Here is a 57,671-nt window from a genome sequence, read left to right on the forward strand (position 1 = left end):
TTATACCATGCGATGTGGTTTGACGTGGCGCCATTAGGAAAACAAGAGACATTAAACGTTGTCGAAAGATTACATACATTGATTCAATAAAAAGGGAACTGAAGGGAACAGTAAGATGAAGAAGATTATTTCAATTATTTTAGGAATTATAGTACTGGTAGTTGCAGGCATAGTTATTTTATTTAGAGGTGAAATAGCAACTCTTTATAATGTGAAAAAAATAGACGATTATGGTTTTTACCAAATGGAGTACAAAGCCGATTATGGTTTTGATAAGTTTTTAGAAAAAGGGGTAACAAACGATACTGAGTTAGTAAAGTTTGTATCTAAACAGTTATTAAAAGGAATACCATTAAGCATTGATATTCCAAACCTAGGGTGTAGTACCTTTAATACAGTGAATGAAAAGGGTGAACCTAACTTTGGTCGTAACTTTGACTTAGGCTATTCGCCATCTGTTATTGTTAAGACAGCGCCTAAAAATGGATTCAAGAGTTTATCAATGGTTAACCTAGAATTTTTAGGTTACGGTAAAAATGCATTGGATAACATGAGCGATCGATTGTTTAGTCTAGCAGCTCCTTATATTCCTTTAGATGGTATCAATGAAAAAGGTGTAGCAGTGGGTGTTTTATTATTACATGACAAGCCAACGAATCAAACAACTGAAAAAGTAGATATTACAAGTACAACGGCTATTCGTTTAATCCTAGACAAAGCAGCTTCAGTAGATGAAGCTGTAAAGTTGTTAAAAAACTACGACATGCACGATTCAGCCAATGCATGTTATCATTATCAAATTACCGATGCAACAGGTAAGAGCGTGATTGTAGAATATATTAACAATAAAATGTCAGTTCTTGAACCAGAGGACAACTACTTTGGTGCAACGAATTTCTACTTAACACCAGGTGAGAAGTTTAACAAAGGGAAAGGTCAAGATAGGTATAAAAAAATCATGACAACTCTTAAAGATAAAAAAGGCGAACTGACACGTGATGATTCAATGGATTTACTTCAATCTGTAAGTACAGATAAAGAAGAAAAGAAAGATGCGACACAGTGGAGTGCGGTTTACAACAACACACAACGTAACATGGATATTGTCATTGGTAGGAATTATGATAAAATCTATCATTTTGATTTAAATTAAAAAAGAGTTCCCGAAAAGGGGACTCTTTTTTATGCCAAATCATGTAGTTGTGGCGCTAATCTCTCTTTGATGTAGCCAACATTATTTTCATGCGTGAGGATATTTAAAGTATCACCTGCTAAAAGCAGGGTATCACCTCTGGGAATAATTTCTTTTCCACCACGTGTGATACTTGCAACTAAACAGTCTTTAGGCCATTTGGCTTCTTTGATCATAGAGCCATCGAGATAACTCCCCGTGTGAATTGACAATTCAATGATTTCTTTTGAACCAGAAATGTCAGTTTCTTGAGTCGGAATCATACGAGAAAGTAGTGCTTCATAGATAGGTTCAGTTCCAAGCAAGTCTGATACGAGATAGGCAACTAGAGAGACAACTGCGATAGTCATCAGTTGCTTAAAGTCGCCAACCATTTCAGTAATTAAGATACAAGCAGTAAGTGGTGCTTTACCAATGGCTGAGAATAAGCCCGCCATACCTAGGACTAAAAAGTTTAGTTTAAATGACATATCTATAGAAAAGATAGGGAAAATAGCTGTTGCAAATAAGGTTCCTAATACCGCTCCAAGGGACAGTATAGGTAAGAAAATACCACCAGGTAAACCAGACCCATAGGAAATCATTGAAAAAACGAAACGCAAACTTACAATTCCAATCAAAACTAAGAAGGTTAGGTTATTTTGAGCAACTAAAAAGATGGTGTCGCTACCCCCTCCAAGTAAATTAGGCCACATCAACCCAATAGGAATGACTAATAGTAGTGGAATGATACTATAGTAATGAGCAGGTATTTTTTTTAACGCGCCATAGAACGTAGGCATCCACAAAAGAGCTTTAGAATATAAAACACCAGCTAAACCTAGTAATATACCAAATAATAAAAGTAAACCATAATGGCTAAGTGGTAAACGTTCAATTTGACCGAATGATAAAATGGGTGTTAACCCGAAAAAGTGTAGAGAAACAAAGTTAGCAGTAGTGGTTGCTGATAAAGTTGTCAGTAAAACAATGGGTGAAAAGTTGTGTTGTATTTCTTCCAAAACAAATAGTAAACCGGCGAATGGTGCATTAAAAGCAGCTGCTAGACCTGCACCTGAACCACTGGCTAATAATACTTTTTTTGACATGGTATTGCCTTTTAAAGCGTAGTTGACACCTTGACCGATAGAAGCCCCTAATTGGATAGAAGGACCTTCACGTCCTAGAAATAAACCAGATGAAATAGCTAGAACACCTGCTAGAAATTTTTTCCATAAAACTGAAAACCAATTAATAGAGAGAACACCCGCAATTTGACCTTCAACTTGTGGAATACCACTTCCTTTTATGTAAGGTTCTGATTTGATGGCGTACCCAAGGATTAGGCATAAAAATAGTGAGATGATAATCCAAGGGATAATAAGAATAGGGTCTATTGCCATGAGATAATAGGCTTTTTTTACTAAAGTAAATAGTTCCTCAATGGCGACTCGAAATAGGCTGACTCCTAAACCAGCGAGTAATCCGACTAATATTCCTTTTCCAATAAAGTAAATTTTAGAACGATCGAAATAAGTAGTAACGTATGACTTGTGTTCAGTGACTTTCAATTGCTGACTCTCCTTTTTGACTAGAAAAACTCTCAACTACTATGATAGTCCTAATAGGTTAAATGTCAAAGAGAATTTTTGTGTTTCATTTCACAAAAAAGTGTATACAAACAAAAAACTACGTGATATAATTCACATATATTCAAGTGGGAGGTTATTTATATGAAAGCAGCAGTCGTAACGAAAGATCATAAAGTATCAGTTGAGGATAAAGTATTACGCCCCATTAAGCATGGTGAAGCGTTAGTAGATATGGAATATTGTGGTGTATGTCATACAGACTTACACGTTAAAAATGCCGATTTTGGTGATGTAACGGGAACTGTTTTAGGACATGAAGGAATTGGTGTTGTAAAAGAAATCGCAGAAGGAGTGACAAGCTTAAAAGTTGGCGATCGTGTCAGTGTTGCTTGGTTTTTCGAAGGATGCGGACATTGTGAGTATTGTGTTAGTGGTAAAGAAACACTTTGTCGTAACGTAAAAAATGCTGGCTACACAGTTGACGGTGGGATGGCTGAAGAATGTATTGTAACAGCAGATTATGCTGTTAAAGTACCAGATGGATTAGATCCAGCAGCTGCTAGTAGTGTGACATGTGCAGGTGTGACAACTTATAAAGCAGTGAAAGAAGCAAACATCGCACCAGGTCAATGGTTAGTTGTCTTTGGTTTAGGTGGCCTTGGAAACTTAGCCCTACAATATGCTAAGAATGTTTTCAATGCTAAAGTTATTGCAGTTGACGTTAATGACAAACAATTAGAGTTTGCTAAAGAAATGGGTGCTGATTTAGTAATGAACCCACTAAACGTTAATGTTGAAGAAGAAATTGTTAAATTATGTGATGGTGGTGCTCATGCTGCAGTCGTTACAGCCGTAGCTAAATCAGCTTTCAACTCAGCTGTAAATGCGGTACGTGCTGGCGGTACAGTTGTCGCAGTCGGTTTACCACCAGAATCAATGGACTTAAGTATTCCTCGCCTAGTATTAGATGGTATTCGTCTGGTAGGTTCATTAGTAGGAACTCGTGAAGATCTTAAAGAAGCATTTGAGTTTGCTAAAGAAGGAAAAGTTGTACCTAAAGTTCAAATGCGTCGTTTGGAAGAAATTAATGAAATCTTTGATGAGATGGAACAAGGTAAAATCCAAGGTCGTATGGTCATTGATTTAAAAAAATAAGTTAAAATAAAAAGCTGAAACTTATAAAGTTTCAGCTTTTATTTTTGACTCAACCCAGGTGACATTTCAACTAGGAAATTCGCAAACTGGATGTCAGGTTGTTGGGCGAGATTTGTCATAATTTCTTGATGTAAAATGGTTTTAGTACTTGATCCCTCACGGTAGTGAACAAGGTATCTCACTTTCAAATCAATACCTACAGTTGTCACATCCATATTAAAAGTAGGTTCAGTAGTTCCGTTAGATAGTGCGATAGCAGCTAACTCTTTTTGAATGTTAGTAACGTCTGTAAATGTACGATTTTTTAAACGAGAAAATTCTTTTTTACAGGCCGTTGTCAAAATTTGTTGTCCTTTTTGCCAATTACTATCATGTGAAATCGTGTAGCATATTTCATTCCATACAAAATGGTTAAGTTCCGTATAGTTAAATACCTCATGGTCAAATATGTAACTATTGGGTATTTTAATAGTACGTCCAGTTGGTGCGTCAGAAGAAAACCAGTTACTGATTTCTACTATTGTAAAGTGGATAAAACCAGTTTTAATGACTTCTCCTTTGACACCATCAATTTCAATTCGATCGTAAAGTCTAAAGTGTTTACGTTTTTCGATAATAAACCAAGCGATAATATTGTTAATCATGCCCTTAATATAGATAGAAACGAATAGAGCAGCTAAGAATAATAAGAGGATAAAAGTATCCATTGCTTGCATCCATGTTTTTAAGGTGGCTAAAATCATAATAGTCCGAGTGGTACTTTTTAAAATAGCACGGCAACGGTACAGAGTCTTAACATTTTTAATTTTTTTCTTTAATACTTTCATACCTAAGTATTCAATAGAGAAACCAATGATGATAATGAAGAGCATCATTGAAAATTTAGTAGAGTATTCTTGTGGATTCTGTAAACCCTTGGCAATGTTCATAGTTGCATTCATAAAATAATCGCTAATTGATTGTTCCATACAAGTTATAAGTCCTTTTCAAAATATTTTTAACATCTGATTAAGTATAAAAATAAAAAGTATAATAGTCAAAGAATATTATTTAAGGCGTGATAAGTGAAAAATAAGAGGGACTAAGGGTATACTGTACAGATAGGTAAAGAGGAGGAGTTTTGTTATGATAGAAAGAAAAGCATGGTCGATTAATGGGTTTGTAGGATTAGTTGTGATGATATTACTATTTTCAGCAGCGGTTACTTCATTTTATAAAGGTGTATCAGCTGATGGTATAACAAATATTGTTTGGGTAATAGTCGGAATAGTCCTTGCTTTAGTTGCAGCCTTATTCACATCATCTTTAACAATTATTTCGCCTAATACAGCAGTAGTGTTAACCTTTTTTGGAAGATATGTGGGGACAATTAATCAGGCTGGGTTATTTATGACAACCCCATTAACAAGGAAAACAAAAGTGTCGCTTAAAGTAAATAACTTTAATAGTGTCAAAATGAAAGTCAATGACTTAGATGGGAATCCAATCGAAATTGCAGCAGTAGTTGTTTATAAGGTTGTAGATACGGCAAAAGCTTTATTTGAAGTAGATTATTACACTAATTTTATCGAAATTCAAAGTGAGACAGCTATTCGTCATGTAGCAACAAAGTATTCTTATGATGGTGATGACAACGAAATTTCGTTAAGAGGAAATGTGAGTGAGATATCAGAAGAATTGGCAACAGAGTTACAGGAACGATTAGAAGTTGCAGGAGTTGAAGTATTAGAAGCAAGATTGACTCACTTAGCTTATTCTACTGAGATTGCAAGTGCGATGTTACAACGTCAACAAGCAAAATCAATCCTTAAAGCTCGTCAATTAATTGTAGAAGGTGCTGTAGAAATAACACAGTCAGCAATTGATCATTTGACGGAGAAGCAAGAGATGATGTTAACTCAGGATCAAAAATTACGTTTAGTGAATAATTTATTAGTAGCAATTATAAGTGAAAAAGGAGCGCAACCGACAATTTCCGCTGATCAAATGACAGAATAGAAAAATATTCTTTTATATTAAAATCTAACATTTAAAAACGTTTATTTATTAGTATGATATTAAAAATTATAGAATAGCTGTTTTTCTCAAAAAAGAATTAGTTTATGGGAATACAAGCTTTAATAGGATTTAATACCCATTAAATAAGGGTTTCAGAGGTTAACGTATTGAAAAAAATTATGAGTAATTGAAAAACAAAACAGTTATTCTTTCATCTTATTTTAATTTTTCTCATGAAAACTATTGTTTTTTTAACCTTTATGTATTAAAATTCATATAAATACTATTATATTTATTAAGAAAGAGTGAGTCGATGAAGTATACACGTGAAGAAATGGTTCAAAGTGTTCCTCAGACTGGTTTCTTCGGTCAGCCTAAAGGGCTTGGGATATTATTTTTTGTAGAATTCTGGGAAAGATTTAGTTACTATGGCATGCGTGCTATTTTGCTATTTTATATGTACTACTCAGTTACAGAAGGTGGATTAGGATTACCAATCGAAATGGCGCAATCAATCATGTCATTATATGGAGCTCTTATATTTATGACCTCATTATTAGGTGGCTGGTTAGCGGATAGAGTATTAGGATCTAGAAAGTCCTTATTCATCGGAGCGACTATCATCATGTTTGGTCATATGGTATTAGCTTTACCAGGTGGCGGTAATTTAAGCATTCCGTTCTTCTTAATTTCTATGGCACTTATTATTTTAGGATCAGGTTTAATGAAACCAAATATTGCAAGTGTTGTTGGTGGTCTGTATGATAAAAATGACGCACGTATGGATTCAGGATTTGTTATCTTTTATATGTCAGTTAACATGGGTGCATTAGTATCACCAATGATCGTAGGTCAATTACAAACATCATTAGGATTCCATTGGGGATTCGGAGCAGCTGCTGTAGGTATGGCAATTGCGTTAGTAGTTTATGCAATGTATAACGTTAAATCATTAGGGTTAGTTGGGAAAGATATTCCTAACCCGTTACTAGATTCAGAAAAATCAAAATATAAAAAAGGCTTTGCTATTGGAGCAGTTGTTTTAGCAGCTTTAATCGTACTAGCTAAAATGGTTGGTATGTTAACATTTGATAATATTTCATATGTTATCACAGGTTTAGGCTTAATCTTACCAATTGTTTACTTTACATCAATGTTCAAGAGTGAAAAAACAAATGCAGTGGAGAAAAAACGTTTATTAGCGTACATCCCACTATTCTTATCAGCAGTAATGTTCTGGTCAATCCAAGAACAAGGATCAAGTATTTTAGGATCATTTGCTGATCAAAAAACACAATTAGACTTAAACCAAGTGGTTGGAATTAACTATCAAGTACCGGCAGCGTTCTTCCAATCAATTAACCCAATTTTCATCGTTTTATTAGCACCAGTTATTTCAAGTTTATGGTCTAAATTAGGTAAATATAACCCATCAACAGCAATGAAATTCTCATTAGGGTTATTCTTTGCAGGCTCATCATTCTTAATTATGGTTATTCCAACATTAGGAATGGTAGATGGTGATTTAATTAACCCATTCTGGTTGATCCTATCATTCTTCTTATGTGTTATCGGAGAATTATGTTTATCACCAGTTGGTCAAAGTGTATCTGTTAAATTAGCACCAAAAGCTTTTGAATCAACTATGTTAAGCTTATGGTTATTATCAAATGCAACAGCTCAAGGATTAAATGCTCAGTTAGTTAGATTATACAATGTATTAGATAGCTCTCAGTATTTTGGATTCTTAGGAATTATGGCAGTTGCTTTAGGAATTATTATTTTAATAGTGTCACCATGGACTAAAAAAATGATGGGTGGCATTCACTAATCAGTAAATCAAGGACGGCTCTCAACTGAGCCGTCTTTTTCTTTACGAGTAAGAAGGTAAGCTTAAATAAAAAGAATGTCTTTTTTTATTTAAACTAACTTTTTTGCGAATACACGTTGTTAATAGAGGCAGAGTATATTAAAATATAATTAAGTACCATTTTCAAAATGTGAGACTATGAAACACTACGGTTGGATAACGTGGTTGTATATTAAGGGGAAAAAATGAAGAATAATCGAATTTTAATGATTGGTTTGCTTGTGATTGTTGCGATGACTAGTCTTTTAGGTTTTGGACAGACGAGTCAAGCTGAGCGAGCAAAGTTCAAGACAGTAGGGTACTTACCAGATTATGATGTTGGTCATATTGACGACACAGTTGATTTTACTCAATTTACAGATGTTAACTTTTTTTCAATGGTTCCTCAAAACAATGGAGAGCTGAAATTTTCTGATACAGGTAGTGCGTCACAATTGAAAGAATTTGTAACTAAGGCACACAAACACCGTGTTAGAGCAGGAGTTAGTATTGGTGGTTGGAATTTAAGTGACAACTTTGTCCAAGCAACATCAAAAGAAAATTTGGCGACTTTTGTAAAGAATATTGCCAAATTAGTTGATAAATATGAATTAGATACAATTGATATTGATTGGGAATACCCAGATGTTTCTGAAGCAGCTCAATTTGAAAGCTTTATGAAGGCATTAAAAAAAGAACTTAGTCCTAGAGAAGTTAAGATATCAATCTGTGTTCCCTCAGGAATAGGCTCAACTGGTGATATTACTGGGAAATGGGAAGATAATTTTACACCAGAAGCATTAAATACAGCGGATTGGGTAAATATAATGGCGTATGATGCACAGGTTCCAGGAGAGGTTAGCCATTCACCAGTAGACTTGCAAGCGAACAGTTTAAAGTATTGGAATAAGTTAATGGGTGGCGATAAAATGTCACACTTAATTGCAGGTGTTCCTTATTACGCTAAGTCTAATATTGGAACGGTTATGACTTATAATCGTATTTTAAATATCGCTCAAGATAAGATTAAAGGTGATAAAATCACGTATAATGGTGCAGAGTACCACTTTAATAATAAAAAAACGATTAAAGAAAAAACAGAAGCCTCAATAGAGCTAAAATCATTAGGTATTATGATTTGGACACCAACTCAGGATGCTGATTTAACGAGTTCAAATCGTTTGACAGATGTTATTGTGAATACGATTGAAAAAGATAAACGTGTGACATTAGATAAAGGGCGTGTTATTTTTGGGAAAGTAGCCGTTAACCCACCCAAAATCTATAAAGTACCCGTTAAACTACTAACAAATTTAGTTTGTGTAGCATTAGCTTTAGTCGGTGTTTTATTCTTTAGAGGTGGTTTTAATGAATATGTTCCTGATATATCAATTAAAGGGAAAAAAATACGTTCAGTTAAATTTGCTAAGATAATAGGAGCCAGCCTGCTAGTTATAGCATTAACAGGTTTGATTTTAATTAACTTACCATGGTATATGATATTATTAATAGTTCTTGCTATTCTTGGTGGAATTTATTATATCTTCTTTACATAAAAAAGAGTTGATGCTTTTTAGCATCAACTCTTTTTTTATGATCTAATTTTAAGTAATAATTCAGTTGCGAGTTTTGAATTCATTTGCTTTTCATTTTTTAATCGATTGGCTAGGTCGTCTATCTCATCACCTATTGCACCAGCATGGATAGCTAGTGATTTAGCATGTAAACTCATGTGCCCACGTTGTATACCTTCGCTGACGAGTGCTTTTAAGGCGGAGAAGTTTTGAGCTAAGCCGACTGAGACAACTGCTTTAGCTAAATCTATTGCTGAATCAAGTTGTAGCAGCTCTTGGTTGATTTTAGCAAGGGGAAGAACGCTAATAGCACCTCCTACAGAGCCGACAGGCATAGGTAAGGTTAATTCTCCAACTAATTCATTATCATCGTTAATCGTCCAGTTAGACATACTTTGGTAGCTTCCTGTACGAGCAGCATAAGCGTGTGCACCAGCTGCAACAGCTCGTGTATCATTACCTGTCGCAATCAAGACAGAATCAATTCCATTCATTATTCCTTTATTATGAGTAGCGGCGCGGTAAGGATCAAGTTTCGCGTAGCGAGTTGCTGCAGCAATACGCTGAGCAATCGTTTTGCCGTCCATATCTCCAGTAGCTAAGTCATCAAAAGAGACGCGGCACTCACTTGTCACAAGTGAGTGATCGTTGTAATTACTTAAAATACTCATAAGACAATTACCACCAAGCCACTCATTAATTTGATTTTTTGTTCCTTCTAGTAGTGTATTAACGATATTAGCCCCCATAGCGTCTTTAACATCTACAACAAGGTGAATAGTTAAGAATTCAATGTCACCAGACTCATTTTTAATCAAACGAGGTTCGATACTTAGGAGACCACCGCTACGTGCAACAATTGATGGGTGAGCTTCTTTAGCTAATTCAAAAATATCATGTTCATGACTTAAAATAGTAGATTTAGCTTGCTCGAAATCCTCTAAATCACTAATAATAATTTGACCGATCAGTCCGCGTTCCTTGACAGTTGTTTCGAAACCACCAAGAGGACGCATGAATTTAGCGCCATTACTACATGCTGCAATAACAGAGGGTTCTTCTACAACCATAGGGACAACAATATCTTTACCGTCTACAATAAAATTAAGGGCAACACCCATGGGCAGTGGAAATTGCCCAATTTGATTTTCGATTAAACTGTTTGCAACAGTCTCTTCGAGAATTGTATTAGCTTTGATTAACTCAAGAGAGTCTGAACTTAAAAAGCCTTCGTCATGAAGTTGAGCTAAACGTTCCGCTCTTGTTTTTTTATAAAATTTTGATAAGTTAGATGTCATGATAGCTCCTTAGTTAGTTGGACGTGAGACAGCAAGTGCTAAACCAATACCGCCACCCACACAAAGTGAGGCGATACCATTCGTTTTGTTTTCACGCTCCATAGTATAAAGAAGTGTTGTTAAAATTCGAGCGCCAGATGCGCCTAATGGATGTCCTAGAGCAATCGCTCCACCATTAATATTTACTTTTTCAGTAGGTAACTCTAAATCTTTTACGATAGCAAGGGATTGAGAAGCAAAAGCTTCATTAATTTCGAATAAATCAATATCTGAAATCTTACAATCCATTTTAGTTATAAGTTGTTTAATGGCATAGTAAGGAGCATATCCCATGTAGTTAGGATCATTTCCTATTTCTGAATAGGCGTCAACTGTAGCCATATATGGAATGTTTTTAGCTTCAGCAATATCTTTGGCCATAAGTAATAGAACAGATGCCCCGTCATTAATCGTTGAAGCGTTACCGGCGGTTACTGTACCGTCTTTTTGAAAAGCTGGTTTTAATGTGGCTAATTTTTCTTCAGAACTAGTTGGGCGAATGCCTTGATCTTCTGAAATAACAGTTCCATCTGCTAATGTGACCGGGACAATCTCTTTTTTAAAATAACCAGCATCACGAGAAGCTGCCGCCTTTAGTTGAGAATTATTAGCATAAGTATCTTGTTCTTGACGGGTAATCTGATACTTTTCGGCAACTGCTTCAGCAGTAGTCCCCATATGTTGGTGACTAAAAGCATCAGTTAAGCCATCGCTAATCATGGAGTCAACAAGTAAACTTTCATCAAAATGCTGGTCAGCTTGTGGACGTTGATGTAAAAGAGGAGAAAGTGACATATTTTCAATTCCTCCAACAATAACAGTGTCCGCATCACCAAGTTGGATGGCTTGTTTCCCTAAGATAACAGATTTCAATCCAGAACCGCAGACTTCATTTATAGTCATAGCGGGTGTGGTAGTAGGGATTTCAGAATGAATCGCAACCTGACGAGCAGGGTTTTGACCGATACCAGCCTGTAAGACATTTCCTAAGATAACTTGATCAATAGATGTGGGGTCAACTTGACTGCGACTAAGTAACTCTTTGACTGCACTCGTACCTAGTGAGACTGCAGAAGTGTTGTTAAAAGCCCCTTTAAATTTTCCAATAGGTGTGCGTACAGCACTAACAATAACGACTTCTCTCATGAGGATCCTCCAATAGTTTATTTTTTATAGTAATAACGTTGATGATCTGTTATCTTTTCGATACAAATTGAAGCAGGATCTGCTTGGGTATCAAGTTTCATTTCAGAGCCATCTTGTGGAAGTTTTTCTTTAAATACTGCTTCGTATTCTGGAATAGTTAACGCTTGGCGTTCATTTAATAAGTTGTGGTGTGCTTCTGTTTGTAAATGGTCAGAGAAACCAGGAACTAAACGACCTGTAAAGAATTCACCAACAGCACCAGAACCGTAGCTGAATAATCCTATCAACTGGTTGTCTTTTAAATTAGGTTGGTTGTCAAGTAGCGAACACAGTCCTAAGTAAAGAGAACCTGTGTAAATATTTCCGATAGCTTTGGTATGTAAAATACTATGCTCGTAGTTGGTTAATAATTTTTCTTTGACAGAATCAGTTGCACCATCGTTTTCTAAAACAGGAAGTAACGCTTTTTTACCCATTTTAGAGTAAGGCAAGTGAAAACACAGAGCTTCGAAGTCCTCTAAACAACGGTTGGTACGACGTTTATATTCTTCCCAAACAGTTGAAAAGAAGGTGATGTAAGCTTCGTTTGAAAATTTACCGTCAACCAAGGCATTATCACTGTAAACTGGGCGCCAAAAATCAAAGATGTTGTCAGTATAGACAACAGACTCGTCTTCTAACGCTAAGATTTTAGGATTATCACTCACAAGCATAGCAACAGCGCCAGCTCCTTGAGTCACTTCGCCACCTGTTGCAAGTCCGTAGCGGGCAATGTCAGAGGCAATAACCAGTGCTTTTCTTCCTGGGTGAGATTGAATATAATCTTTCGCCATTAAAAGTCCAGCAGTTGCACCGTAACAAGCTTGTTTAATTTCAATAGCTCTAGCGAAAGGTTGAACACCTAGCAACTGATGAATAACAGTTGCACCTGCTTTTGAATAATCAATTCCTGATTCTGTTCCTAAGATAACTAGATCAATAAGCTCAGCATCTTCTTTTGAGACAATTGGTAGAGCTGCATTTGCTCCCATTGAAATAGTATCTTGTGTAAGCGGTGGGAAGGCCATTTTTTCTTGTCCAATCCCAATCGTATATTTAGCTGGTTCTACCCCACGAGCTGTCGCAAGGTCAACTAGGTCAACGTAAAGATGTGGTGCAAAGAAATTTAATTTATCAATACCAATAGTCATAGTAGTTCCAACTTTCAATTTTATTTTTATAGTAGTGCGTAAACTCTGTGAAACATATCCTTATTGATTTTAACACACTGACGCAAATATAGTAGAAGGAAGAACGTCAATTTAACGTTTATTTAAAATTTGTTAGGCAATAGGTAGAAGTGAAAAATAAAAAAGCAATTAGACGGGGATGTCTAGCTGCTTTTTTTTGATTCAATTTTATTAAGCCAAGTTTTTAGTAATGTAATGTAATCTTCATTTTCTTCAACAAAGGGCATGTGTCGACTATAAGGGAACAATGTCCACTCTGCATTAGGTATGGCATCTGCCATTGTTTTGGCTATAAGGGGTGTAGATAAGTCATTTGTCCCGCTTGTTACAAGAGTAGGGATAGTGATAGTTGCTAACTTGTCTCGGTAATCCCATTCACTTAAATTGCCATTAGGATGAAATTCATTCGGTCCCCAGGCTGTAATGTAGGCTTCTTCACCACTCGCTTTTTTACGACGAAGTGGTTCTGGAGAAGTTTCATCAGGTGTATCACCAGCATGAAGTTGCATGAAAACATCATTCGCTTGGAGGTATTCCGGTCGAGTAAAATCGTTGTTTTCTTCCGCCCATTTGATTGCGTCTTGGTGTTCTTCGGACATGAGTTTAATCAAACGGTGTTGTTCTTGTGACCATAGTTCTGATGAAGGTAATGTACTTGATAAGATCACACTTAGGATACCGTTTGGAGTATGGTCACATAAGTATTCGATAGCAAGCATACCGCCCCATGATTGCCCTAGGATATGACACTCGCTAAGATTTAGAAAATCACGAAGTGCGATTAATTCTTCTATCCACGTTTTAGAGCACCATAAATCAGGACGTGAGGGTGTAGCAGAAAGGCCGCAGCCGAGTTGGTCATACATAACAAGTTGACGGTTATCTTCTACGGCAAGTTTGTCTAATAGTTCAAAGTAATTATGAGAGGAACCAGGTCCTCCGTGTAATAAAACTAATGGTTTTTTTGTTGGATTTGGATCACCCACAATACGATAATAGGTTTTGTAACCTAAATAAGGCATGTAACCTTCTGAAATTTTCAAGATAAGCCCTCCTTAATTTTTAGGGGTTCGATACTATAATAACACAAAAAAAACGGAAGTTTAAATATATTAAATTGTAAGCCTTTTTTTTGAAAAAAGTGGCGAAAAAGCTTGTCAAATAGCGAATCTGGTCTATAATAAATGAATATGATTTTGAGAGAAAAGAAGATAGCGGAGGGCGAAGAATGAAGAAATTAGGTTTTGACCCACAGAAGTATATTGAAGAGCAAACGAAGTACATTTTAGAGAGAGTGAATAACTACGATAAATTGTATTTAGAGTTTGGTGGTAAGCTAATCGGAGATAAACATGCTAAACGTGTTCTTCCAGGTTTTGATGAAGATGCGAAGATTAAACTGTTGCACCGTTTGAAAGACCAAGCTGAGATTATTATCTGTGTCTATGCTGGGGATATTGAACGTAACAAAATTCGTGGTGACTACGGGATTACTTATGATATGGATATTTTACGCTCAATTGATGAGTTAACAGAATATGGCTTATCAGTAAATAGTGTTGTAATTACACGTTACAGTGGGCAACCGTCAACTAAGTTGTTCATCAACAAATTAGAACGTCGTGGCTTGAAAGTTTACACACATGAAGCGATTGAAGATTATCCATCAAATGTTGAAAAAATCGTAAGTGATGAAGGCTTTGGTAAAAACACATACGTTGAAACAACTAAACCGATTGTCGTGGTAACAGCACCTGGTGCAGGTAGTGGTAAATTAGCAACATGCTTAAATCAGTTGTATCATGAAAGCCGTCTAGGACGTTCAGCTGATTATTCAAAATTTGAAACATTCCCAGTATGGAATGTACCGTTGAAACACCCTTTGAATATTGCGTATGAAGCAGCAACAGTCGACTTAAAAGATGTGAATATGATTGATTCATTCCATTATGAAAAATACAAAGAAGTAGCGGTTAACTACAACCGTGATATTGAGACCTTCCCTGTTATTAAACGTATTATTGAAAAAATTACAGGAAAAGAATCAGTCTTCCAATCACCAACAGATATGGGTGTTAACCGTGTTGGGTTTGGAATTACAGATGATGCTGTCGTTCAAGAAGCATCAAAACAAGAGATTATTCGTCGTTACTTCTCTACAGCATGTGACTTCAAAAAAGGCATTGTGGATGAAGAAGTGTTACAACGTATGAAATTAATCATGGAAGAAGTTTTATTAAAACAAGAAGACCGTACAGCAGTTGTCCCTGCCCGTGAGTATGCAGAAAAACTGAAAGAAAATGATAATTCAAATGATAAAGTAGCCGTGATTGCGATTGAATTACCAAATGGTGAGATTATCACCGGTCGTACGAGTGAGTTAATGGATTCATGTTCAGCAGCACTATTGAATTCACTTAAGACGCTTGCAAATATTTCTGATGAAAACTTCTTATTATCACCAGTTATTCTTGAAACAATTCAAAAATTAAAAACAGAAGATTTAAATAGTAAATTGACAGCTCTTAATGCAAATGAAGTATTGATTGCTTTATCAATTAGCGCCGTAACTAATCCAACTGCAAAATTAGCCTATGACAAATTAAGCGAGCTAGAAGGTGCACAAGCTCATTCTACTGTTATGCTAAACAAAGATGATGAACAAATTTTACGTAAACTTGGTATGGATGTTTCATGTGATCCTTATTACCCATCATCAAACTTATACTATGTATAAGCTTTAAACCGTAAGGCCCCAAAGACGAAATTGTCTTTGAGGCCTTTTATTGTGTTTGAGTGAGCATCTCTTTACTTTACTTGCTTCCACAAGTTTGATTTAATTAAATACTTAAGGGAGGTAAGTGTTATATGTTAAAACGATTTTTTAGTTATTATAAGCCGTACAAGAAATTATTTATTCTTGATTTTGGTTGTGCGACTATAGCGGCATTGTTGGAGTTGGCTTTTCCAATTGTGGTAAATCAAGTGATTGATAAAATTATGCCACAAAAAAATTGGCGTTTAATCTTGGTGGCATGTCTGTCACTGTTATTCTTTTATTTAGTTAATACGGTTCTGCAATATATTGTGGTTACATTTGGCCACAGATTAGGTGTTAATATTGAAACAGATATGCGCCGGGATTTATACGCCCATCTTCAAAAGCAATCATTTGAATATTACGATAATCAAAAGACAGGGAAATTAATTAGTCGCCTGACTACAGACTTGTTTGAGATTTCAGAAGTGGCACATCACGGGCCAGAAGATATTTTTATTACGATTATGACTTTAGTAGGTGCGTTCTTATTGATGATGCAAATTCATGTGAAGTTAGCGATTGCGACGTCAATTCTGATACCGTTTATTACCATTGCCTTGATAGTCTTTAATAAAAAGATGACAAAAGTAAATACTGAAATTTACGATAATCTAGGTGAGTTTAATGCTGGAATTGAAGCCTCTGTAAGTGGAATTCGTGTGGTTCAATCCTTTACTAATGAAGCTTATGAGCGTCAACGTTTTGAAAAATTAAATCAATTATACAGACGTTCAAAAATTAAATTTTATAATGTGATGGGTGTCAGTTCATCCTATAATTATTTCTTAATGCGTTTGATTAGTCTATTTGCTTTGATTTTTGGCTCATTCTATACTATTCGTGGTGAGATTACGTACGGTCAATTTGTAGGGTTTATCTTATTGTCGAATGTCTTTATTCGTCCGATTGAAAAAGTAAACAATATGATTGAAAGTTATCCAAAAGGAATTGCTGGATTTAAGCGTTTTATTAAGGAAATTGATACGCCGTCAGTTGTTCAAGACACTACTGATGCTGGCTTATTAGAAAATCCAAATGGGACTATTTCTTATGATCATGTTTCCTTTGCATACAGTGATGGGACGCAAGTTTTAGATGAAATCTCATTAGATATACCAAAAGGTGAAACGATTGCTTTTGTTGGTCCAAGTGGGGCAGGTAAAACGACATTGTGTAATTTATTGCCACGTTTTTATGACATTACAGGCGGCAGTATTAAAATCGGTGAACAAGATATTAGAGAGGTGACCTTAGAGTCGTTAAGGGAAAATATTGGTATCGTGCAGCAAGATGTCTTTCTATTTCCAGGAACGTTACGTGAAAATGTGGCCTATGGTAATTTAAAAGCGACTGATGAAGAGGTAAGAAGATCGATTGAGTTAGCCCATTTAGAGAAAGTTGTTGCGGATATGCCAGAAGGAATTGAAACGATTGTTGGTGAACGTGGAGTTAAATTATCAGGGGGGCAAAAACAACGTGTAGCCATTGCCCGTATGTTCTTAAAAAATCCGCCGATTTTAATTTTAGATGAAGCAACATCGGCGCTTGATACAGAGACCGAACAAGTTATTCAAGAGTCGTTATCTTTATTAGCTGAAGGAAGAACGACATTAATAATTGCTCATAGACTGGCAACTATTCAAAATGCAACACGTATTGTTGTGGTTGATGAGCAAGGGATTATTGAAGAAGGTCCACATGATGAGTTAATGGCTCAAAATGGAGCGTATAAAAAATTGTATGATGCACAATTTAGAGAAGAGTAAAAGTAGCGGGACTTCCCGCTACTTTTTTTATTTAGCTTGTTATTTTATTAGAAAAGATAAGTGAACACCTTAGACAATATTAAAGCAATCTTGTCTTCTTTATGGTAGAATATAGAGTGAATTAATTTAGAGATTATTAGCACGTGTTGAAACTGGAGTGTAAAAAAACTACTTGCAACAGAACGAAAGCTGTTAGCTGAAACAAATTAGATTTAGCTGAATAGTCGTTACGCAAGTGGCTGTTTAAGTCAGTTCAAGATAGCTGGTCAAATAAATCAATTAGTAAAGCATCCAGACGGTGCTCAGAAAATAGAAAAAATATAAGAGGTGGAAAATTTGAGTAATATCAAACTAATCCCACTTGGCGGTGTACGAGAGAATGGTAAAAATCTATACATCGTAGAAGTGGACGAAGAAATATTTGTATTTGATTGTGGGTTAAAATACCCAGAAAATGATTTATTAGGAATCGATATTGTTATTCCGGATTTCAGTTATTTAATTGAAAACAAAGACAAAGTAGCCGGTGTTTTCTTAACACATGGTCATGCGGATGCTATTGGAGCATTACCGTACTTACTTGAGAATTTAGATGTTCCTGTATTTGGTACAGAATTAACAATTGCATTAGCAAAAATTTATGTGGATGAATATCCAGGCTCTAAGAAATTTAGCGATTTCCACGAAATTGATGAATTTACTGAGATTGATTTTGAAGGTGGAACAGTTAGCTTCTTCAGAACAACTCATACTATTCCGGATTCAGTTGGGATCTCACTTAAAACAAAAGAAGGGAACATCGTCTACACAGGTGATTTTAAATTTGATCACAGCGCTATTCCGATGTACCAAACAGATTTTGCCCGTTTAGCTGAAATCGGTAAAGAAGGTGTATTAGCACTATTAAGTGATTCTACTAATTCAGAAAATCCAATGCAAGTGGCGTCAGAACGCGAAATTGCTGAGGAAGTTTACGATACGTTACGTTATTGGGAAGGTCGTATTATTGTAGCTAGTGTGGCGAGCAATATTCAACGTATTCAACAAGTTTTAGATGCAGCGCACCGTTCACTTAGAAAAGTGGTACTAACAGGTGAAGATTTAGAAAAAATAGTTCGTACGGCGATTAAAATTGGGAAAATCCAATTACCAAGTGAAGACTTAATTATTGATATGAAAGATTTATCTAACTATCAACCTGAAGAAATTTTAGTACTTGAAACAGGTAAAACTGGAGAACCAATCAAAGCTTTACAACGTATGGCAAGTGCTCGTACAAGAGGAATTAACATTTCAGAAGGCGATTTAGTTTACTTAACAACGACACCATCGATTGCAATGGAAACAACAGTTGCGAAGACAGAAGATATGATTTACCGTGCTGGTGGAACTGTAAAATCTATTTCAGATAACTTCCGTGTATCAGGTCATGCTAACCCAAATGATTTGAAATTAATGTTAAATCTTATGAAACCTAAATACTTTATCCCAATCCAAGGGGAATACCGAACGTTAGCAGCGCATGCTGATCTTGCTCACGAATTAGGAATGGATTATAAAAACATCTACATCACAGGACGTGGCGACATTTTAGAATATGCTAATGGTCGTATGCATATGGCCGGATCAACCGATGCGGATAATATAATGATTGATGGTTTAGGTGTAGGTGATATTGGAAATATCGTCTTGCGCGATCGCCGTATTTTATCAGAAGATGGTATTTTCATTGCGGTGACAACAATTAATCGTAAACAACAAAAAATTGTATCTCGTCCTCAAATTACGTCAAGAGGTTTTGTTTATGTGAAAGAAAGCAAAGACTTGATGAAAGAGAGTGCCGCTATTGTAGAAGATATCATTGCTGAAAATCTTAAGAGTAACGACTTTGAGTGGGCTAAATTGAAACAAGATATTCGTGATCAATTAAGCCGTTATTTATTTGAACAAACAAAACGTAGACCTGTTATTTTACCAGTGATTATGGAGACAAGCCAACGTCAATATCAAAATAAAAAGCAATCATAGTAGCTATAAAAAATCTTATTCAGCAATGTGTGAATAAGGTTTTTTATTATTGTTTAAAAATAAAGAAATGAGAATGGGGAGCGAGTTAACTTGGAAGAAAAACACAATTATTATCATCATCGCTGGATTATTTTAACAGCGATTGGATTATTTACATTTATGTCAACACTAGATGGAAGCATTGTTAATGTGGCGCTTCCAACGATATCAGAAGATTTAGGAGTAAAGATGAATCAATCAGAGTGGGTTGTTTCGATTTACCTTATGACAGTCTGTGCTTGTCTGTTATTATTCGGTAAGATTGGTGACAGTAAAGGAAAAGTAAGAGTCTTTAAATTAGGAACTATTATTTTTGTAATAGGCTCGCTACTATGTGGCATTCCGGGATCGTTAACATTGCTGCTGGTTTCACGTATTGTTCAAGCTGTGGGAGCAAGTATGACGATGGCGACAGGAACAGGGATTATCACAGAAGTATTTCCTATGAGTGAGCGAGGAAAAGCGCTTGGTTTAATGGGCTCGTTCGTTTCGTTAGGGTCAATAACAGGTCCAGGTGTAGGTGGTATGATCTTGCATTCGCTACACTGGTCGTACATCTTTTGGATTAATGTCCCAATCGGTATTATTACAATTTTAATCGGTCAAAAATATCTACCTAAAGAATCGATAAAATCAGACAAAAAGATCGATATAGCCGGTTTTATAACCTTTGCAACCTTTATTATGGCCTTTTTTGGTGGTGTTTTTATAGGTCAAGAAATAGGTTTTAAACATGTTTCCGTGCTGGGGCTGATTGTACTATCACTTGTCAGTTTGGTGATGTTTATAAAAATTGAAGGACGTGTGGAAAATCCATTAGTTAAGTTTTCAATCTTCAAAAATAAGATGTTTACAATGAGTTTATTAACAGCCTCGTTGATTTTTGTGAGTAATTTCTTTGCTAATGTGATCGTGCCATTTTATTTACAAAACAATAGAGGGTTATCCCCAAGTAAAGCGGGTATGTTGATGATGGTTTTCCCTTTGGTAATGGTCATCATAGCGCCAATTAGTGGTATGCTTTCCGATAAAGTAGGGCCTATGATTCTATGTTTAATAGGATTAGGTGTTTTAACACTCTCACAATTTTGTTATATGTTAATCGGAGAAACAACACCACTTACACTTTTTGCGATAATTCCAGCACTTATGGGCTTAGGGAATGCGCTTTTCCAAGCTCCTAATAATGCGATTGTTATGAGTAGTGTTGACGTGAAGGATTTAGGGATTGCAGGTAGTTTGAATTCTCTTGCTCGTAACTTTGGAATGGTAGTAGGTATTTCAGTTTCAACAACGATTTTATATAGTTCAATGAGTTATAAATACGGTTCTCGTGTGACGACATATTTGACGGAGCGCCCTGATGTCTTTATATATGGTTTGCGAGTTACCTATTTTGTTTCATTTGCGATTTGTTTAGTTGCATTCTTTATGACAGCTTGGCGTTACGTTAAAAATAAAACTGAAGCGTAGCTGATTGTCTGCTGGATTGTATAGTCGATATTTTTTTGTTATTTAAGGTCACAACCTATATAATAGTAGTGATAAGTAGATAGCCAAGTCACATCAAAGGAAAACAGGAACGAATGGCAATATAAAGGAGTGAGTGTCTGATGGCAACAAAGCACGATCAAATTTTAGAGTATATTGAAAGCCTACCTGTAGGAGAACGTATTTCTGTTAGAAGTATTGCTAAGAACTTAAGTGTCAGCGAAGGAACAGCTTACCGTGCGATTAAAGAAGCGGAAAGTACAGGACTTGTTTCGACCATTCAACGAGTCGGAACGATACGTATTGAACGCAAAATGAAAGGAAACTTTGAGCGTTTGACCTTTGGTGAAGTCGTAAAAATCATTGAAGGGAAAGTATTAGGTGGCGAAGCAGGGTTAGAAAAAACACTATCTAAATTCGTGATAGGTGCCATGACAAAAGAGGCCATGAACCGTTATATCGAACCAGGGTCTTTGATGATTGTAGGGAATAGAGAAGAAGTACAGGCTTTGGCGTTAGAAAAAGGTTCTGCTGTTCTTATTACAGGTGGATTTGAAACGACAAAGGAAATAGTGGGCCTAGCTAATGAAGTTGGTATGCCTATTTTAAGTACAACTTACGATACATTTACTGTGGCAACAATGATAAATAGAGCAATGAGTGATCAATTAATCAAAAAAGATATTATGTTGGTGGGAGATATATACACTAACTTGGAAAATACGCGGTATTTATACACGACGGATACGTTAGCGGATTATCGTAAGTTGTCTGATAAAACAAATCATACAAGATTTCCAGTAGTTAACAAAAGCTTACGTGTCTTAGGTGTTATAACAGCGAAAGATGTGATTGGAAAACAAGATAGCCAAACGTTAGATAAAGTGATGACGAAAGAACCAACCAGTGTAAAAAAACACATGAGTGTGGCTAGTGTCGGACATTCGATGATTTGGGATGGGCTTGAAATGATGCCGGTTGTAGAAGATGATCTGTCATTATTAGGAATTATTTCACGACAAGATGTGATGAAAGCGATGCAAATGGCACAACGTCAGCCACAAGTAGCCAATACTATTTCTGATGAGGTATCTTCAGAAGTAACAACACTTTCCACAGATATCACTAATAATAATGTAAGGTTTGGCTTTACTGTAACCCCACAAATGGTAAGTACAGTGGGAACAATTTCTTTTGGTGTGTTAAGTGAAATTGTCAGTAACGTGTCCCAACGTATGATGTATTTACATCACCGAAGAAATGTAGTGATTGAACAAGTGAATCTTCATTATTTCCGTTTAATTCAAATTGAAAGTGAGCTAGATATTCGCCCGAGAATTTTAGAGATTGGGCGACGTTCAGCTAAGTTAGATATAGAGGTTTATTTAGAAAATGCCATAGTGGCCAAAGCAATTGTTATCTGCCAACTCATGGAAAAATCATAAGAAAAAGGTGCCATTATGACCATTCAAGAAGAAATATTTAAAAAGATAAAAGAGTATCAAAAAATAATTATACATCGTCATCAAAGTCCTGATCCAGATGCCTTAGGTTCACAAGGTGGACTTGCTGAGATTTTAAAAGCCAGCTTTCCTGAAAAAACAATCTTAAAAGCGGGTGGAAGCGTCAATGATCTTGGTTTTTTAATTGAGATGGATGATGTTTCACATGAAGAGTATTCAGGTGCATTAGTTATTGTAACTGATACAGCCAATGCACCTCGAGTTAGTGGTGAGTTGTTTGATCAAGGCGAACTGTTAATTAAAATCGATCACCATCCAGATGATGAACCTTACGGTGATCTTTCATGGGTTAATACAAGTGCAAGCAGTTGTAGTGAAATTATTTATGATTTTTATGATCTGTTCCAATCAGAATTGACATTAACAGATGAAGGCGCACGTTTACTTTATGCAGGTATCGTTGGTGATACAGGTCGGTTTATGTACCCATCAACAACACCGCATACGTTAAATGTTGCCTCTAATCTAAGAAAATATAACTTTGATGCGCCGTTATTGAATCGTCAAATTTCAGAGATGCCTCTTAAAGTTGCTAAGTTATCAGGCTACGTGTTGCAAAATCTAGAGATGGATGAGTCAGGCGCAGCTCGTATTGTCTTACCACAAAGTGTTTTATTAGAAAATGACGTAGTAGACAGTGAAACCTCTGCTTTAATTCCTTTGGCTGGGCAAATCGATAATGTTGTCGCTTGGGGCTTGTTCGTGGAGCAACCTGCAGGCAATTATCGCGTTCGTTTAAGATCAAAAGGACCAGTTATTAACACTATCGCTAAAAAACATAATGGTGGCGGACATCCGTTGGCTAGTGGTGCTAAGGCAGTTGATTTAGCTGAAGTGGATGAGATGTATCAAGAAATCATTGCAGCTGTAGAAGCGTGTAACTAAAAAATGCTGAGACAATTGTCTCAGCATTTTTTTAATTTGTATGTTCTTCTAATTCAAGACTAGCTTCTTCCCATTTTTCTAAAAGGGTTTCTTGTTCAGTTTCTAAGGTAGTTAACTCTCGTTGAAGATCCATTAACTTTCCTGGATCATTAATGTGTTCTGGTGAACTCATTTCTTCTTGAACGGTTGTGGTTTTTTCTTCGATTATAGCGAGTTGTGCTTCGATGTCATCAATAACTCGTGTAATACTTCTAATTTTACGTTGCTCTTCTTTTGACTGATAGAAGGCATTTTTTGTAGAAGGTGTTGTTGAAGCTGTTTCTGGATTTTTCTTAGCTTCTTCAGCTAACATTAATTGTTCGATTTCTTCTTCTTCTTTTTTCTTCTCAACATAGTAATCATAGTCGCCTAGATAGAGTTTGCTACCATTTTCTGATAATTCTACAACCTTTGTTGCGATACGGTTAATGAAGTACCGGTCATGGGAAACGAAGAGTATTGTCCCTTCATAATCAATAAGTGCATTTTCAAGTACTTCTTTACTATCGATATCAAGATGGTTGGTAGGCTCATCCAAGATTAAGAAGTTTTCTTTATTCATCGCTAATTTAGCAAGAGCTACACGCGCTTTTTCTCCCCCACTTAATTGAGGAACTGTTTTTTCTACATCTTCCCCTGAGAATAAGAAGCTTCCCAAAATAGAACGAATATCTTTTTCAGGTGTAGTAGGGTGCTCGTCCCAAAGTTCTTGAAGGACAGTTTTGTTAGAACGTAAGTTGGCTTGCTCTTGATCATAATAACCAATACTGACGTTTGTTCCTAAGCTAACAGTTCCATTTAGTAGCGGAATTTCTTTAATTAGTGATTTAAGTAAAGTTGATTTTCCAATACCATTGGGGCCTACTAGAGCGATGGCTTCCTGTTTACGAATATCGAGGGTAACAGGTGAACATAAAACGGTGTCATCATAACCAATGGCGACATCTTCGGATTGTAAGACAATATTTCCTGACTGCTTCTCAATGGAAAATAAGAAACGAGCTGACTTTTCATCACCAAGGGGCTTGTCTAATCGATCCATTTTTTCTAATTGTTTACGGCGACTTTGCGCGCGTTTGGTTGTGCTCGCACGAGCTAAGTTACGGGCAACAAAATCTTCTAATTTATTAATCTCAGTCTGTTGTTTTTCAAACGCTTTTTGGTCAGAGAGTAACTGTTCCTCTTTTAAGACCAGATAGCGAGAATAATTCCCTTTGTAACGCGTTATTTTTCGACGTGATAAGTCATATACTTCATTGACTATTTTATCTAGGAAATAGCGGTCATGTGAGACAATTAAAATAGCGCCACGGTAGTTTTGCAAATAGTTTTCTAACCAAGCTAGTGTTTCAATATCTAAATGATTGGTTGGCTCATCCAAAATAAGCAATTGAGGTTTTTCAAGTAATAGTTTAGCGAGAGCTAAACGTGTTTTTTGACCACCGGAAAGGCTAGCAATATCACGGTCATAAAAGCTTTCATCAAAACGAAAACCATTTAAAACAGCTTTGATTTCAGCTTCATAGCCATAACCATTTTGTTCGTTGAAGTTATGCTGAAGTTGGTCGTATTCTTTTAAAATACTATTATACACATCGGGATTCTCCATAACATCAGGATTTCCAAGTTGTTCTTCTAAATGATGCAGTCTTTTTTCAACTTGTCTTAGCGCTTCGAAAGCTGTTAGCATTTCTTTCCAGATGGTTTGTTCACTGTTTAAACCTGTATGTTGATCTAAGTAACCCATGCTTAAATTTTTAACTTTAGAAATCGTTCCTTCATCAGCAGGATCAATACCAGCTATTATTTTTAATAATGTTGATTTTCCGGCACCATTTCTTCCGACAAGGGCGATTCTGCTATTATCTTGTATTTCCATTTGTATGTTTTCAAAAAGTGTATCGCCACCAAAATGACGTGCCACTTGATTAGCTTGTAGTAAAATCATAATATCTCCTCTTTGTTTCCTTATATGTTATCTAGTCTAGCATATTTATCTGAAAAATTGTTGAATATGTACCGTAGCTTAATAAAAAAAAATTCACAAGTTGAGACAACTAAATTGCTTTTATTACTATAATACTGGTATCATATTAAAGTAACAGTGTAGCTGTCACGTTTCTAGAAAAAATATAGGCTTTGTTTGAAAGCAAACAAGCGTCGGAATATAGCAATAAGTGTTATATATTATAGGGGGATTATTATGAAGAACACAGTAATACCAAAAGCAACAGCAAAACGTTTGCCGCTTTATTATCGTTATTTAAAAGTGTTATTAGATTCAGGCAAAACGAAAGTATCATCTACGGAATTAAGTGAAGCGGTAAAAGTCGATAGTGCGACAATTCGTCGTGACTTTTCATATTTTGGTGAATTAGGCAAAAGAGGTTATGGTTATGATGTTGAGAGTTTATTAGAATTTTTCTCAAAAACGTTAAGTGAAGACCGTTTAACTAATGTCGTACTAGTTGGTGTTGGTAACTTAGGAAATGCTTTATTAAAATATGGTTTCCACCATAATAATAATATTCGTATTAGTGCAGCATTTGATGTGCGTGAAGACTTGGTAGGACGTATTGTTGATGGGATTCCAGTTTATCCAATGAGCGATATGGAAGAGCAAATCAAACAACAACAGATTGAAATTGCTATCTTAACAATCCCAGCAGAAAGTGCTCAAGATACAGCAAATTTATTAATTGATGCAGGCATCAAAGGGATTATGAATTTCACACCTGTTAGATTAAATACACCGTCACATGTTCAAGTACAAAGTATAGATCTTACTAACGAACTTCAAACATTGATTTATTTCTTAAATCATTATACAAAAGAAGAGGAATAAAAAATGACCATCCTAGGATGGTCATTTTTTGTCTTAAATTATAGCTAATTGAATGAGAATGACAAGAGTATTCATACAACAGTGAGTGATAATAGATGTCCAAATGTTCCCTGTTAATTGATATAAGTAATATAGAGCCATTCCCATAGCGAAGTAAACTAAAATATGACCGTCAGCATGGGCAATAGCGAATAAAAATGAACTAAAGCAAGCCGCTAAAAGTGGTGTGATATATTTTGTTAAGACACCCGTAATAGCACGTCTAAAAATAAATTCTTCCATAATAGGACCAGCAATACTAACAGTTAAGATGAAAATAGGAGACATTTTAATCATTTGCATAATATTTTCAGTATTTTCAGATTCTGGTGTAGCTCCTATGAAAAGTTGTTCAACCATGCCAGCAACTGTTTGTGAAAAGAAGGCTAAGATAATTCCGATTAAACCGATTTTAATGACCTGTTTGAAAGGTAAATTTTTCCCACGTTCGATAACAGGTGTTTCAGTAAGTTTAGGGCTTAAGTAAATCATGATTCCTGCGCCAATCACATAAGTTGCAGCAGAGAACATAATAACTTGTTGTGGATTAAACTTTAAAGGTAATGTAAGAAGTGGGGCAAAGAAAATGAAACAATACGTCAAAAGATTGACGGTTAAATATTTTTTTAAACTCATAACGAACTCCTTTATTTCTATTGATATTGGTTAGTATATCATAAAGGATTTAACGTGCGATTTATTTTTTTAAGATTATGACATAATACTTGCTAAACTCTAAAAAAATAGGTATGATAATAAAGGAGTTAGCACTCATGGGGTGTGAGTGCTAACTCCTAAGAAAACACTTTAAAATTATTGAAACGGGAGGAATTGACAATGTTAAAACCATTAAGTGATCGCGTTGTAATCGAAGTATTACAAGAGGAAGAAGTGACAGCAGGAGGCTTAGTCTTGACATCTGCGGCAAAAGAAAGACCGCAAACAGGGACTGTTGTAGCAGTTGGACCAGGACATTTACTTGAAAATGGCACTAGAGCAGCGCTTTCTGTTAAAGAAAATGATAAAGTGTTATTTGAAAAGTACGCAGGTGCTGACGTGAAACACGAAGGTAAAGACTACCTAATCGTTCATGAAAAAGACATTATTGCAATTGTCGATTAATTAAAAAATTAAATGAAACAAAAACATAACTAAAAAATAATTATTGAGGTGAAGGAAAATGACTAAAGATATTAAATTTTCAGTAGATGCACGTGCATCAATGGTTAAAGGTGTGGACACATTAGCAGATGTTGTAAAAGTAACTTTAGGACCTAAAGGACGTAATGTTGTTTTAGAGAAAGCATTTGGATCACCACTTATTACAAATGATGGTGTGACGATTGCTAAAGAAATCGAATTAGAAGACCATTTTGAAAACATGGGAGCAAAACTGGTATCAGAAGTAGCATCTAAAACTAATGATATCGCAGGAGACGGAACAACAACTGCGACTGTCTTAACGCAAGCAATTGTTCGCGAAGGTCTTAAAAATGTAACAGCGGGAGCTAACCCAATTGGTATTCGTCGTGGGATTGAATTAGCAACTAAAGCTGCAGTAGAAGAATTACATGCTATTTCTAAACAAGTAGATTCTAAAGAATCAATCGCGCAAGTAGCGGCAGTTTCTTCAGGTTCAGAAAAAATTGGGGAGTTAATCTCTGATGCTATGGATCGTGTTGGTAATGACGGTGTTATTACCATTGAAGAGTCTAAAGGGATTGAAACAGAATTAGACGTAGTAGAAGGTATGCAATTTGACCGTGGTTACTTATCACAATATATGGTGACAGACAACGATAAAATGGAAGCTGTTTTAGAAAATCCGTATATCTTAATCACTGACAAAAAAATCTCTAATATTCAAGAAATTGTGCCATTATTAGAGCAAATCTTACAACAAAATAAACCATTATTAATCATCGCGGATGATATTGATGGAGAAGCATTACCAACACTTGTTTTAAACAAAATCAGAGGAACATTCAACGTTGCTGCGGTTAAAGCACCAGGCTTTGGTGACCGTCGTAAAGCAATGTTAGAAGATATCGCTGTTTTAACTGGTGGAACTGTTATTACTGAAGATTTAGGTTTAGAATTAAAAGATACGACACTAGAATCTTTAGGTACAGCTCGTACTGTAGTAGTTGATAAAGATAGCACAACAATCGTTGAAGGCGCTGGAGATAAAGATCAAATCGCGGAGCGCGTTAACTTCATTAAAATTCAAATGGCGGATACAACGTCAGAATTTGACCGTGAGAAATTACAAGAGCGTTTAGCTAAATTATCAGGTGGCGTGGCTGTAGTGAAAGTCGGAGCACCAACTGAAACAGAATTAAAAGAACAAAAATTACGTATTGAAGATGCATTAAATGCCACACGTGCCGCAGTAGAAGAAGGTATCGTATCTGGTGGTGGAACAGCCCTAGTGAATGTGATGAGTCGCGTTGCTTCTATTGAAGCAGATGGCGATGAAATGACAGGGGTTAATATCGTATTACGCGCATTAGAAGAGCCTGTACGCCAAATTGCAAACAATGCTGGACTAGAAGGTTCAGTTGTTGTAGACAAGCTTAAACAAGCTGAATTAGGCCAAGGATTCAATGCTGCAACAGGTGAATGGGTAGATATGATTGAATCAGGTATCGTAGACCCAACTAAAGTGACACGTTCAGCGTTACAAAATGCTGCAAGTGTTGCGTCACTTATCCTAACAACTGAAGCTGTTATTGCTAATAAACCAGCAAGTGACAGTCCAGCTGGCATGGGTATGGGCGGCATGGACCAAATGGGCGGTATGATGTAAGACTAAAAAAGAGCAAGCACTTAAGTGCTTGCTCTTTTTTTTATGTTTTGAAAAGCGGTTGAAGGTGTGTAAAAATAGCGTCATAGTCTACGCTAAAAAGACTGTCTTTTAAATAAATAAAGTAAAAATTATGAGCTGTTTCGAGTGAACGCAATGGAATACGTTTAAGTGTCATGTTTTCTAGATCTTCTTTCACAACGGTTTCGTATAAAAAAGTAATTCCATGATTGTCAGCAACTAGGTTTTTAGTTGTGGGCAAGTTACCTACGGATAAAAGACGCTCAAAATCATGAACGGTACTATTTTGTTCAGCTAAGAGATGTTCTAAAATAAGCCGAGACCCAGAACCATCTTCTCTGATGATGAGAGGGAAGTCATATAAATCATCAATTGAATAGGTTTGATTGAGTTCTATCGGGAAGTCCTTGCCACAAACACCGATAAAAGGTTCCGTACTTAATTTATGAGAGGTGAAGAGCTCTTTGGGAAAGTTACCCTCAACAAGTGCAAAATCGATTGCGCCAGATTGAAGTTTTTTAATAATATGCTGGGTATTTTCCACATGACAAGCAATATTTGAATGAGGATAACGGGTCGTAAAATCTGCCATAATGCGTGGTAGATAATAATCGCTAATTGAAAGTGTAACTGAAAAGTTAAGAGGTGGACTTTTTTTATCATCGGTAATAATATCAGCTTCTATTTTTGATATTTGAGCTTTCAAATTTATAAGATAATCATAGAGTTTCTGACCACCTGGTGTTAAAGTCAGTTGACGCTGTTTATAATTTACTAATTTGGTGTTGTACCGTTCTTCTAACCATTTGATATGCTGACTAACAGCGGGTTGAGTAATAAAAAGTTTTTCTGCAGTTTTGGTGTAGTTTTTTTCATGACATAAGGTTAGGAATGTTTCGTATCGTGTATCTAACATAGTCCCTCCATAAGTTTGATTTATAGAACTATTATAATATATAATTTAATTTTATCAATAGACCATGCTAATCTAATAGTAGATAAATTAACGAGAAGAAAGGTTAGAGGAAGAATGACTAAATTAGTGAAAGAAAATTGGCGAGGTGTAGCGGTCTGTATTGGTCTAGCTATTATCGCCCAAGAGATAGGGAAAATATTTCCTAAAATTGGAGGAGCATTATTTGCGATAATGTTAGGGATTATCTGTGGTAATACCATTTTTAATCAGCCTGTATTAGCAAAGGGTGTTAAGTTCTCAGAGAGTAAATTATTAGAGTTTTCTATTTGTTTGACAGGGTTAACGTTGAATTTGACTGACGTTATGAGTGTTGGGGTGCGAGGTGTAGGATTTATTGCGATTCAAATGATAGGGACTATCTTTTTTACTTACCAGTTAGGAAAGATACTTGGTTTTAATCGTAAATTTACACTGTTGATGTCTGCAGGAAATGCGGTATGCGGATCGTCAGCTATAGGGACAGTTAGTCCAATTGTTGGAAGTGATGAAAAAGACAAAGGAATTTCGATTACGATAGTTAACTTAACAGGTACTATTTTAATGGTCGCGTTGCCGATTTTGACGAGTCTTATTTACCAGCACGATACATTACAAACCAGTGCGATGATTGGAGGCGTTTTACAGTCTATAGGGCAAGTTATTGCATCAGGTAAATTAGTGAATGATTCAGTAACAGAGATGGCTACTATTTTTAAAATTATTCGTATTATTTTCTTAGTTGTAATTGCTTTAGTTTTTGCAAAGATGAACACACAGGATGAAACTGCTCCGTTATTTAGCAAAACGAATTCAAAAAAATCAGCTAGTAAGGTTGGTGTTCCTTGGTTTATTACAGCGTTCTTTATCGGTTGTATTTTAATGTCGTTATCAGTAGTACCAGAAGGTGTTTCATTTCTTGCTAAAAAAGTCAGCAATCAATTTGAAATTATAGCGTTGGCAGGTATTGGTATGCGTGTGAAGTTTAAAGATTTAGTTAAAGAGGGCCCTAAATCTATGGGATTTGGCTTATTAGTTGGAGTGTCACAGGTGGTACTAGCTTATGTTTTAATAAAAATCCTCCTTTAATTATATAAAACAAAAGGAAACGCTTGCATTCTTGTGGGAATGGTGTTAGATTATGGAGGTGTGAAAGAACTTATATAATTAAATAAAGAGCAGACTATATGTACAGGTGGGTGGGCTATACGCTATCCGTCTGTCTTTTTTTGTTTGTTAGATTAAAGGAGAGATTAGTTTGGAAGAGAAGGCAGTTAATATGAAGCAAGAAATTTTGGCAGGACTTACCGCTTTTTTTGCAGTATCCTATGTTATTATTGTCAATTCGATGATTTTAGCAGAAGCAGGCATTAGACCAGAGCTAAGTGTTTTTGGTACTATTTTGATTTCAGTTATTGGATGTTTAGCCATGGGGTTTATTGGAAAAGTACCGATTGTCTTAACAACAGGTATGGGAGTAAATTCATTTTTCACCTATACACTGGTTTACTCATTGAAGCTAACATGGCAAGAAGCGTTAGCAGCAAGTTTCTGTGCGAGCTTGATTTATTTAGTGGTAGCCTGTACACCACTTGCTCAGATTTTAATAGAAGCCGTTCCGGAGAGTTTGAAACACGCGATTACGGCGGGGATTGGTATTTTCTTAGTGTTAGTCGGACTTGAAAATGGTGGCATTATTGTTCGTGGTGAGCATACGTTTATGGAGCTTAACTCGTTCCAATCACCGGTATTATTATTAACACTGGCTTCACTTGTCATTACGCTGATATTACTTTTAAAAAATGTTCAAGGAAGTTTTTTTATTGGTATTATTGTCACAACACTTTTTGCGAATATTTTTAATTTGGTTCCCAAAACCGATAGTTTATTTTCATTATCTGCCATTACGGAATACCCTCAAATTGTTGGGAAAATGGATTTTTCGAGTATTCTTTCAACTAAATTTATTTTAGGGACGTTCTCTTTAGCCATGATCCTAATTTTTGAATCAATGGGATTATTTAATGGATTGTTACCTGATTTAAGTGATAAACAATTTAAACGTGCTTTTAGAGTAAATGGTTTTGTTATGCTGCTATCAAGTGTTCTTGGTACAAGTCCAACTATTCCTGCAGCGGAAAGCTCAACAGGAATTCAACAAGGTGGTAAAACAGGACGTACGGCAGTTACAGTAGGTATTTTATTCATCGTAGCATTCTTCGCGATACCATTGTTAACTTACATACCAAGCTCAGCCTTAGCACCAGTTATTATCATTACAGGTTGCTTGATGATGCAGAATATTCAACATCTTAATCTCAATGATTTATCTGACTGGTTCCCAGCGTTCTTAATGATTGTGTTAATGGCTTTCTCAATGAGTATTTCAGATGGTTTAGCATTTGGTTTTGTATCATATCCAATCGTTAAAGTTATTGTAGGAGAAGGGAAAAAGATTTCAAAACCAATGTGGATGATCTCGTTCTTTTTCTTATGTTATTTGATTGCTAAAATTTGGATTTAATAGAAAACATCTATCTCTTGATGAGATAGATGTTTTTTTTCGTATCTAGCGGTAAAGAGGGTACAGGTGAAAAATATGTTATATGTTGAGACAAAAATAGGTAAAAAAATAGGTGTACTTGATTATTCTAAGAGTGAACTAGAGCAAATGAGGACTGAGAAGTTCTATTGTCCGGGATGTCATCAAGCAGTTAGGCTTAAAAATGGCCCGATTTTATCAGCTCACTTTGCTCATATTTCAGGTGACGTCTGTGAATCTTTTTCAGAAGGTGAAACAGAAGAACATTTGAAAGGAAAAAAGATAATCGCGGAGTGGTGTGAAAGGTCAAGTATCCCTTATGAGTTAGAGGCGTACTTACCGAAATTAAAACAACGCCCAGATTTTTTGATAGATAAGAGATTAGCGATAGAGTTTCAGTGTAGTCCACTTTCTTTGGAGCGGTTTAAGGAACGAACAGAAGGATATCTATCTAATGGATATGAGGTTATTTGGGTATTAGGTAGGCGTTATTTTTTAGGAGAACGATTAGCAACATTACAAAAAGCAGCAATGACGTATCATGTTAACCGCGGATTAGTAGTATGGCAATTAGATATAGAAAAACAAGAAATGATTTGTAACTATAATATTCAGAGGCAGTTGGTAACAGGAAAATTATTTTATAATAAGACTATTTTTAGGGTGGATAAAATAGACAGTCAAACATTGACGCATTACATGATGAGTATGACTAAACCTAAGACAATCCAATTTTCAAAGTCAGAGTTAAATGAGGTCAGGCTTGAACTTATTCGTAAATTGGTACGAAAAGATTCACAGTTATTAAAGGTACAATCTGCTTGTTATAAAGAATTTTTTTTACTTCAAACAATAGCGGATGAGTGTTTTTATCCACTTGTAAGTTCGCCTGTACTTGGGGATGAGATACTTTATTTGAGAGCACTTTACGGCGGTGGAATTTCAACAAATGTATGGTATGACTGTTTAATTAATAGACCAGAACTTCTAAAAAGATTAGAAGGATTTCCTAGTTTAGTCTTACGAGATCCAAATAAAGCGTATGATTATTTAGAATTTTAATTCTGAATAATTAGTAAATGATTAGAAAAAAAGGATTGAGAAAATAAAAGATTAAGTACTGATAAATGATTGTATTCCTTTTAAACAGACGCTTTCTTCAGTGGTTATTACTTTAAAAAATAAAATAGTATGGTATGATAGGTTATATTAAATGAGTAAATGATAAGAAAAGAGGGTGTCGTATGGGTGAAATTAAACAATTACCAAAACGTTCAGAAGTGAGTGAAGAATTAACGTGGGACCTAAGCTCTATTTTTAAGAGTGACGCGGAGTTTGACACAAGCTATGAAGAGCTTGAGGCAACACTTATTGAGGTGAGTTCATTAAAAGGTAAACTAAGTGAAGGACCATCACAGCTATTAAAAACGTTACAAAAAATGGACGACGTGTCTGCAAAATTTGAGGACTTATATGTCTATTCACATTTGAAAAATGATCAAGATACGGCGAACGCAACTTATCAAGCAATGCATGCTAAAGCGAGTAGCTTAGCAGCTCAATTAAACGAGGCATTTTCATGGTTTGAGCCAGAGTTATTAGAATTATCAGATGAAGAGATTTGGGCTTACTTTGATCAAGAAGAAGGCCTAGCTATCTACAGACATTCGATTGAAGAGTTATTAAGTAGCCGTCCTCATATCTTATCTGCAAAAGAAGAAAGTTTACTTGCCAGTGCAGGTGAACTTTTTGGTGCATCAAGCACGACATTCTCCGTCTTGAACAATGCAGACTTTAAGTTTCCTGTTGTAAAAGATGAAGAAGGAAACTCTGTTCAATTGACTCACGGTTCATATGGTCAATTATTAGAAAGTACAGATTTTTCAGTACGCGAAGCGAGCTTTAAAGGCTTATACAGTGTCTATCAACAATTCCAACACACATTAGCAAGTACTTTAAGTGCAAATGTTAAAGTTCATAACTATAAAGCATCAGTTAGACATTACGGCTCAGCAAGAGAAGCGGCATTATCAGCTAATCATATTCCGGAATCTGTACACGATACACTGATCCAAGTAGTAGATAAACATCTACCGCTCTTACACCGTTATGTTGGCTTAAGAAAAGAGTTACTGGGTGTTGAAAAATTACACATGTATGATATGTATACACCGATTTTAGGTGAGGCTCCGATTCGTTATTCATATGAAGAAGCGGTAGAAAAAGCATTAGAAGCATTACAACCGTTAGGAGAAGAATACATGACTGTCGTAAAAGAAGCCTTCTCAGAGCGTTGGATTGATGTGGTAGAAAACCAAGGAAAACGCAGTGGTGCCTACTCATCAGGAGCGTATAATACAAAACCATTTATTTTAATGAATTGGCATGATAGTTTGGATCAGTTGTATACCTTAGTTCATGAGATGGGTCACAGTGTTCATAGTTACTTTACACGCAGTAACCAACCTTATGTCTACGGTGATTATTCAATCTTCTTAGCAGAGATTGCATCCACAACTAACGAAAATTTATTAACAGAGTACCTTCTGAAAACTGAAACAAACCCTGAAGTAAGAGCCTATGTATTGAATCGTTATCTAGATGGATTTAAAGGAACTATTTTCCGCCAAACACAATTTGCTGAATTTGAACACTTTATCCATGAAGAAGATGCTAAGGGTGTGCCGTTAACAAGTGATTACTTAAACGAGTACTATGCGGATCTTAATAGCCGTTATTATGGGCCTGCTGTTGAAAAAGATGAAGAGATTGCAGTAGAATGGTCACGTATCCCTCACTTCTACTACAATTACTATGTGTATCAATATTCAACTGGTTTTTCAGCTGCAACAGCTTTAGCTGAGGGGATTTTGACTGGATCAGAAGAAAAATTAGAAAATTATCTAGCTTACTTAAAAGCAGGTAACAGTGATTATCCAATCGAAGTTATGAAAAAAGCTGGGGTCGATATGACAGATGGCGCGTATATTGAAAAAGCAATGGCTGTATTTGACTCACGTTTAATTGAATTTGAAGAATTGGTTAAAACGTTAGATAAAAAATAAATAAAAAGCTTATCACCTTAATGGGTGATAGGCTTTTTAATTTTCTAATAAACGTAAATAGGTATCGGCTAAATTTTGATGTGTAATGACAGTATTTTCTTTTACTAGTGGTGCAATTGTTTCAGGTTGATCCATAGCAAGTAAGTCAGCTAGAATATCATCTGTAGGGTGTTCTTCAACTAGAATACCGTAATCCTGGTCACAAGTATAGTTGAAATAAACCATAGAAGAAGCAAAGGAAACTGACATTTCTTTTGCGATGATTTGATCTGTTTCAAACGACTCTTTAACATTTTCAGATTGACGATCGGTAGTAAACATCTCCCAGTCACCGTGTAAATCAATAACAGTTTGTTTGACTAGTTCTTCACTGTAGTTTTTGTTATGTTGTACGGCTTCTTGTAAGGCCATAAGGAACTGTTGTCCTTTTTTCTTACCTTGTAGCTGCATCGCTTTGTAGTCAAGAGCTGCTGAATAAGAATCTTCAAATAATTTATTTCTATCATTTAGATTGCAGTCATGGTTACAGGTAGTAGAAAGGTAACGTTGAAATGTCTGTAAGTTCAGTAAAGGCAGGAATTTAAATTGTATCTTTCTTTGCTCATTTTTAACCATCTGTAAAATGCGCTTTTCAGAAGCTAGGCACTCTGGACAGAGTGGGTGTACAAACAAATAGACTTCAATCATAGCAATCCCCCATATCTTTCTTTTTCTTTTCTATATATAATGTATCACTAAATTTGTTTTTTATGAAATAAAAGGGCTTATAAAGCCTTTTTTGCACGTAGTGTTCGTGAAATTTTATTTTCAGTAGGAATATAAGTAATCCCCTGTTCATTAATGAATTTCACAAAAAAATCTTTTCCTGAAACTGCCTCTCGAACTTCCATTTCTAATTCATAATCGTGCTGACCGTGGTACCAACTTTCATCTAACACCAGTAAATGTGCCTCATCAAGTTTGTATTCTAAACGTTTTGTTTTTAGTTCCCCTATTAAACAAACAGTATTAGCGTCAATGTTAAACTCTTGCAATTTTTCAGCTACATGACCAGTAGCTAGGATATTATTTTCCTTAAGTAGTGCCGCCGCATCTTCTTGAGTTAAGTAATCGGTTGTTTCAAGAAGTCCTTCATGATTTTTTAGTGGTGATTTTAATGTTAGTTCAGCTTTATCATCAAAGGTTCTGATACGAAGGCCCAGTTTTTTTTGTTTCAGATCGCCTTGAGGAGTATCAAAGTAATAATTAGTTTGGGTAAAAGAGTGATCATCAGATAAATCAAACGCTCTACATAGTTTTTCGTAATCTTTTTCAGTTAGTAACGATTTAAATTCAATTTCAATTTCTTGGCTCATAGTATGCCTTCTTTCTAAAAAGCTCATTAAGAATATTCTCTCTAAAAAATTAAGAATAGTCAATCTTTTTTTAACAAATAGCCTATGTACAACGCTAACTTTTTCGTCATTTTTGTGATAAAATAAAGCGTGAGTTATTGGGCAAGTAAAATAAAGTAAAAAAGAGGTTTGCTGAGATGGATAATTGGGAATTATTTATTGCACCTTATGAACAAGTGGTGTCAGAAATGAAAATCAAATTAAAAGGGATACGAAAGCAATTTCGTGATAACAACCAACATGCGCCAATAGAGTTTGTAACCGGTCGTGTAAAGCCAGCAGATAGTATTAAAATAAAATCAAAGCTTAGAGGAATACCTTTAGACCGTTTAGAGACAGAAATGCAAGACATTGCAGGTCTTAGAATTATGTGTCAATTTACAGATGATATTTATGAAGTGGTCCGTTTAATTCGCTTGCGTAAAGACATGCGAGTTGTTCAAGAACGTGATTATATAACCAATCAAAAAGAAAGTGGTTACCGCTCATATCATTTAATTATCGAGTACCCGGTTCAATTGGTAACGGGTGAAAAGAAAATTTTTGCAGAAATCCAAATTAGAACCTTGGCGATGAATTTTTGGGCGACGATAGAACATTCACTCAACTACAAATATCAAGGCGAATTTCCACAAGAAATAAATGAACGTTTACGTAAAGCATCTGAAGCTGCTAGTTTACTTGACGAAGAAATGTCAGAAATTCGTGAAGAGATTCAAGAAGCTCAACATTTATTCTCTCATGGTCGTGGTAAAAAAGAGGATCATTATTACCAAGCGTTTCTGAAAAAACGTGAGTTAGAGCAAATTGAATTTGAAAAAAATAATCCAGAAGGTGACGTGAATGAACATGTTGACACCTGATAAGGTAAAAGTATCAATCGTTGCAAATGATTCAATAAAATCGCAACGTGCACAAATCCGTTTAAAGCAATTACTTGCGGATACAGAAATAAAAATTGATGAAAAAGAACCAGATATCGTCATTTCAATTGGAGGAGATGGGACGTTATTGTCAGCGTTTCATCGTTATTCTCATATGTTATCAAAGGTCAGGTTTCTAGGGATTCATACCGGACATCTAGGATTTTATACAGATTGGCGAGATTATGAACTTGAAGCACTTGTAGAAAGTTTAGTTGCAGATGAAGGTGAAAGTGTGAGCTATCCACTTTTAGATGTCTATATTGAACATAAAGAAGCAGAGAAATCACGACACTTTTTAGCTTTAAATGAGTGTACGATTCGTCGGGTTAACAAGACTATGGTAGCAGATGTCTTTATTAAAGAAGACTTTTTCGAACGATTCCGTGGAGATGGGCTATCGGTTGCAACGCCAACGGGTTCAACTGCTTATAACAAGAGCATGGGAGGTGCAATTATACATCCTCGGATCAACGCTCTGCAGTTGACTGAAATTGCATCATTAAACAATCGTGTTTATAGAACACTAGGCTCGCCTCTAGTTATTGCAAGCAATGAATGGATTACGATGAAGTTGGATGAAGCAGATGATTATTTGTTGTCAGTTGACCAGTTGTCTATTCCACAATCGAGTGTTAAAGAATTAACCTTCAGTGTGGCGAACGAACGCATTAAGTTTACGTCATATCGCCATACCCATTTTTGGCGTCGGGTAAAAGATGCCTTTATCGAAGAAAGTACAGAGGAATGAGGAAGTCAAAAAGATGATGTTTAGTTGGACCTATGCTGAGAGTGAACCCCAGCAAATAAAATTTTTTTTAAAAGCGCAAGGTATTTCGAGAGGGTTGCTTGCAAAGGTGAAGTTTCAAGGTGGACATATTTCAGTGAATGGTACGACGCAAAATGTGTTGTATTACTTACAACCAGATGACGTCTTAGCTATTGAAATTCCTGATGAGAAAGAGCATGAGACTCTTCTTAGAGATGAAACGCCACTTGAAATCATATTTGAAGATGACCATTATTTGATTGTCAATAAACCTTACGATGTGGCTTCAATTCCAGCACAGTATCATCCTAATGGAACAATGGCAAACAGAGTAAAACATTATATCTGCGAACAAGGCTATAAAGATCAGGTGGTTCATGTTGTAACACGTCTAGACCGAGATACAACTGGACTGATGTTATTTGCTAAACATGGATTTGCTCATGCCATGTTAGATCAAGAGTTAAGAGAGAAGCGTGTGATTAAAAAATATCAAGCCCTTGTTGGAGGAGCGGTTGATAGTCTTAAAGAGCACGATATAATAACATTAAAAATTGAACGCGATCCAGATTCGATTTTAAAAAGACAGACAGGACCAGGTGGATTAGAATCAAAAACAGAATATTGGTTAATGAAAAGAACAGAGACTAGCGCTTTAGTAGATATTCAGTTGCATACAGGAAGAACTCATCAAATCAGAGTTCATTTTGAAGCCATTGAGTGTCCCCTTTTAGGGGATGAGATGTATCATGGTGATGTGTCACAAGGGATTGAACGACAAGCACTCCATTGCGGGGAGTTGATTTTTACTCATCCATTTACAAAGGAAGTAGTTCACTGTCAGTTACCGTTAGCACCAGATATGTTAGTTGTTTATAATCAAATGGTAGAGTAAAGCACAAGGGAGAGAAGTAGGATGGATGGCCAAGGAACAATCGAAGAGCAGTATGAGTATTTATTGACCATTCTTCAAGGAGATCAATTAGTTGAATTTAGGGAGCAGTTCTTTGAGCTTCATATTTATGAGCAAGGGCAATTTTATTTGACGCTTAATGAAGAAGAACGTCAACGGTTATATACGTATTTGTCACCTAAAGAGATGGCGGATATGTTTGATGTTATTGAAGAAGATGAAGAAGATGTTGAAGAGTATTTAAAAGAAATGAAACCAAGTTACGTGGCAGATATGTTAGCTGAGATGTACACCGATAATGCGGTTGACACACTTAATCAATTAGATAAAGCAAGTGTTTCTAAATATCTAAGTTTAATGGATGCAGAAAGTGCTAGTGAGATTAAAGAATTACTCCATTATGAAGATGAAACTGCCGGTTCAATTATGACAACAGAGTATGTATCAATAGTTGCCAACCAAACAGTTCGTTCAGCAATGTATTTACTTAAAAATGAAGCAAAAGCTGCCGAAACGATTTATTATGTGTTCGTGGTTGATAGCGAAAATACCTTATTAGGTGTTATTTCATTAAGAGATTTGATTATTAATGAAGATGATGTCATGATTGGTGATATTATGAGTGAGCGTGTTATCTCAGTAAAAGTCGGCGATGACCAAGAAGATGTTGCACGTACAATTCGTGATTATGATTTCTTAGCAGTACCGGTCACAGATTATGATGACCACTTGATGGGAATTGTTACGGTTGATGATATCATCGATGTTATTGATGAAGAAGCTGCTAGTGATTACTCTGGTTTAGCCGGGGTCGATGTTGAAGAATCAAGTGAAAATCCATTTAAGGCAGCATCGAAACGGTTACCGTGGTTGATTACCTTATTATTTCTTGGTATGTCAACGGCGACGTTAATTGGCCGTTATGAGGAATTAGTAAGTGAAGCTAGTATCTTAGCTGTTTTTATTTCATTGATTACAGGGACAGCGGGGAATGCGGGTACACAATCATTAGCCGTTGCTGTTCGACGTCTTGCTATTCAAGATGATAAAGACAGTGGTTTTTTCCGTTTGATCTTAAGTGAAGTGTTGACAGGCCTGGTAACAGGATTTGTAACAGGGGTATCAATATTCTTAGTTGTTGGGATTTGGAAAAATAACTTCCCATTAGGATTTGTTATTGGGATTGCGATGCTATTTGCTATTACGGTTGCCAATCTAGCAGGTAGTTTAATTCCAATGGTAATGGATAAGCTAGGGTTTGACCCGGCAGTTGCTAGCGGTCCTTTCATCACTACTTTGAGTGATTTAACCAGTGTCTTGATTTATTTCAATATTGCGAGCCTATTTATGGGCTACTTTGTATAGAAAAAGCGTACTTTCCTAACTAGGAAGGCACGCTTTTTCTCTTGAGTTTAGATGTCTAAAGGTACAATTTTAGTACCATGGATTTCAGTAACATTTAAGGCAGTTGCAACAGCATCACAATTTTCGTGATTGATGCCACCACCAGGTAAAATAATAATGCGACCATCACTGTAGTCAACTAATTTAGTAAGATGATCAATATTATCCATAATCGGTGTTCCAGCTTTTCCACCATGAGTTAGAATACGTTGAACGCCGTATTTAGCTAACCAATCAATGGCTTTGAACTGGTCGTCAACACTTAATTCATCGAAAGCCATATGGAAAGTAAGTTGCAGTCCATCTGACAACTTGATGAATTCTAGCATCGCTTCTTCGTCAATCCAGTTGTCTTCTGTTAAACAACCGATAACAATTCCATCTGTTCCGCGTTCTTTTGCAGTTGTCAAATCTTCAGCCATCATTTTCAATTCTGTATCGTTGTAAAGAAAGTTACCGCCACGAGGACGAATGATACTCATTACTGTAATGCCTTTTTCATGACAATAGTCATAGGTTTCAGACATAACACCTGGGCTGACAGTTGTACCACCGACAGTAAGGTTGTCACATAGTTCAATGCGTTTCGCACCATTATGAATGGCCGCGGGAATATTTGTAAAGTTTTCTGCGCAAAATTCTTTGATTAACATAAAAAAACCTCTTTTCGTTCGTGATTAGTATTTATGGCATAATTGTACCATATTAAGAGGTGTTATATGGTATGATTATAAAGATAAAAACGGAAGGGAGCATGAGTTTATGCTGCTTAAAAAAATAGATCAAGGAAAACAATTTTTAGAGGAACATGGTGATTTATTCAGTTGTCCAAAATGTCGTAAAGCGATGATAAATAAAGACTATAGCTTAATTTGCCGCAAACAACATCGTTTTGACTTAGCGAAAAAAGGGACCATCAATTTCATCAACCATCAAATTAAAACGGACTATGACAAAGAGATGTTAAGTCACCGTCAAAAAATGATTCAAATCGGATTATATGAGCCATTGATTCAGCGTATTTTAGAAGCCAGCCAAGAAGTATCAATAGAAAGTATCGTTGATATTGGATGCGGAGAAGGAAGCTTTTTAAAAGAATTAACAGATAAAGGGTTAGAAGGTACTAAAATTGGTTTTGACATTTCAAAAGATGGGGTTGCGTTGGCAACAAGCCAAGATATTGATGCTTTTTGGTGTGTAGCAGATATTACCACACTACCGTTTGCGGATCAAAGTATGACGCATTTATTAAACATTTTTTCACCAAGTCATTATGAGGAATTTAGACGTGTTTTGAAACCTGGCGGTCGCTTGATAAAAGTAGTACCTGAAGAAAATTATTTAAAAGAAATGCGAGAGGTTTTTTATCAAGACGATAAAGAAAAACAAACGTATAGTAATGAAAAAGTAGTAACGAAATTTAAAGAAGAGATGACCTTAATTTCACAAGAACGCTTAACCTATCAAGTGCCTGTTCCAACAGAACGTCAAGAAGATTTATTAGCTATGTCACCGTTAAAATGGGGGGCATCACCTGAGTCACTAAGGAAAGCACAAGAAACCTCAATAGAATTTATCACAGTAGACGTTTTAGTATTAATAGGGGAATAAAAACGTTTTCAATGGTAAAGACCTATTGCTTTTACATAGGGGCTTTGGTATAGTTGTTTTAAGATATTTTTCGATAGTTTTTATCAGAGTCCTGTTCTGATAAAAGTTAGTGAAAGATACTTCACTAACGTAGCGACTCGCAGTGAATTGACACCGAGGCGATACGTTCTTTTTTTTGTCAAAATAACGAGGTAATTATATATAGGAGGCAACACTTTGGCTAATCATATTGTATTATACGAACCAGTTATTCCTGCTAATACAGGGAATATCGCACGTACATGTGCGGCAACAAACACCCCTTTACATCTTATTGAACCACTAGGATTTTCAACAGATGACAAGCAGCTTAAACGAGCAGGCTTAGATTACTGGAATGATGTGGCAATCACTTATTATAAAGATTTAGGAGATTTTCTAGAGAAAAATCCAGATATCTCATTGCACTTGGTTACAAAATTTGGACATGATGTCTATAGCGATGTGGATTATAACGATGGTAAGGATCACTATTTTATGTTCGGTAAAGAAACAACAGGTTTACCGGAAGACTTTATGCGTGAGAATGAAGAAAAGTGCATCCGTATTCCAATGAATGATGAACATGTTCGCTCATTAAACTTATCAAATACAGCAGCTTTAGTTGTTTATGAAGCGTTGCGTCAGCAGAGTTTTCCTAATTTAGAATTAACACATCATTATGAAAATGATAAATTAGATTAAAAAAAGAGACTAGAATATTTTCTAGTCTCTTTTTTTATCAGCTGCATTTATTTTGTCTAATGTATCACTTCTAATTGCCTCTCTTAGCTCTGTTAGATAGCTAGAAAATTGAACTTTATCATCGGCATAGACAAGATTTAAGTCAAATTCATTCTCGCTCCAAGTGTTTATATCAGAAAGATTATGTTGGATTAGGGCTTCTAATGAGTCCAGTGCTTTATAGGTTTTCGCTTCGGGAGTTTCTCGTGCATTCATTTCATCAAAAAGTTGAGTTAGAGTGACAGTTGTTTTTTGAGGAAGTGATCCCAACCAATCATTAAGTTTATTTTGTTCAAGGATCTCATGTTCTGTGGTCTTATCAAATGTTGGAATATCTCCAGTGAAACATTCACCAAGGTCATGTATGAGACACATTTTGATGACTTTAGTCATGTCGATGTTAGTCAGCTCATCTTCTAGTAGCATAGCCGTGAGAGTCATCATCCAAGTGTGTTCGGCAACACTTTCATGTCGACCTTGTGAGGTATAACAGTGTCTAGTGGTGTCTTTCAAACGTTCAGCAATCTGTAGAATATCAAGTAATTCTCTGCTTTTCATTATACGCCTCATTTCTGTTGTCATAGGTGATATTACCTAACTAAAGAGTACTCTTTTAAAATAGTATTGTAAACGTTTTATATTTAACTTGTTATTTTGAAAGGAATTAGGCACAATAAAGAAGAAAGTAATAGGTGGAGGGGAAATATGTTATGAAACGAATTGATAAAGAGAACTGGGATAGATTGGCTCATTTTAATGTCCATTCGCAGAGAGATGTTCCGATGTATGAGATAACAGTGGATGTTGATGTTACTAATTTAAAGAGCGTGGCAAAAGAAAAAGGTGTGTCATTTTATTATGCGTTGGTTTACTTAGTGACAGAGAGTTTGGATAGTATTGAAAATTTTAGATATAAAATTCAAGGGGAAGATGTTGTTCTATATGATAGACTCATTCCGTCGTTTACAGATATGATAAAAGGAGAGACCTTGTATAAAGGGGTGACATTGGAAAAAGGAGAAGACTTATTAGAGTTTTGTAGACGAGCTAAAAAGATGTCAGATGACCAAACAGAGTACTTTCCAGACATTGAGTTTCCGTTAGATCAGTTAATTCATTTTTCTATGGTTCCTTGGTTGAATTTTACAGCTTTTAAAAATCAATTTTATATTGATAAGGATGATTCAATTCCTAAGGTGACAATGGGGAAATATGTTGAAAAAGAAGGCCGATTACAACTGCCTCTAAGTATAGAAGTAAACCACCGATTAGTGGATGGCTATCATCTGGGGTTATTCTATGAAACACTTGCACGAAAAATAGAAGAGCTATAAAAAAAGAAGCTAACTTTTGTTAGCTTCTTTTTCGCTGTTTAAAAAGGGATAGATGGCTCCAATTAAGGCATTATTATTAAAGCTAGTAGGACTTTTGAAAGAAACTGATAAAAAGTTGGGTGGAAGAAGTTCATCGACTTTTTTACTTAAAATTGGAAGAATATAATCATTTTGTTTTGACACGCCACCCCCAATAAGAATAGTGTGGGGATCTAATAATAAAATTATAGAAGAAACACCTTTTGCTATTTCACTAATCCATTCATCAATAAGTGTAACAAATCTATTTTGACCAGATCGAGCATATTCGAAAGCTTCAGGAACGGATATATTGAAATCCTTAACTAATTTTTTCTCTAAAGTGATCGTTGAGGCACGTTGTTCCCAGTAAGTATCAGTTTTACTATCATAATTTAGATAACCAATAGAATTTTCATAATTGTGAGCACCAATATATAGGGAGTCATGGTTTAAAAAAGCACCACCAATACCAGTTCCAAGTGTTAAACAAAAAGTTTTTGGTGGGAGTTGTTGCTGCCAAACTTCACCTAATAAAGCAGCTTGGACATCATTAATAACAGAGACCGGAAGGCCAGTAACTTCTTCTAAAGTTTCTTTTATTTTCGTACCTGTATAATTAGGAATTAAAGGGTTAGCATATTTGATTTCGCCTTGTACTGTGTCAACAATACCAGCTGTACTAATCCCAATAGCTTTTATAGGATAGTGTTTCATTAAATCTAAGCTAACCTGTTTCAAGGTTGTCAAAATATGTTCATCATAATTTTTATGTGTGGGCACACTATGATACTCATAAAGTTTAGTATCATTAGAGAGTAACGCATATTTAATTGTAGTGCCACCTACATCAAAAGCCAAATATAAAGGTTTTGAATCCATAAAGTACACTCCTTTTTAACTGATTTTAATTAAAGCATAGCACTTCATCTTGGTATAATCAATCGCTTTATGAAAATAAGTTTCATTATTTTTTGTATTGTGTAATTTATTTCTTTATGATAAGATTACGTTGTAATCGTATTCATTTATGAAAGAAGTTTAAAGATAGGTAGGAAAGTATATGTTAGATAAGAGTAAAGAAATAACTAAAGGATTAATCGTATCGTGTCAGGCACTTGAAACAGAACCATTACATAGCTCTCATATAATGGGAAGAATGGCTATAGCAGCAGTAAGTTCAGGTGCTGTGGGGATAAGATCTAATTCACCAAAAGATATTTTAGAAATAAAAAAACAAGTAAAGGTTCCAGTTATTGGTATTTGGAAGCAAGTCTATGGAGACTCTCCTGTTTTTATTACACCTACTATCAAAGAGATGCGTGCAGTAGCTGACACAGGATGCGAAATCATAGCCTGTGATGCAACTCTAAGGGAACGTCCTAATGGTGAGCATTTATCAGATATTATTGAAGTAATACGAAAAGAGTATCCGAATATTTTATTAATGGCGGATTGCTCAACAGTAAAAGAAGCAGAACATGCTTGTAAACTAGGGTTTGATTTTATAGGGACAACATTGCATGGGTATACGGAAGAAACAGAAGGTATGAATATTGCTTCAGATGATTTTTTAGTGTTAAAAGAATTTATAAAAAAATCAACAAAACCTGTTATTGCAGAAGGAAAAATTGACACACCAGATAAAGCAAAACGGACTCTTGATTTAGGCTGTTATGCAGTGGTAGTTGGTGGTGCAATTACAAGACCTCAGGAGATTACGCAGCGCTTCATAGATAAAATTCAAGAATAGCTAACTGAAATAAAGTTAGTTAAAAATATAAGGAGTGTTATATTATGAAAAATTTAGATAAATACAAAGGTATTATTCCAGCATTTTACGCGTGTTATGATGACGAAGGTAATATTAGTCCAGAACGTATTCAAAAACTGGCAACTTATTATTTAGAAAAAGGTGTAAAAGGATTATATGTAGGTGGTAGTTCAGGGGAATGTATCTATCAAACAGTAGAAGAACGTAAACTAGTATTAGAAAACGTGATGGAAGCTGTCGGAGGCAAGATGACAATTATTGCTCATATTGCTGCTCCATCAACTCGTGATAGCGTTGAATTAGCTAAACATGCTGAAAGTTTAGGCGTAGATGCTTTAGCAGCTATTCCACCGATTTACTTTGTGCTTCCTGAAGCATCTATTGAAGCTTACTGGACAAGCATGATTGAAGCAACTTCTTTAGATTTCATTATTTATAACATTCCTCAAACAACAGGCTATGCCTTATCTGTTGATTTATTCAAAAAGATGATGGAAAAAGACCAAGTTATTGGTGTTAAAAATTCATCTATGCCTGTAATGGATATCAATGTTTTTAAACTTAACTCAGAAAAAGAATCTATCATCTTTAATGGTCCAGATGAGCAATTTGTTGGTGGTCGTGTGATGGGTGCTGATGCAGGGATTGGTGGAACATATGGTGTAATGCCAGAGTTATTCTTGGAAGCTGATAAATGCATTAAAGAGAAAAATATGGAAAAAGCATTTGAAATTCAAACAGCAATCAATGAAATTATCTTTAAAATGTTATCATATGGTGGAAACTTATATGATGTAATGAAACTTATTTTAGGTATGAATGGTGTGGAAGTAGGACGCGTACGTGGGCCATTATCACCAGTTGCGAAAGATCGTGAAGCGAGCGTAGTAGAAGCTAAAGAAATGATCGACGCTGCTATCTCAAAATTTTGTTAATTAATGTTTAAACCAAAAAGAAGCTAACGAAAGTTAGTTTCTTTTTTATTTCTAACAACTCTCTATAATTAAGACTAGTTTACGTCTTTTTTTCTTGTTATTATAGATAGGAGATACTATGATAGTAAGATAGTAATTGGACAAATAAAGGAGGAAATGAAATGATAGATACGCTCGGAGATACTGAAATTAACCACCAAGAGAATTATGTTGTAGGTAAAGTCGCAGCGATCTTCTTTCAGAATCCTAGCAACTTTTATAAAGTAATGCTTGTTAAGGTTGTAGATACAAATACAGCATTCGAAGAGAGCGAGATTGTTGTTACAGGTAGTTTTGGTCAAATCCAAGAAGAAGAGAGTTACCGTTTTGTGGGTAAGTTGGTTGACCATGCTAAGTATGGTCAACAATTCCAAGTTGATAATTATCAACAAGAAAAACCAACATCTGGTAGCGGCTTAATTGCTTATTTATCGGGAAGTAAATTTCCAGGTATTGGTAAAAAGACGGCCGAAAATATGGTTGATTTACTAGGTGACAACGTGATTGACATTATTTTAGATGACCCAAAACGCTTAGAAGAAGTGACGTCATTAACAAAGAGTAAGCGAGAGATGATTTTAGAAACACTTCGTTTGAATTATGGAATGGAGCAAATCGTCATTGGTTTAAACCAGTATGGCTTTGGGAGTCAATTGGCGATGGCAATTTATCAAACGTATCAAGAAGAAACATTGACTGTTATCCAAGAAAATCCATATCAGTTGACGGAAGATATTGAAGGAATTGGGTTTAAAAAAGCAGATGCTATTGCTGAACAACTAGGCTATGCTGCAGACTCACCTAAACGAATTAGAGCAGCAATAACTCACGAATTATTGAGCAGTTGTTTAGAAACAGGTGACACGTATGTCGATGCTGAAGTGTTATTGAAAAAGGCGATACGGACATTAGAGATGAGCCGTTCGTTCACCATAGCGCCTGATTTAGTGGCACAAGAGATTATCTCTGCGGTATCTGAAGGTAAGATGCAACAAGAAGGGACACACCTTTATGAGAATACATTATTCTTTTCAGAGTGGGGTGTTGGAACGGCTATACAACGCTTGTTAAGTCGCAAGAAGACAATTAAATATAACGATGATGATGTCACGTCTAATTTGGAGATGATTGAAAAGAACTTTGGGATAAGTTATGGTGATTCTCAAATCCAAGCCATAAAAGAAGCAATTAAATCACCCTTGTTTATTTTAACAGGAGGACCAGGTACAGGTAAGACAACTGTTATTAATGGGATTGTAAACCTGTTTGCAGAATTAAATGGATTATCCTTAGATATTGACGATTATACAAATGATATTTTTCCTATCTTACTAGCTGCACCAACCGGTCGTGCAGCTAAGAGGATGAACGAAACAACGGGGTTACCAGCAAGCACCATTCACCGTCTACTAGGTTTAAATGGGCGCGAAAAAAATGCTAGTCTAAGTGCGAAAGAATTAGAAGGCGGGCTTTTAATTGTTGATGAGATGTCAATGGTTGACACATGGTTGGCAAACACTTTATTAAAAGCTATTCCAACGAATATGCAAGTCATTTTTGTTGGAGATAAAGACCAGTTGCCTTCAGTAGGACCTGGTCAAGTGCTACATGATTTGTTAGCAATTGAAGATATTCCGAGTTGTGAGTTGATAGATATATACCGCCAAGAGAATGAGTCGAGTATTATTCCACTGGCTCATGATATTAAGGATGGTAGGTTGCCAGCTGATTTTGCTCAAAACAAAAGTGATCGCTCTTTCATACGTGCAAGTGCTTATCAGATTGAAGAAGTGATAAGGCAGGTTGTAACGAAAGCACAAGCAAAAGGCTTCACACCAACTGATATCCAAGTACTTGCACCGATGTATCGTGGGGTTGCAGGGATTGATAATATTAATAATATGATGCAAGAAATTTTCAACCCTAATGAAACAGGTCAACGTAAAGAAGTGAAATGGAACGATAAGGTATTCCGAATAGGAGACAAGGTTCTTCACTTGGTTAACAGTCCAGAGTCTAATGTGTTTAATGGTGATATGGGGAAAATTGTAGGGATAACTTTAGCAAAAGAATCGGATGATAAGGTTGATGAATTAACTATCGAGTTTGATAGTAATGAGGTCACGTATAAACGTAATGAGTGGAATAAGATTACGCTATCGTATTGTTGCTCTATTCATAAATCACAAGGTAGTGAATTTAAAATGGTAATTCTACCAATGGTGAAGCAGTATCAGCGTATGTTACAGCGTAACCTCTTTTATACGGGATTAACGCGGAGTAAAGATTTACTTATTCTAATTGGGGAACCAGAAGCTTTTGACAGGTGTGTAAAAAATGAAGGTGACAACCGTCAGACGACATTACAGGAACGCATTATTTCAGCTGGAGATATGTCACTTGCAGTAAGAACCCAACTTGAGGCGTATGAGTCTGGATTACTGGCAGAATCCACAGAAGATATTGATGGAGGCTTAGGTTCATATGATCCAATTCCGAAAGAAAAACTTAAAGAACTAAAAGCTAAAGAATTTAAAACTGAAGATGAAGTGGTAATTCGAGAGAAACAACAAGTAAAAGAAGTCTCATTATTTGATGAGATAGAAGAGGAATGTTCGATTATTTCAGAGCCTGTTAAAGCTGCTGTTGGTGAAAAGCAAATGGATGTTTCAATTCAAGCAGGCAATGTTGATCCTATGATAGGGATGGGAAATGTCACACCATACGATTTCATGTAAAAAAATAACCAGATGCTAAGATAGCATTAGGTTATTTTTTTTATAGCCAGAATAGCCTTTTTTTTGTAGTAAAGCTTATATCAAAGGTGCGATAGCCCATTTCCTCACCGTCAACTTGACCATATTGTGGTGTGTTGCTTATAAGCCTAGCTTCAGTCGTGTTATATTGATGCAAGTATTTAGAAGCGAGATGTTTGCGTCTAAGGAGTTGACCAATTAAACGAGCCAATTTCGGGAAGGCAATTCTTTCAACAATCATAATGGTCATGTCTTCTTTTTTAGGATCAGCGAAAGGTGCTAAAGCAACCCCACCACCAAAGTAGGGGTGGTTGGTTGTCGTACATAAAAAAGTATTGTTGAATGCAGTTGTCTCATCGTCAGTGATAAGCGTTAAAGGAAACCCTTTTTGTTTAAAAATGACACTAGTAGCCGCTGTGAGGTAACTCAGTGACCCTATTTTTAACTTGTTAAGTTGCTTTTTAGCTGTGGAGTGATTAGCAGTTGCCACAATGTTAGCATCAACACCTATGCCAATATTATTTGAGCAGTAGTTTACATCACCTGTGTTATTATCTTTGTAACAAAGTGTGTTATAAAAATCAGGTTCATTAAGTTGTAAAAGGTGTTCAAGAGCCTCAACGGGCTGTCGTTCTAAGTTGACACCTCTAGCAAAGTCGTTGCCAGAACCACAAGGAATATAACCGATAGGAATATCAGTATGTTCACCAAAAGCATTAATCACTTCATGAAGTGTGCCGTCGCCTCCAAGGACAACAAGTAAAGGGAAATGAGTATTAGTGTCATTTAATTTGGAAGACCAGGGAGCTAATACTGAATTAAGAAGTTGCTTAGCAAGTGTGACAGCATGTCCGTGGTACTCTGATATATGAGTGTCATATGAAATATGATGAGTGTTTAGGTAATGTTTAACATGTTCAGCAGCTTTTTTACCAGTACCGCTGCCAGCTTTTTCGTTAATAAGTAAGTGCAAGTGTAAGTCTGTCATAAAAAACTCCCTTCGTAGACGTTTATTATATCAAAAAAACTCGGATTTGTAAGAAGGCCTTTAATAAAAAAATTATTCTTTGAAAGAGACTTGTAACTCTAAATTGATTAGCCTATAATGTAAAGCGGTTGCTTTATTGAGGGAAGTAATCATAGGACAATGACCTCGACGCGGTTCATCAACCATCCCGCGTAATCAAAACTAGGAGGAGGAAAAGTAAATGACAACAACTAATAAAACGAAATTCCTTGTAATAAATGGTGTGATTGCGGCAATGTATGTGGCGCTTTCAGTCCTATCACCTTTTTCTCAAGGAATCATTCAATTCAGAGTATCTGAAAGTTTAAACCATTTAGTCGTTTTTAACAAAAAACTAATGTGGGGTGTTGTAGGGGGCGTCGTCCTTTATAACTTATTATTTTCAGAACTTGTTTGGCTAGATGTTTTGTTTGGTGGCGGTCAAACCTTTATTGCATTAGGTTTAACGGCTTTACTAACGAAATATGTCCCAAACATGCTGATGCGTATGATTTTGAATATCGTATTCTTTACCATTAGTATGGTATTAATTGCCATTATGATTATCATTACTGCAGATGTGCCAATCCCATTTTGGGCAACTTACGGCAGTCTTGCATTAAGTGAATTAATTATTATGACGATTTCAGCACCGATTATGTACGCAATTAATAAATCCTTAAAGTTTGATAAAATGTAAAAAAGCCAACACCCCTTATCAAGGGTGTTGGCTTTTTTAGTATTTTACATTTCTTCAGGTGCTTCTAAACCTAATAGACGTAAGTCTTCTTTTAATACAACTTTAACAGCATGAACTAGAGCAAGACGAGCTTGTTGTTCGCTATCATCATTAACAATTTTTGTGTGAGCATAGTATTTATTGAAAGCTTGAGCTAACTGAATGGCGTGTTTAGCAATAACAGATGGTTCATATTTTTCAGACGCGCGAACCACTGTAGCAGGGAACGCTTGAAGTAATTTAATAACTTCCCAACTTTCAGTATCGCCAAGAGAGTAATCAGCACCTTCTTGAGCTTCAAAGTTAGTTTTACGTAAAATAGAAGCACAACGAGTGTGAGTGTATTGTACGTAAGGACCTGTTTCACCTTCGAAACGGACAACTTCTTCTAGTGAGAAGTCAAAGTTATTTAGACGGTCGTTTTTAAGGTCGTGGAAGATAACAGCGCCAACCCCAACTTGATGAGCGACTTGGTCTTTGTTAGCTAGATCAGGATTTTTAGCTTCGATTTGAGCTTTAGCTAAGCTGATTGCTTCATTAAGAACTTCTTCAAGTAAGACGATTTTACCTTTACGAGTTGATAATTTTTTACCATCTTTTGTGATTAAGCCGAACGGTACATGATGGATATCATTAGCCCAATCAAAACCTAATTCGTTTAAGACTGCTTTTAATTGTTTAAAGTGAATAGATTGTTCATTCCCTACAACGTAGATAGATTGTGCGAAGTCGTAGTTTTCTTTACGGTAGAACGCAGCAGCTAAGTCACGTGTCATGTATAAAGTAGCGCCATCAGACTTGCGGATAAGAGCAGGATTTAAGTCATATTTTTCTAAATCAACAATATCAGCACCTTGACTTGATACTAATAGATTTTTTTCTTGTAAGACATCAATAACAGGTTGCATTTTATCGTTATAGAAAGCTTCACCGTTTAATGAATCAAATGTAATACCTAATAAATCATAAACGTGTTGGAATTCTTTTAATGATTCTTCACGGAACCATGTCCATAAGTTTGTCGCTTCTTCATCGCCATCTTCTAATTTCTTGAACCAAGCACGACCTTCATCTTCTAAACTAGAATCTGTTTCAGCATCTTCATGGAATTTTACATATAAACGTAATAGTTCTTGAATAGGAGCAGCTTTAACAGCTTCTTCCGAACCCCATTTTTTATAAGCAACCATTAATTTACCAAATTGGGTTCCCCAGTCACCTAAGTGATTGATACGGATTGACTCGTAGCCAATTTTATCCATAATTTTAGCTAGTGAATTCCCAATAACTGTTGAACGTAGGTGTCCCATTGACATTGGTTTAGCAATATTTGGTGAAGACATATCGATAGGGACTTTACGTCCTTCGCCGATTGTTGTGTTACCGTAGTTAGCATCTTCTTTTAGGATGGCTTGTAGCGTATCGTTACTTACAAGGCGTTTGTCTAAGAAGAAATTAATGTATGGTCCGACTACTTCAACTTTTTCAAATGCTTCAGTAGGGATGTTTTCTACGATTTCTGCTGCTATAGCTTGGGGTGCTTTACGCATAACTTTAGCTAATGAGAAAACAGGAAAAGCCACATCGCCATGTTGGGCTGTTTTAGGGTTTTCTAATAAATTTAAAATGTCATCTACTGATAGATGTTCGGATAGTGCTTGATTAAGGGCAGTTGCTACAACGTTTCTTTCATTCATAGTATTAATCCTCCAATTAGTTTCTTCTGTAAACAATCTTCTGATAATGAAAAGCAGAATAAATGGACAGTCTACGAGATATATGTGGCTAATTATATCAAAAAAACAAGCGAAATACTATCAAAATTAAAGAATAGTCAGTGCATAAAAATTAATAAAAGTAAATATTTACACATGAATTATACATAATATAAAAAAAACTTGGTATACTAGATGAAAAGAACAAGAGCTAGGAGGAGACTATGAAAAAGAGCAGCCGCCAAGGAATTATCAAAAAAATTATTCAAGAACAAGATATTGAGACGCAAGAAGACTTATTATTAGCCCTCGTAAATGAAGGTATGCAAGCGACACAAGCTACTATCTCTAGAGATATTCGTGAGCTAGGTATTGTCAAAGGTAGAAATGCGGAAGGTCGTACGAAATATGTGATGAATACGCAAGTGGTTAATGACGGTGAAGAACGCTTAAAAGAAGTGGTTGAAGAATCAGTTAAATCAATTAGTCAAGTGCAATTTATGGTAGTCGTGCAAACTTATTTAGGAGCAGCAAATATTATTGGAGCTATTATAGATGATTTAGGGCTAGAAAATGTCGCAGGCACGTTGGCAGGCGCCAATACATTATCGATTATTACAACAAGTAATGAAGCGGCCGCAGAATTGGAAAAACAATTACAAAATTATTTAAAATAAAGAAAGGATACGATAATAAAAAATTATCGTATCCTTTCTTTATTTTATTTTTGCCATATAGCGATAGATACTTGGTTCGGACATTTCCAAACGTTTGGCAACTTCTGCTACGCCACCTTTTAGTAAGAAAACACCTTTATCACTCAAATCAGCTATGATATCTTCTTTGTCAGTAATGCTAAGCTCTCTTGTCATAGAAGGATAGTGGTCCAGTGTACTATCGATTAGTGATGCCATCAGCTCATCAATATTTTGTCCTAATTTTTCAGGTTCGTCAGCAATAATTTCTGAAACAGTAGGTGTATTATCAATTGGAAATGATGTTAAGCCAATCAATTTAGTAAGTTGATCCCGCATGTCAACTAAGTCAGATACTAAAACATTGATGCATAGCATACCGATAAGTTGATGCGTATCATCTTTTATAAAGTAACTTGACGAACGACACAGTTTTCCATCAGTGGTATGAGAACGATAGTTTGCTACATAGTCACTTGTTAAGTATTTTTGTTCTTTAATTTGTTTGAGAGCCATATCAGTTAATGGGCCACCTATTTTACGGTTGCTAAGATTACCGGATAAGGCGATGATTGAACTTTCTGGAGAGCTAACATCGTGAAGTAATATTTCACTATTTTCGCCTAGTATTTCATGGATAAAAGGGACTAAAACTTTGTAATAATTAAAAATTTGATTGTATTTCAATTTTTTTCACTCCTATATGGACATGTTCTATCGTCATTATAGCAAACAATTCTTAAAAAAATAACCTTGACAATTTTTTTGTAAGCCTTTACAATGATAATAAATTATTATTAATAATAAAAAGTTATTAAAAGGAGACGTTAAAAGTGAAAGAAAACATGAAAAAGTGGTTAACGTTAATGATTCTAATTTTAGCAGGAGGAACAATTTTTAAACTGTCATCATTAAAAGATGCTTTTTATATTCCAATGCAAGAATATTTTCATTTAACACATACCCAAATAGGTATGGCTTTATCTGTATATGCAATTGTTCAAACAATAGGTTATGTTTTTTCAATTTATTTATCGGATAGATTTTCAAGAAAGATCATGTTGCCGCTCGGTTTGATCGGAGTAGGTGTTATAGGACTATATCTATCAACATTCCCTGGTTATATAGGTATACTTGCTGCTTGGGGAGGTATGGCAGTTTTTGCAGAGGTTATTTTTTGGCCAGTATTAATAAAAACGGTTCGGTTGTTAGGTAATTCGGATGAGCAAGGCCGTATGTTTGGATTTTTAGAAGCAGGGCGTGGTGTTATTGATACGATTATCGCTTTCTCTGGTTTAGCTCTTTTTGTCAAATTGGGAAGTGATGCAGTAGGATTTAGAGCAGCCATTTTATTCTTCTCAGCTACAACGATTATCGTAGGTATTATTGTTTACTTCTTTATCGACCCAGAGTCTTCAGATGAAGTAGTTGATGATGGTGACGATAAAAAAGCAGTAGCACTCGCAGGAGCAAAACGAGCAGTTAAAATTCCAGAACTATGGATTGCCTCATTAATTATTTTCTGTGTATATACAGTATATGCTGGTTTAACTTACTTTATTCCATTTTTAAAAGATGTATACAAGATGCCTGTTGCTTTGGTTGGGGCATATGGGATTATCAATCAATACGGATTAAAAATGATTGGTGGCCCAGTTGGAGGAATTATGTCAGATAAGGTATTTAAATCACCAACAAAATATTTAAAATATACCTTTTTACTAGCTGCAGCCATGATAGGGGGATTCACTTTATTACCACATAATTCAATGAATATTTATCTAGGTATGACATGCACATTGTTATTCGGGAGTGTTATTTTCAGTCAGCGTGCGATTTTCTTTGCACCATTGGATGAAATTGATATTCCAAAAGAAATTAGTGGAGCAGCGGTGTCAATTGCTTGTCTTGTAGGATATGCACCATCGATGTTCGCTTTTACGTTATATGGAACAATTATTGATAAGTTCCCTGGTTTAACAGGCTATCGATATGTCTTCATGGTAATGGCAGGTTTTGCGATGGCAGGTTTTGTAGTATGTACTTATTTACTTAAAAAAATTGAAGCTAAGAAAAGAGGTTAATTGAAATGAAATTAGGATTAGAGACAGAGAGCTATCATGTTCATTTCCAACACCATCGTATGGATATCTTTGACTTTATCAATAAAGCTGTAGAATTTGGATTAGATGGTGTTCAAATCAATATTATTGAAGACTTGAATTTAGATCCTGATTGGGGATGTCTTGGTTCAAATGAGCCAGAGCATTTAAGGAAAGTAAGAGAACGTTTAGATGAGCATGAACTTTACTGCGAAATCGATATGAAAGGTGTAGACGTTGAACGATTAAAGTCTGTTATTTCAGTAGCCGAAGTATTAGGAGCTGACGTTATCAGAACGTATATTAATAAAGGAAATTTTGATCCCTCTAAGATGGAGTTAGCAATTAATAATATTAAAGAAATTGAACCACTATTAGAGGAAAAGGGTATTTCTTTAGCAATTGAAAACCATGAAGAAGAAGTGTCAACTGAAATTATCATGTTGATTGAAAAAATTAATAGTCCTTATGTAGGGTGTTTATGCGATATTGGCAATGGGATGATGGCCTGGGAAGATCCGAAAATAACTGTAAATAATCTAGCAGCATATACTAAGACTGTGCATTTTAAAGATCACATTGTTATTAAGGATGGTGACAAGTTACGTGTTAGTGGTTGTCCAATTGGAGAGGGAAATATAGATACTGATTATTGTTTTAAAACTCTTGTAGAAAAAACGGACATCAAGAGAATCAATATTGAGATGTGCCATCCATATGTGTCTGATTTTAAACGTGCATTAGGTGAAGGTGGTGTTGAATGGTTGGGTGAAGGTGCCTTTAAAATTGAAGAACCTTATATTGATCCTAATTATATTTTACCAATGGAAACCTATCACCCGAGCGATGAGAATTTAGAGTTTATTTTA

50 protein-coding genes (2 of these 50 cut by a window edge) are annotated in these 57,671 nt (G+C 35.7%); 33 read left to right on the forward strand and 17 right to left on the reverse strand.

What is annotated here, in order from left to right; genetic code table 11:
* Both OL233_RS02905 and OL233_RS02910 read left to right on the forward strand, forming a co-directional pair.
* Window positions 1-90 carry the 3' portion of a TetR/AcrR family transcriptional regulator gene (locus OL233_RS02905; protein ID WP_275470881.1) on the forward strand. It extends 441 nt beyond the left edge of the window, so only the last 90 of its 531 coding nucleotides appear in the window; the start codon falls outside the window, past its left edge; it ends in the stop codon at window positions 88-90.
* A gap of 25 nt (window positions 91-115) precedes the next feature.
* Window positions 116-1,153, forward strand: coding sequence for a linear amide C-N hydrolase (locus OL233_RS02910; protein ID WP_275470882.1), 1,038 nt, complete (start codon window positions 116-118; stop codon window positions 1,151-1,153).
* A 29-nt stretch (window positions 1,154-1,182) separates the two neighbouring features.
* Here OL233_RS02910 and OL233_RS02915 read toward each other — a convergent pair whose 3' ends face one another.
* Window positions 1,183-2,742, reverse strand: coding sequence for a ClC family H(+)/Cl(-) exchange transporter (locus OL233_RS02915; RefSeq protein ID WP_275470883.1), 1,560 nt, complete (start codon window positions 2,740-2,742; stop codon window positions 1,183-1,185).
* Between the two features lie 162 nt (window positions 2,743-2,904).
* Here OL233_RS02915 and adhP point away from each other — a divergent pair, with 162 nt between their 5' ends.
* A complete protein-coding gene (gene adhP / locus OL233_RS02920; protein ID WP_275470884.1) occupies window positions 2,905-3,918 on the forward strand; it encodes an alcohol dehydrogenase AdhP in 1,014 nt (337 codons plus the stop codon).
* A gap of 38 nt (window positions 3,919-3,956) precedes the next feature.
* Here the strand turns inward: adhP and OL233_RS02925 are convergent, their stop codons facing one another.
* Entirely contained in the window at window positions 3,957-4,886 is a 930-nt protein-coding gene (locus tag OL233_RS02925) for a mechanosensitive ion channel domain-containing protein (protein ID WP_275470885.1), read from the reverse strand.
* A 157-nt stretch (window positions 4,887-5,043) separates the two neighbouring features.
* Between OL233_RS02925 and OL233_RS02930 the strand changes: the two genes are divergently transcribed.
* The 3 genes from OL233_RS02930 to OL233_RS02940 all read left to right on the forward strand — a co-directional run bounded on the left by OL233_RS02930 (window position 5,044) and on the right by OL233_RS02940 (window position 9,321).
* A complete protein-coding gene (locus tag OL233_RS02930) occupies window positions 5,044-5,916 on the forward strand; it encodes an SPFH domain-containing protein (RefSeq protein WP_275470886.1) in 873 nt (290 codons plus the stop codon).
* A gap of 313 nt (window positions 5,917-6,229) precedes the next feature.
* Window positions 6,230-7,747 (forward strand): peptide MFS transporter, encoded by a 1,518-nt coding sequence (locus tag OL233_RS02935; RefSeq protein ID WP_275470887.1) that lies wholly within the window; start codon window positions 6,230-6,232, stop codon window positions 7,745-7,747.
* A gap of 224 nt (window positions 7,748-7,971) precedes the next feature.
* On the forward strand, window positions 7,972-9,321 hold the full coding sequence (locus OL233_RS02940; RefSeq protein WP_275470888.1) for a glycoside hydrolase family 18 protein: 1,350 nt from the start codon (window positions 7,972-7,974) through the stop codon (window positions 9,319-9,321).
* A 35-nt stretch (window positions 9,322-9,356) separates the two neighbouring features.
* Here OL233_RS02940 and OL233_RS02945 read toward each other — a convergent pair whose 3' ends face one another.
* From OL233_RS02945 to pepI, 4 genes are all read right to left on the reverse strand, one after another.
* Window positions 9,357-10,637, reverse strand: coding sequence for a hydroxymethylglutaryl-CoA reductase, degradative (locus tag OL233_RS02945; protein ID WP_275470889.1), 1,281 nt, complete (start codon window positions 10,635-10,637; stop codon window positions 9,357-9,359).
* Between the two features lie 9 nt (window positions 10,638-10,646).
* The gene (locus OL233_RS02950) at window positions 10,647-11,822 is read right to left on the reverse strand and encodes an acetyl-CoA C-acetyltransferase (protein ID WP_275470890.1); all 1,176 of its coding nucleotides are present in this window, start codon (window positions 11,820-11,822) and stop codon (window positions 10,647-10,649) included.
* A gap of 17 nt (window positions 11,823-11,839) precedes the next feature.
* Window positions 11,840-13,012 (reverse strand): hydroxymethylglutaryl-CoA synthase, encoded by a 1,173-nt coding sequence (locus OL233_RS02955; protein WP_275470891.1) that lies wholly within the window; start codon window positions 13,010-13,012, stop codon window positions 11,840-11,842.
* 182 nt (window positions 13,013-13,194) lie between these two features.
* Window positions 13,195-14,094, reverse strand: a complete 900-nt coding sequence (gene pepI, locus OL233_RS02960) for a proline iminopeptidase (protein WP_275470892.1) — start codon at window positions 14,092-14,094, stop codon at window positions 13,195-13,197.
* A gap of 185 nt (window positions 14,095-14,279) precedes the next feature.
* Here pepI and OL233_RS02965 point away from each other — a divergent pair, with 185 nt between their 5' ends.
* From OL233_RS02965 to OL233_RS02990, 6 genes are all read left to right on the forward strand, one after another.
* Entirely contained in the window at window positions 14,280-15,788 is a 1,509-nt protein-coding gene (locus OL233_RS02965) for a DUF1846 domain-containing protein (RefSeq protein WP_275470893.1), read from the forward strand.
* A gap of 131 nt (window positions 15,789-15,919) precedes the next feature.
* Entirely contained in the window at window positions 15,920-17,638 is a 1,719-nt protein-coding gene (locus tag OL233_RS02970) for an ABC transporter ATP-binding protein (RefSeq protein ID WP_275470894.1), read from the forward strand.
* A 336-nt stretch (window positions 17,639-17,974) separates the two neighbouring features.
* On the forward strand, window positions 17,975-19,666 hold the full coding sequence (locus tag OL233_RS02975; protein WP_275470895.1) for a ribonuclease J: 1,692 nt from the start codon (window positions 17,975-17,977) through the stop codon (window positions 19,664-19,666).
* Between the two features lie 90 nt (window positions 19,667-19,756).
* Entirely contained in the window at window positions 19,757-21,178 is a 1,422-nt protein-coding gene (locus OL233_RS02980) for an MFS transporter (RefSeq protein ID WP_275470896.1), read from the forward strand.
* A 140-nt stretch (window positions 21,179-21,318) separates the two neighbouring features.
* Window positions 21,319-22,641, forward strand: a complete 1,323-nt coding sequence (locus tag OL233_RS02985) for a DRTGG domain-containing protein (RefSeq protein WP_275470897.1) — start codon at window positions 21,319-21,321, stop codon at window positions 22,639-22,641.
* 15 nt (window positions 22,642-22,656) lie between these two features.
* Window positions 22,657-23,604 carry a DHH family phosphoesterase gene (locus OL233_RS02990; protein WP_275470898.1) on the forward strand — a complete coding sequence of 316 codons (948 nt, stop codon included), beginning with the start codon at window positions 22,657-22,659 and terminating at the stop codon, window positions 23,602-23,604.
* A gap of 31 nt (window positions 23,605-23,635) precedes the next feature.
* On the opposite strand, the gene OL233_RS02995 is transcribed toward OL233_RS02990, so the two are convergent.
* On the reverse strand, window positions 23,636-25,591 hold the full coding sequence (locus OL233_RS02995; protein ID WP_275470899.1) for an ABC-F family ATP-binding cassette domain-containing protein: 1,956 nt from the start codon (window positions 25,589-25,591) through the stop codon (window positions 23,636-23,638).
* A gap of 255 nt (window positions 25,592-25,846) precedes the next feature.
* Between OL233_RS02995 and OL233_RS03000 the strand changes: the two genes are divergently transcribed.
* Window positions 25,847-26,488, forward strand: coding sequence for a redox-sensing transcriptional repressor Rex (locus tag OL233_RS03000; RefSeq protein WP_275470900.1), 642 nt, complete (start codon window positions 25,847-25,849; stop codon window positions 26,486-26,488).
* 33 nt (window positions 26,489-26,521) lie between these two features.
* Here the strand turns inward: OL233_RS03000 and OL233_RS03005 are convergent, their stop codons facing one another.
* A complete protein-coding gene (locus OL233_RS03005) occupies window positions 26,522-27,163 on the reverse strand; it encodes a CPBP family intramembrane glutamic endopeptidase (protein ID WP_275470901.1) in 642 nt (213 codons plus the stop codon).
* A gap of 201 nt (window positions 27,164-27,364) precedes the next feature.
* Between OL233_RS03005 and groES the strand changes: the two genes are divergently transcribed.
* Complete coding sequence (groES, locus tag OL233_RS03010) at window positions 27,365-27,649, forward strand: co-chaperone GroES (protein ID WP_126831562.1); 285 nt, start codon at window positions 27,365-27,367, stop codon at window positions 27,647-27,649.
* A gap of 58 nt (window positions 27,650-27,707) precedes the next feature.
* Window positions 27,708-29,336: a chaperonin GroEL gene (gene groL, locus OL233_RS03015; RefSeq protein WP_275470902.1), complete on the forward strand. Its 1,629-nt coding sequence runs from the start codon at window positions 27,708-27,710 to the stop codon at window positions 29,334-29,336.
* A 40-nt stretch (window positions 29,337-29,376) separates the two neighbouring features.
* Here groL and OL233_RS03020 read toward each other — a convergent pair whose 3' ends face one another.
* Entirely contained in the window at window positions 29,377-30,270 is an 894-nt protein-coding gene (locus OL233_RS03020; protein WP_275470903.1) for a LysR substrate-binding domain-containing protein, read from the reverse strand.
* Window positions 30,271-30,384: 114 nt separating this feature from the next.
* On the opposite strand from OL233_RS03020, the gene OL233_RS03025 reads away from it, so the two are divergent.
* The 4 genes from OL233_RS03025 to pepF all read left to right on the forward strand — a co-directional run bounded on the left by OL233_RS03025 (window position 30,385) and on the right by pepF (window position 35,913).
* The gene (locus tag OL233_RS03025; protein WP_275470904.1) at window positions 30,385-31,395 is read left to right on the forward strand and encodes a YeiH family protein; all 1,011 of its coding nucleotides are present in this window, start codon (window positions 30,385-30,387) and stop codon (window positions 31,393-31,395) included.
* Between the two features lie 169 nt (window positions 31,396-31,564).
* Window positions 31,565-32,830: an NCS2 family permease gene (locus tag OL233_RS03030; RefSeq protein ID WP_302470519.1), complete on the forward strand. Its 1,266-nt coding sequence runs from the start codon at window positions 31,565-31,567 to the stop codon at window positions 32,828-32,830.
* 75 nt (window positions 32,831-32,905) lie between these two features.
* Window positions 32,906-33,910 (forward strand): competence protein CoiA, encoded by a 1,005-nt coding sequence (locus tag OL233_RS03035; protein ID WP_275471180.1) that lies wholly within the window; start codon window positions 32,906-32,908, stop codon window positions 33,908-33,910.
* Between the two features lie 182 nt (window positions 33,911-34,092).
* A complete protein-coding gene (gene pepF, locus OL233_RS03040; protein ID WP_275470905.1) occupies window positions 34,093-35,913 on the forward strand; it encodes an oligoendopeptidase F in 1,821 nt (606 codons plus the stop codon).
* Window positions 35,914-35,949: 36 nt separating this feature from the next.
* Here the strand turns inward: pepF and OL233_RS03045 are convergent, their stop codons facing one another.
* Together OL233_RS03045 and OL233_RS03050 are read right to left on the reverse strand one after the other, a co-directional pair.
* Window positions 35,950-36,600 (reverse strand): DsbA family protein, encoded by a 651-nt coding sequence (locus OL233_RS03045; RefSeq protein WP_275470906.1) that lies wholly within the window; start codon window positions 36,598-36,600, stop codon window positions 35,950-35,952.
* Window positions 36,601-36,677: 77 nt separating this feature from the next.
* Window positions 36,678-37,268 (reverse strand): CYTH domain-containing protein, encoded by a 591-nt coding sequence (locus OL233_RS03050; protein WP_275470907.1) that lies wholly within the window; start codon window positions 37,266-37,268, stop codon window positions 36,678-36,680.
* Window positions 37,269-37,444: 176 nt separating this feature from the next.
* On the opposite strand from OL233_RS03050, the gene yjbM reads away from it, so the two are divergent.
* The 4 genes from yjbM to mgtE are packed head-to-tail and all read left to right on the forward strand — an operon-like array spanning window position 37,445 to window position 41,277.
* Entirely contained in the window at window positions 37,445-38,170 is a 726-nt protein-coding gene (gene yjbM / locus OL233_RS03055; protein WP_275470908.1) for a GTP diphosphokinase, read from the forward strand.
* A complete protein-coding gene (locus tag OL233_RS03060) occupies window positions 38,157-38,981 on the forward strand; it encodes an NAD kinase (RefSeq protein WP_275471181.1) in 825 nt (274 codons plus the stop codon). The genes yjbM and OL233_RS03060 overlap by 14 nt, the downstream gene beginning before the upstream one ends.
* A 13-nt stretch (window positions 38,982-38,994) precedes the next feature.
* Entirely contained in the window at window positions 38,995-39,894 is a 900-nt protein-coding gene (locus OL233_RS03065; RefSeq protein WP_275470909.1) for an RluA family pseudouridine synthase, read from the forward strand.
* Window positions 39,895-39,915: 21 nt separating this feature from the next.
* Entirely contained in the window at window positions 39,916-41,277 is a 1,362-nt protein-coding gene (mgtE, locus tag OL233_RS03070) for a magnesium transporter (RefSeq protein WP_275470910.1), read from the forward strand.
* 47 nt (window positions 41,278-41,324) lie between these two features.
* On the opposite strand, the gene OL233_RS03075 is transcribed toward mgtE, so the two are convergent.
* Complete coding sequence (locus OL233_RS03075) at window positions 41,325-41,969, reverse strand: copper homeostasis protein CutC (protein ID WP_275470911.1); 645 nt, start codon at window positions 41,967-41,969, stop codon at window positions 41,325-41,327.
* Between the two features lie 112 nt (window positions 41,970-42,081).
* Here OL233_RS03075 and OL233_RS03080 point away from each other — a divergent pair, with 112 nt between their 5' ends.
* Together OL233_RS03080 and trmL are read left to right on the forward strand one after the other, a co-directional pair.
* Window positions 42,082-42,927, forward strand: coding sequence for a methyltransferase domain-containing protein (locus OL233_RS03080; RefSeq protein WP_275471182.1), 846 nt, complete (start codon window positions 42,082-42,084; stop codon window positions 42,925-42,927).
* Window positions 42,928-43,143: 216 nt separating this feature from the next.
* Window positions 43,144-43,650, forward strand: a complete 507-nt coding sequence (gene trmL / locus OL233_RS03085; RefSeq protein WP_275470912.1) for a tRNA (uridine(34)/cytosine(34)/5-carboxymethylaminomethyluridine(34)-2'-O)-methyltransferase TrmL — start codon at window positions 43,144-43,146, stop codon at window positions 43,648-43,650.
* A gap of 21 nt (window positions 43,651-43,671) precedes the next feature.
* On the opposite strand, the gene OL233_RS03090 is transcribed toward trmL, so the two are convergent.
* On the reverse strand, window positions 43,672-44,259 hold the full coding sequence (locus tag OL233_RS03090) for an HD domain-containing protein (protein ID WP_275470913.1): 588 nt from the start codon (window positions 44,257-44,259) through the stop codon (window positions 43,672-43,674).
* A 140-nt stretch (window positions 44,260-44,399) separates the two neighbouring features.
* Here OL233_RS03090 and OL233_RS03095 point away from each other — a divergent pair, with 140 nt between their 5' ends.
* On the forward strand, window positions 44,400-45,023 hold the full coding sequence (locus OL233_RS03095; RefSeq protein ID WP_275470914.1) for a CatA-like O-acetyltransferase: 624 nt from the start codon (window positions 44,400-44,402) through the stop codon (window positions 45,021-45,023).
* A gap of 9 nt (window positions 45,024-45,032) precedes the next feature.
* On the opposite strand, the gene OL233_RS03100 is transcribed toward OL233_RS03095, so the two are convergent.
* Entirely contained in the window at window positions 45,033-45,923 is an 891-nt protein-coding gene (locus tag OL233_RS03100; RefSeq protein ID WP_275470915.1) for an ROK family protein, read from the reverse strand.
* A gap of 181 nt (window positions 45,924-46,104) precedes the next feature.
* Between OL233_RS03100 and OL233_RS03105 the strand changes: the two genes are divergently transcribed.
* The 3 genes from OL233_RS03105 (at window position 46,105) to recD2 (ending at window position 50,527) form a co-directional block, all read left to right on the forward strand.
* Window positions 46,105-46,794 (forward strand): N-acetylmannosamine-6-phosphate 2-epimerase, encoded by a 690-nt coding sequence (locus OL233_RS03105; RefSeq protein ID WP_275470916.1) that lies wholly within the window; start codon window positions 46,105-46,107, stop codon window positions 46,792-46,794.
* A gap of 44 nt (window positions 46,795-46,838) precedes the next feature.
* Complete coding sequence (locus OL233_RS03110; RefSeq protein WP_275470917.1) at window positions 46,839-47,750, forward strand: dihydrodipicolinate synthase family protein; 912 nt, start codon at window positions 46,839-46,841, stop codon at window positions 47,748-47,750.
* Between the two features lie 161 nt (window positions 47,751-47,911).
* The gene (gene recD2, locus OL233_RS03115) at window positions 47,912-50,527 is read left to right on the forward strand and encodes an SF1B family DNA helicase RecD2 (RefSeq protein WP_275470918.1); all 2,616 of its coding nucleotides are present in this window, start codon (window positions 47,912-47,914) and stop codon (window positions 50,525-50,527) included.
* A 40-nt stretch (window positions 50,528-50,567) separates the two neighbouring features.
* Here the strand turns inward: recD2 and OL233_RS03120 are convergent, their stop codons facing one another.
* Window positions 50,568-51,533 carry a diacylglycerol/lipid kinase family protein gene (locus tag OL233_RS03120; RefSeq protein WP_275470919.1) on the reverse strand — a complete coding sequence of 322 codons (966 nt, stop codon included), beginning with the start codon at window positions 51,531-51,533 and terminating at the stop codon, window positions 50,568-50,570.
* 220 nt (window positions 51,534-51,753) lie between these two features.
* Between OL233_RS03120 and OL233_RS03125 the strand changes: the two genes are divergently transcribed.
* Window positions 51,754-52,251, forward strand: a complete 498-nt coding sequence (locus OL233_RS03125; RefSeq protein ID WP_275470920.1) for a QueT transporter family protein — start codon at window positions 51,754-51,756, stop codon at window positions 52,249-52,251.
* A 44-nt stretch (window positions 52,252-52,295) separates the two neighbouring features.
* On the opposite strand, the gene argS is transcribed toward OL233_RS03125, so the two are convergent.
* Window positions 52,296-53,987, reverse strand: coding sequence for an arginine--tRNA ligase (argS, locus tag OL233_RS03130; RefSeq protein WP_275470921.1), 1,692 nt, complete (start codon window positions 53,985-53,987; stop codon window positions 52,296-52,298).
* 242 nt (window positions 53,988-54,229) lie between these two features.
* Here argS and argR point away from each other — a divergent pair, with 242 nt between their 5' ends.
* Window positions 54,230-54,682, forward strand: coding sequence for an arginine repressor (gene argR, locus OL233_RS03135; protein WP_275470922.1), 453 nt, complete (start codon window positions 54,230-54,232; stop codon window positions 54,680-54,682).
* Window positions 54,683-54,721: 39 nt separating this feature from the next.
* Here argR and OL233_RS03140 read toward each other — a convergent pair whose 3' ends face one another.
* Complete coding sequence (locus tag OL233_RS03140) at window positions 54,722-55,387, reverse strand: helix-turn-helix transcriptional regulator (protein ID WP_275470923.1); 666 nt, start codon at window positions 55,385-55,387, stop codon at window positions 54,722-54,724.
* A 158-nt stretch (window positions 55,388-55,545) separates the two neighbouring features.
* Between OL233_RS03140 and OL233_RS03145 the strand changes: the two genes are divergently transcribed.
* Both OL233_RS03145 and OL233_RS03150 read left to right on the forward strand, forming a co-directional pair.
* A complete protein-coding gene (locus tag OL233_RS03145; RefSeq protein ID WP_275470924.1) occupies window positions 55,546-56,784 on the forward strand; it encodes an MFS transporter in 1,239 nt (412 codons plus the stop codon).
* A gap of 5 nt (window positions 56,785-56,789) precedes the next feature.
* Window positions 56,790-57,671, forward strand: partial view of a sugar phosphate isomerase/epimerase family protein gene (locus tag OL233_RS03150; RefSeq protein WP_275470925.1) — the 5' portion only. The gene runs 72 nt beyond the window's last position; only the first 882 of its 954 coding nucleotides appear in the window; its start codon is at window positions 56,790-56,792; its stop codon lies off the right edge, out of view.

Source organism: Vagococcus proximus, assembly GCF_029143285.1.
Taxonomy (GTDB): domain Bacteria; phylum Bacillota; class Bacilli; order Lactobacillales; family Vagococcaceae; genus Vagococcus_D; species Vagococcus_D proximus.

Bases quoted from the DNA above. Each gene is read 5' to 3' on its own strand.
- OL233_RS02955 (WP_275470891.1), bottom strand. From the start codon at position 13,012: ATGACTATTGGTATTGATAAATTAAATTTCTTTGCACCACATCTTTAC.
- OL233_RS03090 (WP_275470913.1), bottom strand. From the start codon at position 44,259: ATGAGGCGTATAATGAAAAGCAGAGAATTACTTGATATTCTACAGATT.
- OL233_RS03035 (WP_275471180.1), top strand. From the start codon at position 32,906: ATGTTATATGTTGAGACAAAAATAGGTAAAAAAATAGGTGTACTTGAT.
- OL233_RS02930 (WP_275470886.1), top strand. From the start codon at position 5,044: ATGATAGAAAGAAAAGCATGGTCGATTAATGGGTTTGTAGGATTAGTT.
- OL233_RS02995 (WP_275470899.1), bottom strand. From the start codon at position 25,591: ATGATTTTACTACAAGCTAATCAAGTGGCACGTCATTTTGGTGGCGAT.
- OL233_RS02985 (WP_275470897.1), top strand. From the start codon at position 21,319: ATGGCAACAAAGCACGATCAAATTTTAGAGTATATTGAAAGCCTACCT.
- OL233_RS03105 (WP_275470916.1), top strand. From the start codon at position 46,105: ATGTTAGATAAGAGTAAAGAAATAACTAAAGGATTAATCGTATCGTGT.
- OL233_RS03020 (WP_275470903.1), bottom strand. From the start codon at position 30,270: ATGTTAGATACACGATACGAAACATTCCTAACCTTATGTCATGAAAAA.
- OL233_RS02910 (WP_275470882.1), top strand. From the start codon at position 116: ATGAAGAAGATTATTTCAATTATTTTAGGAATTATAGTACTGGTAGTT.
- OL233_RS02965 (WP_275470893.1), top strand. From the start codon at position 14,280: ATGAAGAAATTAGGTTTTGACCCACAGAAGTATATTGAAGAGCAAACG.
- OL233_RS03075 (WP_275470911.1), bottom strand. From the start codon at position 41,969: ATGTTAATCAAAGAATTTTGCGCAGAAAACTTTACAAATATTCCCGCG.
- OL233_RS03005 (WP_275470901.1), bottom strand. From the start codon at position 27,163: ATGAGTTTAAAAAAATATTTAACCGTCAATCTTTTGACGTATTGTTTC.
- OL233_RS03100 (WP_275470915.1), bottom strand. From the start codon at position 45,923: ATGGATTCAAAACCTTTATATTTGGCTTTTGATGTAGGTGGCACTACA.
- OL233_RS03000 (WP_275470900.1), top strand. From the start codon at position 25,847: ATGAAGAACACAGTAATACCAAAAGCAACAGCAAAACGTTTGCCGCTT.
- OL233_RS03050 (WP_275470907.1), bottom strand. From the start codon at position 37,268: ATGAGCCAAGAAATTGAAATTGAATTTAAATCGTTACTAACTGAAAAA.
- mgtE (WP_275470910.1), top strand. From the start codon at position 39,916: ATGGATGGCCAAGGAACAATCGAAGAGCAGTATGAGTATTTATTGACC.
- OL233_RS03125 (WP_275470920.1), top strand. From the start codon at position 51,754: ATGACAACAACTAATAAAACGAAATTCCTTGTAATAAATGGTGTGATT.
- OL233_RS02940 (WP_275470888.1), top strand. From the start codon at position 7,972: ATGAAGAATAATCGAATTTTAATGATTGGTTTGCTTGTGATTGTTGCG.
- OL233_RS02945 (WP_275470889.1), bottom strand. From the start codon at position 10,637: ATGACATCTAACTTATCAAAATTTTATAAAAAAACAAGAGCGGAACGT.
- OL233_RS03060 (WP_275471181.1), top strand. From the start codon at position 38,157: ATGTTGACACCTGATAAGGTAAAAGTATCAATCGTTGCAAATGATTCA.
- recD2 (WP_275470918.1), top strand. From the start codon at position 47,912: ATGATAGATACGCTCGGAGATACTGAAATTAACCACCAAGAGAATTAT.
- OL233_RS02925 (WP_275470885.1), bottom strand. From the start codon at position 4,886: ATGGAACAATCAATTAGCGATTATTTTATGAATGCAACTATGAACATT.
- OL233_RS03025 (WP_275470904.1), top strand. From the start codon at position 30,385: ATGACTAAATTAGTGAAAGAAAATTGGCGAGGTGTAGCGGTCTGTATT.
- adhP (WP_275470884.1), top strand. From the start codon at position 2,905: ATGAAAGCAGCAGTCGTAACGAAAGATCATAAAGTATCAGTTGAGGAT.
- OL233_RS03095 (WP_275470914.1), top strand. From the start codon at position 44,400: ATGAAACGAATTGATAAAGAGAACTGGGATAGATTGGCTCATTTTAAT.
- groES (WP_126831562.1), top strand. From the start codon at position 27,365: ATGTTAAAACCATTAAGTGATCGCGTTGTAATCGAAGTATTACAAGAG.
- OL233_RS02990 (WP_275470898.1), top strand. From the start codon at position 22,657: ATGACCATTCAAGAAGAAATATTTAAAAAGATAAAAGAGTATCAAAAA.
- OL233_RS03045 (WP_275470906.1), bottom strand. From the start codon at position 36,600: ATGATTGAAGTCTATTTGTTTGTACACCCACTCTGTCCAGAGTGCCTA.
- OL233_RS03120 (WP_275470919.1), bottom strand. From the start codon at position 51,533: ATGACAGACTTACACTTGCACTTACTTATTAACGAAAAAGCTGGCAGC.
- OL233_RS02935 (WP_275470887.1), top strand. From the start codon at position 6,230: ATGAAGTATACACGTGAAGAAATGGTTCAAAGTGTTCCTCAGACTGGT.
- argR (WP_275470922.1), top strand. From the start codon at position 54,230: ATGAAAAAGAGCAGCCGCCAAGGAATTATCAAAAAAATTATTCAAGAA.
- OL233_RS03065 (WP_275470909.1), top strand. From the start codon at position 38,995: ATGATGTTTAGTTGGACCTATGCTGAGAGTGAACCCCAGCAAATAAAA.
- OL233_RS03110 (WP_275470917.1), top strand. From the start codon at position 46,839: ATGAAAAATTTAGATAAATACAAAGGTATTATTCCAGCATTTTACGCG.
- OL233_RS03145 (WP_275470924.1), top strand. From the start codon at position 55,546: ATGAAAAAGTGGTTAACGTTAATGATTCTAATTTTAGCAGGAGGAACA.
- argS (WP_275470921.1), bottom strand. From the start codon at position 53,987: ATGAATGAAAGAAACGTTGTAGCAACTGCCCTTAATCAAGCACTATCC.
- pepF (WP_275470905.1), top strand. From the start codon at position 34,093: ATGGGTGAAATTAAACAATTACCAAAACGTTCAGAAGTGAGTGAAGAA.
- yjbM (WP_275470908.1), top strand. From the start codon at position 37,445: ATGGATAATTGGGAATTATTTATTGCACCTTATGAACAAGTGGTGTCA.
- OL233_RS02970 (WP_275470894.1), top strand. From the start codon at position 15,920: ATGTTAAAACGATTTTTTAGTTATTATAAGCCGTACAAGAAATTATTT.
- groL (WP_275470902.1), top strand. From the start codon at position 27,708: ATGACTAAAGATATTAAATTTTCAGTAGATGCACGTGCATCAATGGTT.
- OL233_RS02950 (WP_275470890.1), bottom strand. From the start codon at position 11,822: ATGAGAGAAGTCGTTATTGTTAGTGCTGTACGCACACCTATTGGAAAA.